This is a genomic window from Photorhabdus sp. HUG-39 (assembly GCF_963878365.1).
Lineage (GTDB): Bacteria > Pseudomonadota > Gammaproteobacteria > Enterobacterales > Enterobacteriaceae > Photorhabdus > Photorhabdus kayaii.
Window position 1 is genome coordinate 1 of record NZ_CAWNWY010000007.1, and the last position, 57,671, is coordinate 57,671.

Annotated in this window: 37 protein-coding genes, 1 pseudogene and 1 other annotated feature (1 of these 39 running past the window's edge); of the genes and pseudogenes, 22 read left to right on the forward strand and 16 right to left on the reverse strand. The window is 43.9% G+C overall.

Going from position 1 to position 57,671, the window contains the following annotated elements:
- Positions 1 to 165: 165 nt before the first annotated feature.
- From AAC155_RS06590 to AAC155_RS06625, 7 genes and pseudogenes are all read right to left on the reverse strand, one after another.
- Positions 166 to 384 carry a hypothetical protein gene (locus tag AAC155_RS06590; protein WP_099142451.1) on the reverse strand — a complete coding sequence of 73 codons (219 nt, stop codon included), beginning with the start codon at positions 382 to 384 and terminating at the stop codon, positions 166 to 168.
- A gap of 861 nt (positions 385 to 1,245) precedes the next feature.
- Positions 1,246 to 2,137: pseudogene (locus AAC155_RS24410) on the reverse strand (VENN motif pre-toxin domain-containing protein); the annotation flags it as partial.
- Positions 2,138 to 2,353: 216 nt separating this feature from the next.
- Positions 2,354 to 2,689, reverse strand: a complete 336-nt coding sequence (locus AAC155_RS06600; RefSeq protein WP_113041498.1) for a hypothetical protein — start codon at positions 2,687 to 2,689, stop codon at positions 2,354 to 2,356.
- Positions 2,686 to 3,045, reverse strand: coding sequence for a DNA/RNA non-specific endonuclease (locus AAC155_RS06605; protein ID WP_113041499.1), 360 nt, complete (start codon positions 3,043 to 3,045; stop codon positions 2,686 to 2,688). Before AAC155_RS06605 ends, AAC155_RS06600 begins: the two co-directional genes overlap by 4 nt.
- The gene (locus AAC155_RS24415; RefSeq protein ID WP_113041500.1) at positions 3,011 to 16,477 is read right to left on the reverse strand and encodes a hemagglutinin repeat-containing protein; all 13,467 of its coding nucleotides are present in this window, start codon (positions 16,475 to 16,477) and stop codon (positions 3,011 to 3,013) included. Before AAC155_RS24415 ends, AAC155_RS06605 begins: the two co-directional genes overlap by 35 nt.
- A 59-nt stretch (positions 16,478 to 16,536) precedes the next feature.
- Positions 16,537 to 18,201 (reverse strand): ShlB/FhaC/HecB family hemolysin secretion/activation protein, encoded by a 1,665-nt coding sequence (locus tag AAC155_RS06620; protein ID WP_191214789.1) that lies wholly within the window; start codon positions 18,199 to 18,201, stop codon positions 16,537 to 16,539.
- Positions 18,202 to 18,752: 551 nt separating this feature from the next.
- Complete coding sequence (locus AAC155_RS06625; RefSeq protein ID WP_113041502.1) at positions 18,753 to 19,397, reverse strand: YtjB family periplasmic protein; 645 nt, start codon at positions 19,395 to 19,397, stop codon at positions 18,753 to 18,755.
- 115 nt (positions 19,398 to 19,512) lie between these two features.
- On the opposite strand from AAC155_RS06625, the gene serB reads away from it, so the two are divergent.
- The 4 genes from serB (at position 19,513) to AAC155_RS06645 (ending at position 24,691) form a co-directional block, all read left to right on the forward strand.
- A complete protein-coding gene (gene serB, locus AAC155_RS06630) occupies positions 19,513 to 20,490 on the forward strand; it encodes a phosphoserine phosphatase (protein WP_113041503.1) in 978 nt (325 codons plus the stop codon).
- A 21-nt stretch (positions 20,491 to 20,511) separates the two neighbouring features.
- Positions 20,512 to 21,894 (forward strand): DNA repair protein RadA, encoded by a 1,383-nt coding sequence (gene radA, locus AAC155_RS06635; RefSeq protein ID WP_113041504.1) that lies wholly within the window; start codon positions 20,512 to 20,514, stop codon positions 21,892 to 21,894.
- A gap of 13 nt (positions 21,895 to 21,907) precedes the next feature.
- Positions 21,908 to 23,143, forward strand: coding sequence for a multifunctional transcriptional regulator/nicotinamide-nucleotide adenylyltransferase/ribosylnicotinamide kinase NadR (gene nadR, locus AAC155_RS06640; RefSeq protein WP_113041586.1), 1,236 nt, complete (start codon positions 21,908 to 21,910; stop codon positions 23,141 to 23,143).
- Positions 23,144 to 23,944: 801 nt separating this feature from the next.
- Complete coding sequence (locus AAC155_RS06645; protein WP_113041505.1) at positions 23,945 to 24,691, forward strand: ABC transporter ATP-binding protein; 747 nt, start codon at positions 23,945 to 23,947, stop codon at positions 24,689 to 24,691.
- Positions 24,692 to 24,729: 38 nt separating this feature from the next.
- Here the strand turns inward: AAC155_RS06645 and ettA are convergent, their stop codons facing one another.
- Positions 24,730 to 26,397: an energy-dependent translational throttle protein EttA gene (gene ettA / locus AAC155_RS06650; protein ID WP_113041506.1), complete on the reverse strand. Its 1,668-nt coding sequence runs from the start codon at positions 26,395 to 26,397 to the stop codon at positions 24,730 to 24,732.
- A gap of 371 nt (positions 26,398 to 26,768) precedes the next feature.
- Here ettA and sltY point away from each other — a divergent pair, with 371 nt between their 5' ends.
- Positions 26,769 to 28,685: a murein transglycosylase gene (gene sltY, locus AAC155_RS06655; protein ID WP_113041507.1), complete on the forward strand. Its 1,917-nt coding sequence runs from the start codon at positions 26,769 to 26,771 to the stop codon at positions 28,683 to 28,685.
- Positions 28,686 to 28,744: 59 nt separating this feature from the next.
- Entirely contained in the window at positions 28,745 to 29,065 is a 321-nt protein-coding gene (gene trpR, locus AAC155_RS06660) for a trp operon repressor (RefSeq protein ID WP_113041508.1), read from the forward strand.
- Between the two features lie 35 nt (positions 29,066 to 29,100).
- Here trpR and yjjX read toward each other — a convergent pair whose 3' ends face one another.
- Complete coding sequence (yjjX, locus tag AAC155_RS06665; protein ID WP_113041509.1) at positions 29,101 to 29,631, reverse strand: inosine/xanthosine triphosphatase; 531 nt, start codon at positions 29,629 to 29,631, stop codon at positions 29,101 to 29,103.
- Positions 29,632 to 29,685: 54 nt separating this feature from the next.
- Here yjjX and gpmB point away from each other — a divergent pair, with 54 nt between their 5' ends.
- Complete coding sequence (gene gpmB / locus AAC155_RS06670; RefSeq protein ID WP_113041510.1) at positions 29,686 to 30,333, forward strand: 2,3-diphosphoglycerate-dependent phosphoglycerate mutase GpmB; 648 nt, start codon at positions 29,686 to 29,688, stop codon at positions 30,331 to 30,333.
- Here the strand turns inward: gpmB and robA are convergent.
- The gene (robA, locus tag AAC155_RS06675) at positions 30,330 to 31,205 is read right to left on the reverse strand and encodes an MDR efflux pump AcrAB transcriptional activator RobA (protein WP_036777055.1); all 876 of its coding nucleotides are present in this window, start codon (positions 31,203 to 31,205) and stop codon (positions 30,330 to 30,332) included. The two genes, gpmB and robA, sit on opposite strands and share 4 nt — an antisense overlap.
- A gap of 507 nt (positions 31,206 to 31,712) precedes the next feature.
- Between robA and creA the strand changes: the two genes are divergently transcribed.
- Positions 31,713 to 32,198, forward strand: a complete 486-nt coding sequence (gene creA / locus AAC155_RS06680) for a protein CreA (protein ID WP_113041511.1) — start codon at positions 31,713 to 31,715, stop codon at positions 32,196 to 32,198.
- 188 nt (positions 32,199 to 32,386) lie between these two features.
- Here creA and arcA read toward each other — a convergent pair whose 3' ends face one another.
- Positions 32,387 to 33,103 (reverse strand): two-component system response regulator ArcA, encoded by a 717-nt coding sequence (gene arcA, locus AAC155_RS06685; RefSeq protein ID WP_113041512.1) that lies wholly within the window; start codon positions 33,101 to 33,103, stop codon positions 32,387 to 32,389.
- A gap of 659 nt (positions 33,104 to 33,762) precedes the next feature.
- On the opposite strand from arcA, the gene AAC155_RS24420 reads away from it, so the two are divergent.
- The 4 genes from AAC155_RS24420 (at position 33,763) to thrC (ending at position 38,599) form a co-directional block, all read left to right on the forward strand.
- Positions 33,763 to 33,831 (forward strand): thr operon leader peptide, encoded by a 69-nt coding sequence (locus AAC155_RS24420; protein WP_110882773.1) that lies wholly within the window; start codon positions 33,763 to 33,765, stop codon positions 33,829 to 33,831.
- Positions 33,770 to 33,889: a sequence feature (Thr leader region), on the forward strand. It overlaps the preceding gene by 62 nt.
- A gap of 25 nt (positions 33,890 to 33,914) precedes the next feature.
- Positions 33,915 to 36,374, forward strand: a complete 2,460-nt coding sequence (thrA, locus tag AAC155_RS06690; RefSeq protein ID WP_113041587.1) for a bifunctional aspartate kinase/homoserine dehydrogenase I — start codon at positions 33,915 to 33,917, stop codon at positions 36,372 to 36,374.
- 2 nt (positions 36,375 to 36,376) lie between these two features.
- On the forward strand, positions 36,377 to 37,306 hold the full coding sequence (thrB, locus tag AAC155_RS06695; RefSeq protein WP_113041513.1) for a homoserine kinase: 930 nt from the start codon (positions 36,377 to 36,379) through the stop codon (positions 37,304 to 37,306).
- Positions 37,307 to 37,309: 3 nt separating this feature from the next.
- Positions 37,310 to 38,599 (forward strand): threonine synthase, encoded by a 1,290-nt coding sequence (gene thrC, locus AAC155_RS06700; RefSeq protein ID WP_113041514.1) that lies wholly within the window; start codon positions 37,310 to 37,312, stop codon positions 38,597 to 38,599.
- A 58-nt stretch (positions 38,600 to 38,657) separates the two neighbouring features.
- Here the strand turns inward: thrC and yaaA are convergent, their stop codons facing one another.
- On the reverse strand, positions 38,658 to 39,434 hold the full coding sequence (gene yaaA, locus AAC155_RS06705) for a peroxide stress protein YaaA (protein WP_113041515.1): 777 nt from the start codon (positions 39,432 to 39,434) through the stop codon (positions 38,658 to 38,660).
- 528 nt (positions 39,435 to 39,962) lie between these two features.
- Between yaaA and AAC155_RS06710 the strand changes: the two genes are divergently transcribed.
- The 6 genes from AAC155_RS06710 (at position 39,963) to AAC155_RS06735 (ending at position 47,554) form a co-directional block, all read left to right on the forward strand.
- Entirely contained in the window at positions 39,963 to 41,174 is a 1,212-nt protein-coding gene (locus AAC155_RS06710; protein WP_113041516.1) for an MFS transporter, read from the forward strand.
- A gap of 167 nt (positions 41,175 to 41,341) precedes the next feature.
- A complete protein-coding gene (gene tal / locus AAC155_RS06715) occupies positions 41,342 to 42,295 on the forward strand; it encodes a transaldolase (RefSeq protein WP_113041517.1) in 954 nt (317 codons plus the stop codon).
- Between the two features lie 86 nt (positions 42,296 to 42,381).
- Positions 42,382 to 42,957, forward strand: a complete 576-nt coding sequence (gene mog / locus AAC155_RS06720) for a molybdopterin adenylyltransferase (protein WP_113041518.1) — start codon at positions 42,382 to 42,384, stop codon at positions 42,955 to 42,957.
- 139 nt (positions 42,958 to 43,096) lie between these two features.
- On the forward strand, positions 43,097 to 43,657 hold the full coding sequence (locus AAC155_RS06725; protein WP_113041519.1) for a chorismate mutase: 561 nt from the start codon (positions 43,097 to 43,099) through the stop codon (positions 43,655 to 43,657).
- Between the two features lie 490 nt (positions 43,658 to 44,147).
- On the forward strand, positions 44,148 to 45,254 hold the full coding sequence (locus AAC155_RS06730) for an AAA family ATPase (protein ID WP_113041520.1): 1,107 nt from the start codon (positions 44,148 to 44,150) through the stop codon (positions 45,252 to 45,254).
- 5 nt (positions 45,255 to 45,259) lie between these two features.
- Positions 45,260 to 47,554 carry a S8 family serine peptidase gene (locus tag AAC155_RS06735; RefSeq protein WP_113041521.1) on the forward strand — a complete coding sequence of 765 codons (2,295 nt, stop codon included), beginning with the start codon at positions 45,260 to 45,262 and terminating at the stop codon, positions 47,552 to 47,554.
- 140 nt (positions 47,555 to 47,694) lie between these two features.
- On the opposite strand, the gene satP is transcribed toward AAC155_RS06735, so the two are convergent.
- Complete coding sequence (satP, locus tag AAC155_RS06740; RefSeq protein WP_113041522.1) at positions 47,695 to 48,264, reverse strand: acetate uptake transporter; 570 nt, start codon at positions 48,262 to 48,264, stop codon at positions 47,695 to 47,697.
- A 427-nt stretch (positions 48,265 to 48,691) separates the two neighbouring features.
- On the opposite strand from satP, the gene dnaK reads away from it, so the two are divergent.
- Together dnaK and dnaJ are read left to right on the forward strand one after the other, a co-directional pair.
- Positions 48,692 to 50,602, forward strand: a complete 1,911-nt coding sequence (gene dnaK / locus AAC155_RS06745) for a molecular chaperone DnaK (protein ID WP_113041523.1) — start codon at positions 48,692 to 48,694, stop codon at positions 50,600 to 50,602.
- A 113-nt stretch (positions 50,603 to 50,715) separates the two neighbouring features.
- Positions 50,716 to 51,834: a molecular chaperone DnaJ gene (gene dnaJ, locus AAC155_RS06750; protein WP_011144959.1), complete on the forward strand. Its 1,119-nt coding sequence runs from the start codon at positions 50,716 to 50,718 to the stop codon at positions 51,832 to 51,834.
- 96 nt (positions 51,835 to 51,930) lie between these two features.
- Here dnaJ and AAC155_RS06755 read toward each other — a convergent pair whose 3' ends face one another.
- From AAC155_RS06755 to AAC155_RS06765, 3 genes are all read right to left on the reverse strand, one after another.
- Positions 51,931 to 53,235, reverse strand: coding sequence for a carbohydrate porin (locus AAC155_RS06755; RefSeq protein ID WP_113041524.1), 1,305 nt, complete (start codon positions 53,233 to 53,235; stop codon positions 51,931 to 51,933).
- Positions 53,219 to 54,640: a glycoside hydrolase family 1 protein gene (locus AAC155_RS06760; RefSeq protein WP_113041525.1), complete on the reverse strand. Its 1,422-nt coding sequence runs from the start codon at positions 54,638 to 54,640 to the stop codon at positions 53,219 to 53,221. The genes AAC155_RS06755 and AAC155_RS06760 overlap by 17 nt, the downstream gene beginning before the upstream one ends.
- A 75-nt stretch (positions 54,641 to 54,715) precedes the next feature.
- The gene (locus AAC155_RS06765; RefSeq protein WP_113041526.1) at positions 54,716 to 56,152 is read right to left on the reverse strand and encodes a PTS transporter subunit EIIC; all 1,437 of its coding nucleotides are present in this window, start codon (positions 56,150 to 56,152) and stop codon (positions 54,716 to 54,718) included.
- Between the two features lie 446 nt (positions 56,153 to 56,598).
- Here AAC155_RS06765 and AAC155_RS06770 point away from each other — a divergent pair, with 446 nt between their 5' ends.
- Together AAC155_RS06770 and AAC155_RS06775 are read left to right on the forward strand one after the other, a co-directional pair.
- Positions 56,599 to 57,450 (forward strand): PRD domain-containing protein, encoded by an 852-nt coding sequence (locus AAC155_RS06770; protein WP_113041527.1) that lies wholly within the window; start codon positions 56,599 to 56,601, stop codon positions 57,448 to 57,450.
- 104 nt (positions 57,451 to 57,554) lie between these two features.
- A protein-coding gene (locus AAC155_RS06775; protein WP_113041528.1) for a beta-glucoside-specific PTS transporter subunit IIABC crosses the window boundary here: on the forward strand, positions 57,555 to 57,671 show its 5' end (the start). The gene runs 1,731 nt beyond the window's last position; 117 of the gene's 1,848 nt are visible here — the first part of the coding sequence; its start codon is at positions 57,555 to 57,557; its stop codon lies beyond the right edge, outside the window.

A 57,671-nucleotide genomic window follows, 5' to 3' on the forward strand; every position in this document is an offset into this window, starting at 1 on the left:
CCCGCGAAGCGAAAATAACGCCCTGACGGGCGATTGAATCGGGTCAATGAGGAAAATGAGTTGTATTATGATTCGTAATGAAAGGAACAAACCCCATTATTTTCAATGGGGTTTGTCAGCGGTCTGAATCCCAGCTTAACAGCTGGGATCGTTCTTATCGGGTAACTAACGAATATCAAATAACCAAAGAACAAAGCCTGCAAAGAACCCTGACGTACTAACTTTTAGATATGTTCCAATATTATCGCCAATAAAGTGAAAAATTTCTTTTCCGCCTCCAACCCAATAACCAAGTGCTGCTGCTATCATACACATAAGAAATATGAATAGAAAAAAAGAACAAGATAAATACAGCAAAATTACTATCGATTTATTTTTTTTCATTTTGCTGCTCCTTGTCTTTTATAGCCTGCCCCATACTGTCGTTAAATATACCTGATGTTACTGAATCGCCGACGTTACCAGCTATAGATGGAACTGAACTCTGTTTCACAGGTCTTGTAATCGTCCAAATCCCGATTGGTTCCCATTCAAGTTGTTTCGATATTGGATTAAGTACTTTCTCCATAGGTACTTTAATAACATTACCTACGGCATAGCCTGCACTGGCTCCGCCTTTACTTATTATTGCATTCAAGAAAGGATCATCTCCTTTGATTTCTGCTGTGTAATAGCCGCCTACTGCATTCCAAGTAACGGTTGGGTTATAACCTTTCCCTGCTGTGATAGCGCCGACAACACCTGCTCCAATTACATCAGATAACTTCACTTCTCCTGTTGTGCCATATTGAATAGCTGCATTTACACCACTGGTGACGCCTGCTGCAAGTAGCTGTTCTTTACCTTTTGCCCCCTGAATCATCGCCTTTGCACCAAAGACCATTACAGGCCATGAAGTTGGATCTAAGGCGACAGCGGCAACTCTGTTAGAAGTGGTAATATTATCCTTCAAAAACTGCAAATCCTTACCATTCAAATACTGCACTATTTTGATGGCGTCGGGATCTTTTAGTTTCTCTGACAATCGAATTTGTAACGATCCCTCATCAAGCGCAATATTCGTATTTGCTTGAATAATTTCTTCATAAGTCACGCAGGTAATACCGCCGCCTTTGCATTTTTCCTCTAATTCGGCACTATTCTTATTGCTGATGTCCAAATACTTCTGAATGACAGCACCGCAGTCTCCTCCTTTGGCCTTACACTCGGCCAACTCTTTATCAAAACGGCGGCTTTCTTCTTCATGAAGATAGTTATTCTCAATCGCATTCTTCCCGGCTTGGGCCCCGGTGATGGCGCTGCCGGTAGAGTCACCGGTAATGCCGCCTGCCAGGCCAGCCGCCAGGGTGGAGAGGGTGCTGATGGTCTGTTTTTCCTCTTCACTTAAGTCACTGACTTTAGCATTTTCTCCGTGAATGTGCTTCATCAGTTCTCGTGCGGCCAGTTCACCGGAAGCCGCTCCTGCCGCTCCCGCCAGCGCATTGTTACCACTGACTTCGGCGGCTACTGCCCCCAGAATGGCATGGGCCAGCGTATTGGTGACGACATCGACTTGATGGGTTTTCGGGTCGGTAGTCAGGTCTTTAATCACTCCAGCCAGATAAGGAGAAGCGCCGCCCGCCAGTGCCTGACCCATATTTCCGCCCGCGAGTCCCTGAATGGCCGCGGTAGCCGCCTGTAAAGCGGTGTGGTATTTTCCACCGGTGCCCAGGCCAGATTCATTCAACGCCTGGTTATAGGCGGTCTTGTAAATCTGGTCTTTAATTTGTTCCGGGGTGATGTCAGTTTTACCTTTATCCTTCAGTACTTTTATGGCCGCTTCTCTATCCGGGTCACTGATGTTTTCCAGTTTGGAGTGGGCCGCTTTGGTGGCGATAATTGCCCCTTCGGTACTGGCGATATCAATCACCTGCGCACTGATTTCGCCAATCAGTTGGGCCTGTTTCAGTCGTTGTTGCTCTTTCTCTTTGTCAAAGATAGGACTGAGAGCATTGTTGGCATGGTCGGTATCCCGGCTCAGGGTGGTGATATCTTGCTGCTGGTTGTCTTTGTCCCGGATAATCAGGGCACCGTCACTGACCGCGGCATGGGTGGTGCTTTGGGCATGGCCTTCCCGGTTAGCGCCGCCCAGGGTATTGGCCACCATATTACTGAGAATCATGCCGCCTGCTGAGCCGCCCGTGCTGATACTCACGCTATGGTGTTCGGTTTTAAAATCCGCTTTGTTTGGTCTTACCGATGGTGAAACCGATCACCAACACCAGCGAGGCCGGACAGTTGATTATCCGGCTCGTTGAGAACAGCTGACGGCTAAAGAGAAAATCCCAGCGCCTTGGCTGGGATCTCTTTTAGGTTAGTTTTCGTATTTGAAGTCTATATTGAGCTTCATTTGTTCTACATCAATAGTGACTATACAACCCGACCAATGAGGTTTTTTCTCTGAATGAACATTTTCTATAAAAAATTGTCTTAATGTAACTAATAGTTCCCTCAATCTATGATCTATTATCCCGTCTTCAGGTAAAAACCAGCGCATTTCATCGTTGGAATCGATGTAATCATATTTAAATTGACAACAATCACCTTCAGGAGATAATTCCGTATCCATAATAATTTTTTTCGCATTATCAGGAGCTGCGTTATATAACAATTGGCCGATCTCAGCATATATTTTATCATCTAGACTCATTTCTTGCCCCCAGGAACATTATCTATGTTTAATCTTATTGGCCTTTCATTATCTACCTTATAGGTAACATTAAAACTGACAGGGCGGTTACTATTATCACTATATATAGGTTGTATTTTCACATCAACTGTCTTACCAGCTTTTAATTCTTTAGCCCAAGAATTCTCCATCTGTTTCCAGGCACCTTTATTTAAGTTTCCATCCATAGGAACAACATTTAGTCGCTCGCCTGGGCCACCAAAAATACTGGCGATTAAATGCCCGCCTTCATCTCCCGGATTACCACATTTACCGGCTTTACATTGCTGATAAGTATTACGGTCACTCTTGGATAAATGTAGTTGAAGTTTCGATATGGACTGGCCTGCTTAATTCATCTGTATGATAAATTTTCTCCCCGCTTGCATGTTTTACATGATAAATTTTATTGGGTTCAGGCTTATTCAGTACCTTACTCCAACCACCTTTCTTACCTTGTTCAATAAGTACAACTTCTTTCTCTGCTGTAGTTAAATTTGATTTATTAACTTGCTGATTATGATCAGTGTTAGCGCCTTTTGTACTCGTATTGCCAGTGTCTTTTGTCGCAGGCTTCTTCCCGGCTATCCCCAGCCCAATCATCCCGCTACTGCCCACTTTCGGCATTACACCAAACTGCTCCGCGAACTCCTTGCCTTCAACAACCTTCTTTACCACATCTGGCAGCGACTGGTAAATCGCTTGGGCACTTTCTGCATTCTCTGCCTGTACAAAGCGGTTTAACTGTGCCGTCTCCTCACTACTGAGACTGGAGAAGAATGAAGTCCGGTTCAGGCCACTGGCGGCGTCTGTTCCCGAGTTCATCATTTCCCAAACGGACACCACACAGCCCGGATTATGGGAGCAGTCATCTGCCTCGCTTTCCTGACGGTTTTTCTCGCTACGTTCTTTAAACTTGTCGTAAATCGCTTGCTTATTTGCGCCCGTCTTTTCTGCTTCCAGTAGTTCTTCTTTCAGTTCGTGGACATCTTTGGCCGTCAGGAAGTTGTTTTCCACCGCATTCTTCCCGGCTTGGGCCCCGGTGATGGCGCTGCCGGTAGAGTCACCGGTAATGCCGCCTGCCAGGCTAGCCGCCAGGGTGGAGAGGGTGCTGATGGTCTGTTTTTCCTCTTCACTTAAGTCACTGACTTTAACATTTTCACCATGAATATGCTTCATCAGTTCTCGTGCGGCCAGTTCACCGCCCGCCGCTCCTGCCGCACCGGCTAGCGCATTGTTACCACTGACTTCGGCGGCTACTGCCCCCAGAATGGCATGGGCCAGAGTATTGGTGACGACATCGACTTGATGGGTTTTCGGGTCGGTAGTCAGGTCTTTAATCACTCCAGCCAGATAAGGAGAAGCGCCGCCTGCCAGTGCCTGACCCATATTTCCGCCCGCGAGTCCCTGAATGGCCGCGGTAGCCGCCTGTAAAGCGGTGTGGTATTTTCCACCGGTGCCCAGGCCAGATTCATTCAATGCCTGGTTATAGGCGGTCTTGTAAATCTGGTCTTTAATTTGTTCCGGGGTGATATCGGTTTTACCTTTATCCTTCAGTACTTTTATGGCCGCTTCTCTATCCGGGTCACTGATGTTTTCCAGTTTGGCGTGGGCCGCTTTGGTGGCGATAATTGCCCCTTCGGTACTGGCGATATCAATCACCTGCGCGCTGATTTCGCCAATCAGTTGGGCCTGTTTCAGCCGTTGTTGCTCTTTCTCTTTGTCAAAGATAGGGCTGAGAGCATTGTTGGCATGGTCGGTATCCCGGCTCAGGGTGGTGATATCTTGCTGCTGGTTATCTTTGTCCCGGATAATCAGGGCACCGTCACTGACCGCGGCATGGGTGGTGCTTTGGGCATGGCCTTCCCGGTTAGCGCCGCCCAGGGTATTGGCCGCCATATTACTGAGAATCATGCCGCCTGCTGAGCCGCCCGTGCTGATACTCACGCTATGGTGTTCGGTTTTAAAATCCGCTTTGTTTTTGATATCGCCAAAGCCCAGGGTGCCGGTATCAAGGGTGTTTTTGTCTTTGTCTGCGGTACTGGCAATGACTGCGCCGTCAAGCTGGGTGTGTTCACCCACTTTTACTTGATAGCCGCCTTTACCGGCAAACAGTCCCGTCTGCTCCTGTACGGAGTCAAAGTTGCTATGGATTTTGTCGCGGCTGGCACTCAGGTTGAATGAGCCGCCCGGTTGTGGACCGAAAGTAGTACTGTCGCTGGCACTGACATTCTGCTGCTTCATATCGTAGCGGTTGCTGTCCTGCTCGCTACTGAGTGTCAGGTGGCGTTTGACGTCGGCGGTAATTTGTTCGCCGCTGACCTGAGCGCCTTTGAGCGTCGCATCCCGACCGGCGTTGAGGGTGACGGTTTGTCCTGCATCCAGCGTAGTTTCATTATGGCTGACGCCGTTGCCGCTTTCACTGCCTTTACCGCGGTTGGTACTGACGGAGAGATTAATACCCGTGCCCCCCGGTCCGGCAGTCAAACCGACGCCCAGTGAGCTGCCGCGACTGCTGTTTTTGCCGGTGGTCTGTTCGGTGTTCTGGCTGGAGGAGAGCTGGATATCCCGGCTGGCATTGAGTTGCAGGTCTTTGCCCGCCTGCAACTGGCCGCCCTGAATGCGGATATCGCCGTGCTGGTCTGGAGTACCGGAAGCGGTGAGGGTGAGATTATCCCCGGTCGTCAGGCTGCTGCCCTGCTGAGTGGTCTGGTGCTGTTTCAGTTCTGACCGGGAGGACTGGCTGCCGTAGGAGAGGTTGACACCCACCAGGTTGTTATTGGCTTTGTCGTCACCGCCTTTAGCGTCGGCCAGACGAGCAGCCTGGACTGCCTGTACTCCGCTAAGAGCGGCTTTGGTGCCTTGTAAGGCTTTGATTCGGCTGTCACTTTCATTGTTGGCGGCTTGAACCGTTTGAACTGCGGAATTCAGGGCCCCGCCTGCGGTGCCGGACAGCGCCACGGTCAGGCCGCTTTGTTTCTGTTCGGTTTTAGTGATAGCGGTATGACTGTTTTCCGCACTGGTGATGTTAATGTTTTGGCCGGAAAGTTGCGTATCGCGGCCCGCCACGACATCACTGCCGTGAAGGTTGAGCTGTTTTCCGGCGCTGAATGTCACACTGCCCTGGCTGCTGCCTACCGTGCTGCCTTTGTTGAGGTTACTGTCGATATCGGTGGTGGATTTTTGGCTGGCTTTGCCGATGGTGAAGCCGATACCGCCGGTCCCCATCAGACCGGATTTTTTCTCTTGTTTGAAGTGCGTTTCATGACGGGCTTCATCAGCGGTGGTGATGGTGAGCTGATTGCCTGCGGCCAGATTAACATCCTGAGTGCCAGCCACGTTACTGCCGATGATGTTGAGGTCATTCCCGGTTTGTAGGGTTACGCTGTCGCCGCTGAGCGTGGTGCTCTGCGCCCGGCGTTCATGCACCTCATCGTGGATTTCGACGGAGGATTTGGAGAGTAAGCCTTTACTGGTCTGCTTGCTGTGTTCTACCAGGTCTGATGAGGCGGTACCGGCATCTAGGGTGATGTTATTCCCGGCCTGAGCGGTAAGTTGTTGACCAGCGCTCACGTTAGCCGCAGTAGCATTGAGGTTATTGCCCGCTCGCAGTGCCAGGTTACCGGCGGTGGTTATTTGGCTACCGACGTCACGTTGTTGTGTCAGATGGCGATAGTTGTCGCTCCCCCAGTCACTGTTTTCTGTGCGATGAGTGCGCAGGGTGTCCAGAGTCAGGTCGAGGCCCGCGGTTATCTCTGTCTGGCCGTCTTTGCCCGCGTTATTTACTTCACTGGCCGTGAGACGGATGTTGTTGAGGGCTTTCAGCGCTAAAGTGCCGTTGTCATTCTGGACATAAATGCCCGCGGGTCGATCCAGCCAGCGGTCAGCACCTTCTCCGCGCAGGGTAGAGGCACTGGTGATATCCCGGTTTGCCAGCGCGGAAACGCGGTCGTGGCCCCGAATTTGTCCGCCGAGGTTGGTGATGTCCTGCCGAGCGGTTAAATCCACTTTACCGCTTTGGATAAAGCCGCTGTTGGTTAGATTGTTTGCTGTCAGTTGGGTGATTTCACGTCCTCTGATGGCGCCGCTGTTGGTGATATCTCCTCGGCTATTTATTGTCACGTTTTTACCGGAGAGCAGGGCACCGTCACCGGTCAAGTCGCCTTTATTCACGCGAGCGTAGACTTGTGGCACGGTCACGGTTTGTTTTGTGCCATCGGCCAGAGTCACGGTCCGGTTGGTCAACCAGATAATGTCTGAGGTGAGCAGTGCCATCTGCGATGGGCTCAGTGCAATACCGGGGGTAAGTTGCTGCCGTTTGCTGAAGGCAACGCCGGCTTCCATGAGCGCTTTGAACTGAGTTTCATCGTTGTTGTGGCCCGCCAGATAACGCTGCCCGGTCAGTTGGGTGATTTGATCACGCACCAAGCGCTGTTCGTAGAACCCATCGCCCAGGCGTTTGTGTGCCAATGCCGGGTCGTGGGTTAACTGTTGTTGCATGTAATCCGTGCCTAGCCACTTTTTGTATTGGGTGAATTTAGGGTCGGTCTCCACCAAATAATGGCTGTCACTGCTCGGTTGTACGACAAACAGGCTGTTGTTCGGCAAGCGGGTGTCTGGAGCAACGATACGGATAAGGGGTTCGACGCTTTGGCCTTTAACGTTATCAGACGGTAGCGTTAGTTCAAATTGTTGGCCTGTTGGTAACACCAGCGGGCGCTCATCTAATGTACCACTATGGGGTAGAGTGACCGTCACAGGGGGGAGTACCCGTTCAGTTTGTTGAGCGGGGGGAAGTACCGGGTGTTCAGTGAGTGCATCTCTGTTTGGTAGTGCCACTGCGCCGGACGATAATACCTGCTCAGTTTGTTGGCTCGTAGGAGAAAGTATTGGGTGTTCAGTCAGTGCGTCTCTGTTTGCTAGTGCCACTGCGCCGGACGATAATATCTGCTCAGTTTGTTGGCCTGTAGGAGAAAGTATTGGGCGATCAGTCGGTATGTCCCTGTTCGGTAGTGTGATGGCGTTGATAGTGGCATTTGTGAACGTAACTTCACCGGCTTCCGCCATTCTTGGGGTCAGATTAATCCCGGTTGGCGCACTTTGAACACGGCTTGTCTGCCTGTCACCTATTGTTATGCCGGTAGAGTTTGGACGAGTGTTGCCCTGCCAGGCTAGGGCTTTCAGGTCAATGGTTTCGATTATTGGTGCTGGGCGATAATCACTCCAGTCTTTTCCTTGGGATCTTTTACTCTTTCTCAGTCGACGTTTTTTCTTTTTAGGGTACCAGCGGATTTCACTGCCTGCATCTGCGGTGATACGTTCGCCTTTAGTGGCGTTATTGTGCAATTCGTCAATATCACCCCCTAGTATTCCACCCGCTATGATCTGACTGTCGTTATTGGTCAGCATCGTGCTATTGATGGTCATATTACCGCCGGCCAGAATCTTACCAGGGTTGTTTTCTTTTATCTGGGTCTCTGTAACGGTACGGGTATACTGATACTCGTAAAATTCATTATCTCTGCTACCGTCCGGCATAATGGCATCGCGTATGCCATATCTGTTTCGATAGGAGGTGTCCACCTGTGACCAGTCATAGCGGGTGGTGTGGCCGCTTAATACCGCTTCATGGCGCTGGGATTTTTCTGTTTCGACGACTTGGGTGACTAGACCTTTGTTGGTATTTTTGATAATAGCGGCATCAATACTTAAGTTACCACCGGCCTCAATGGTTGCCGCGTCGTTGTCGAGCATCCCGGCCTGACTAGTAGCAGTTAGGTTCTCATCCAGTTGTCCACCAATGCGCATGTCACCCACGCTGTAAATCAGGGCATGGTCACTGTTGTTGAGGGTTCCGGTACCGATATCTAATTGGTCTCGGGCGGCAATGACAGCGGCTTTGCCATCTTTCGCTGTGTTATTGAGAGTGCCAGTCTTGAGGGCTATTTGGTCACCGTAAATACGTCCGGTTCCGGTGTTGTCCAGTACTTTGGCGGTGAGATGGGTCAGTTCGCCGTCAATGAACCCCGTGTTGGTCAGTGTGTTGCGGACGTTGACTTCGGTTTGCTTGGCACTGATTTCCGCAGTCTGGGTATTGGTGAGGTTTTGGGCTCCCAGATGCAATGTTTGCCCGGCTTTAATTGTGCTGTCATTGATAATGTTGCTGTCGGTTTCCAGAGACAGCTTACCGTCGGCGGCGATGTTACCAGTGTTGTGGAAGTCCTGTTTTAATTTCACTTCCATATCGCCCTGCGATAAGGTTTGACCGTCACCGCTCAAGGCATTGGCTTTAATATTGACCTTTTCACTTCCAATCAGTGTGCCTTGTTGGTTATTCACCGTCAGTTTCTGGGTTTTATCTTCGATGGTGAGTTGTTTTCCACCAGAAACCAATCCTTGTTCGTTTTTCAGCGACTGGTTAATGATGGCTTGCAGGCGGTTGACTCCCTGTAATGTTCCCTGGGTGTTATCCACCTGTTGAGCTTCAATTATCAGGTCTTGGGCTTCGGTACCCTGGTCAGGGTGATTAGTCTCCCGGTTAATGAGTTCTGCTGTTTTGAGTGTCAGTTGTTGGTCACTGTGGATAAAACCGCCAGTGTTGTTCGTTTGTTTTCGCGCGTTAATCGTCGTGTCACCTACGGCGTTGACCTGCCCGCGGCGGTTGTCGAGTTGTAGGGTATTCAGGCTCATGGTGTCTGTTGACAATAGCTTACCGTCCTGGTTATCCGTATCGGCTTGCCCGGCGTCGATGGTGAGTTTTTTGCCCTGAATGTGTCCGTGTTGGTTATTCAGTTTGCCACTGGTCACGGTGGTGTTGTCATCGCCAATAATACGGCCATGCTGGTTGTTCAGTAGCTGCCCGTTTGTGTCAATATTGACGGTTTTTGCTGACTTCAATGAGCCATTGTTGTTGATAAGCGTTTGACTATGAATCTTTAGTCCGCTATTGCCAGCAATCAGTCCTTTTTTATTGGTGAGGGTTGTACTGGTAATCTTAGTTTTGCCATCCGCGGCGATAAAACCAGCGTCGTTGTTTAACTCACCGATATCCAGTGTTAAATCTCCGCGAGCAGAGAATTCGCCTGATTTATCTTTGTCGCCGGTGTTATTCAGGCGTTGGCCTTGAGTGTTGAGATTCAGGTTGCCATCAGAATCGACGGTGCCTTGCTGGTTATTGAATGCTTGGGTAGTGAGTTTTATCTGTTGAGTACCAGCAATAGTGCCCTGAGTATTATTCACGGCGGCAGTGTTCAGGGTTGCGATTTTACGACTGGTAATCATGCCGGCCTGATTATGTAAATCACCACTGGTAATTAATATGTCGCCTTGGCTGCGAATGCCACCCTTATCACCACTGTTTTTATTCGTCAGGGAATGGCCGTGCGTATTGAGAGTCAGCTTATCTGCGGATTGCAACAAGCCGCCGCTATTGTCAGTTTGGTTCACCGATAATGTCAGCGCATCTTTTTCGCTGGTGAGTGTTCCGCCTTGGTTTTTCAGTTCACCACTAGTAACTGTCGTTGTTCCTGTACCGATGATCGCACCATCCTGATTGTCGATTTCACCGGTAGTGAGGATCATTGTCCCTTTACTGATAACGCCACGGTTATCGCCGCTTTTGGCGTTGGTCAGTTTTTCTCCGTGAGTATCTAGCGTCATGTTGCCGCCAGACTTTATTAGTCCACCGGTACTGTCTAACTTGCCGCTATCGAGTTGTAGGTTTTTCTTACTGACTATAGTGCCAGTGAGATTGCTTAATGTCTGTTGATGAGAATTGATGTGAGTTTCATCGCCACGGATATATCCGAGATCATTGATGAGTTCACCTGTAATCAGTTTTAGGCTATCCCGTGCGAGGATTCCGTTAAGTTCTCCACTATCGGTATTCGTCAGTTTCTGCTGTTGTGTATCTAATTTCAGACTGGCTGAGGATTGTATCAGCCCACGTTGGTTGTTGATTGCTTGTGTTGTCAGATCGGCTTTTCCTTTCGAGAGGATTTTACCGTCGGTATTGTTGAGGTTTTTGCTGGTCAGCGTGGTTTCGCCTTGTGAATCTATCTTGCCAGCGGTGTTATCAATTTCACCGGCTTCCAGTGTCAGGTTACTGCCGCTGAGTATGCCATGTTTATCTCCGCTTTGAGTGTTAATCAGTTTCTGACCGTGAGTGTTGAGTGAAAGGGTGGTGTTGGATTGCAGCAGACCACTTGTGTTATTCAGTTCGCCGGTATTCAGTGCCAGTTGTTGATGCTGGCTGAGCATTTTACCGCTGGTATTATCAACGGTACCTGTTGATGTCACGTTGAGCTGCTTATCGGCGATAACTCTTCCCTGTTGGTTATCGATGGTGCCTGCGGTTATTGTCAACTCTCCCAGGCTTGAGATCCCCTGTTCAGGTTGGCTGTTGCGGTTGGTTATTTTGCCTTGTTGTCCATCTAGAGTCAGGTTTTTATCCGCGTGGATCCAGCCAGCTTCATTATTGATGCCTTGAGCCGTCAGCTTGACATTGCCTGTACCGATTATGCCCCCGGTTTTGCCACTGTTGAGGTTAGTCAGTAGCTCACCTTGTGTATCGAGTGTCAGATCACCCTTGGATTTCAACAGGCCGCCGCTGTTGTCGGTTTTTTTCACGGTCAATGTGAGTGTGCTGGTTTCACTGGAGAGAGTTCCGCCTTGGTTTTTAAGTTCACCAGAGTTAACGGTGGTTGTTCCTCTACCTTTGATAAAACCATCTTGGTTGTCGATTTCACCAGTGGTCAGCATCAATGTTCCTGTACTGATAACGCCACCGGTTTTGCCGCTTTTGGCGGTGGTCAGTTTTTTTCCATGTGTGTCCAGTGTGATATCACCATCACCGGTAGATTCTATTCTCCCGCCAGTACTGTCTAACTCGCCGCTATCGAGCTTTAAATTTTTCTTACTGGTTATGGTGCCAGCCACATTGTTTAGCGCTTGCTGATGGGTGTTAATGTGGGTTTCACCGCCACGGATAGATCCGCGGTCATTGATCAGTTTACCGGTAGTCAGTTCCAAGGCATCTTCCGCGATGATTCCGCCGTTTTTACCGCTATCGGTGTTAGTGAGTTCATGCTGTTGTGTATCTAATTTCAGACGGGTTGCGGATTGTATCTGTCCACTTTGGTTGTTGACCGCTTGTGTTGTCAGATCGGCTTTTTTCCGCGAGAGGATTTTACCGTCGGTATTGTTGAGGTTTTGGCTAGTCAGCGTGATTTCACCTTGTGAATCTATCACGCCAGCGGTGTTATCAATTTCACCGGCGTCCAGTGTCAGATCACTGCCGCTGAGTATGCCGAGGTCATCCCCACTTTGCGTATTAGTCAGCTTTTGGCCGTGGGTGTTGAGTGAAAGGGTGGTGTTGGATTGCAGCAGACCACTTGTGTTATTCAGTTCGCCGGTATTCAGTGCCAGTTGTTGATGCTGGCTGAGCATTTTACCGCTGGTATTATCAACGGTACCTGTTGATGTCACGTTGAGCTGCTTATCGGCGATAACTCTTCCCTGTTGGTTATCGATGGTGCCTGCGGTTATTGTCAACTCTCCCAGGCTTGAGATCCCCTGTTCAGGTTGGCTGTTGCGGTTGGTTATTTTGCCTTGTTGTCCATCTAGAGTCAGGTTTTTATCCGCATGGATCCAGCCAGCTTCATTATTGATGCCTTGAGCCGTCAGCTTGACATTGCCTGCACCGATTATGCCCCCGGTTTTGCCACTGTTGAGGTTAGTCAGTAGCTTACCTTGTGTATCGAGTGTCAGATCACCCGCAGATTTCAACAGGCCGCCACTGTTGTCGGTTTTTTTCACGGTCAATGTGAGTGTGTTGGTTTCACTGGCGAGGGTTCCGCCTTGGTTTTTTAGTTCACCGCCGGTTACGGTTGTTGTTCCTGTACCAATAATCACACCGTCTTGGTTGTCAATATCGCCAGTGGTCAGCGTCATATCGCCGGTGGACTCTATTCTCCCGCCGGTACTGTTAAGTTCTCCGCTATCGAGTTTTAGATTTTTCTTACTGACTATGGTGCCAGCCACATTGTTTAGCGCTTGCTGATGGGTGTTAATGTGGGTTTCACCGCCACGGATAGATCCGCGGTCATTGATCAGTTTACCGGTAGTCAGTTCCAAGGCATCTTCCGCGATGATTCCGCCGTTTTTACCGCTATCGGTGTTAGTGAGTTCATGCTGTTGTGTATCTAATTTCAGACGGGTTGCGGATTGTATCTGTCCACTTTGGTTGTTGACTGCTTGTGTTGTCAGATTGGCTTTTTTCCGCGAGAGGATTTTACCACTGGTGTTGTTGAGGTTTTGGCTAGTCAGCGTGGTTTCACCTTGTGAATCTATCACGCCAGCGGTGTTATCAATTTCACCGGCTTCCAGTGTCAGATCACTGCCGCTGCGGATACCGCGTTTTTCTTCGCTCTGTGCGTTAATCAGCTTTTGGCCTTGGATGTTGAGCGACAGGATTGTGCCGGATTTCAACAGGCCACCGGTATTGTCAACGGTCCCGGATGTCACGGTGAGTTGTTTATCCGCTTCTACAGATCCTTGATGGTTATCAATACCACTTGCAGTCAGCGTCAAGTCTCCTGAGCTACGGATACCCTGATGAGGCTGGCTATTGCGGTTGGTTATGGTTCCTTTTTGCCCGTCAAGGATCAGGTTTTTACCCGCATGGATTAGGCCCGCATCGTTGTTAACGCCTTGGGTTGTCAGCTTCATGTTGCCTATGCTGATTATGCCCCGGTCTTTGCCGCTGTTGGTGTTGGTTAGCAGCCTACCTTGCGTATCCAGTGTCAGATCACCCGCAGATTGCAGTAGTCCACCGCTGTTGTCAGTGTTGTTTACCGTTAATGTCAGGGAGCTGGTTTTGCTGACAAGTTTTCCTCGTTGGTTGTGGAGTTCTCCACCCGTTATCGTTGTCGTCCCTGTTCCAGTGATGGTGCCATCGTGGTTGTCTATCTCGCCTGTCTTTAAGGTGAGTATTCCCTTACTGGCCACGCCACCAGTGTCGCTGCTTTTTGCGGTGGTGAGCTTTTTCCCGTGGGTGTCTAATGTCATGTTGCCATCAGATTTTATTTGTCCACTGGTACTGTCGAGTTCTCCACTGTCAAGTTGCAGATTTTTCTTGCTCTCTATGGTGCCTTTTTGGTTGCTTAGCCGTTGTTCATGGGTGTTGATGTGAATGCCATGACCAAGGATAGCGCCCGAGTTATTAGTCAGTTTACCACTGGAAATACGTAATGAGTCTTTAGCAATAATACCGCCAGTTTTGCCACTGTCGGTATTGGTCAGGGCTTGGTTTTGGGTATCCAGCAACAGGCTTGACTCTGATTGGATCTGTCCACGAGTGTTATTTAATGCCTGTGTGGTCAGTTCCGCCATCTGTTGTGATAAGAGTTGGCCGTCGGTATTGTCAACGTTACCGGCGTTAAGGGTGGTTTTTCCTTTAGCAGAGATAATGCCGGCGGTGTTGTTGATATCTCCTGTACGGAGTTCCAGATTGCCGTTGCTTAATATGGTGCCTTTTTTGATCTCTTTTTCGTCACCATTTTTAGTGTTAGTCAGTTTCTGTCCATGAGTATTGACTATCATGTCATTGCCAGATTGTAACAAACCAGACGTGTTATCCAGTTCACCGCTGTTTAGGGTGAGTTTTTCTTGGGCAATAACTTGTCCCGCGGTGTTGGTGAATTTATGCCCTTTGGTTTGGCTGTCTATCTGTTGAGCCAGTAATGATCCTTGATGGTTATTCAACGCCTGACTTTTTGTGGTGAGCGTCGTTTTGGCTTCGATTCGTCCGTCAACGTTTTCAATGTTTTTCCCAATGATCAGTTCTGTGCTGCCACCGGTTGCAGCGATTTTGCCTTTGCTGTTATCTAAGGTGGTGGCATCGATTTTCAGGTTGCCATTACTTTGAATCTCGCCATTTTGGTTATTCAGCGTCTTGGCAGTAAGGGACATTTTGTCCTTACTCTGTTGCTGCATTACTCCACTCTGATGGCTTAATGTATCTGTTTTTATTGTAATTTTGTCGGCGGTAGTGACTGCTTTTTTGTTCAGTTGCAGGTTGTGGGCTTGTATATCCAGTTTACCATTGGAGAGCAGTTCTCCGCTGTCACCTATCCATTGATGGGTGTTGAGTGACAGTTTACCTTTGCCGGCGAGTTGAATTATCCCCCCTTCCGTGTTGTTCGCCTCCTTGTGGACGGTTAGGTTCAGGTCATCTCCATTATTGGCGATTTTTCCATGACGGTTGTCCAGATTTCCTGTGGTGATAGCCAGCCGTTTCCCTTCATTGAGAATGATTCCGCTGTGGTTACTCAGTGTTTGGGTGTTCAGTACCAGCTCGCTGTTGCCGGTTTGATTAATTTTCCCCTGCTTGTTGGATAAGTCTGGCGTCGTTAAGTTGATTTCTCGTGCTACCAGTGTGCCGCCGTCATTGTTAAATTGACCTGGTGTTTTAGCTGTAAAACGGTCAGCGGTGACTGTAGCGTTGGCGGTGCTAATCTCTTGCTGACTGGCAGTGAGTTGAATGTTGTTGGCAGAAGTTTGGCTGCCGCTAAGATCAATCTTTTTACTCTGTACTTCCAGAGTATTGGTCGCCAAGTTTTGTCCATTGGCCTGAATTTGCTGTTTGGCGGTCAGTGTCAGCGATCCGGGCAGCGTGGCTTTCCCTTTATCATCAATTCCGGCGGCCAGAATACTGCCTTTGGCACTCTGTATCGACTCCGCTTTGATTGTGGTATGACTTCGTGCAGCAATTGTGCCACTGTTCTCAATCCGTCCATCAACCGTGAGGCGGACTTCACCAGCGATTGCTCCGATGTGGCCGACGTTACGTACCCCTACACCAAATTCGGTACCCACCAGCACGATTTTATTGGCGTACATGCCACCGAGTGCGGCTACGTCCAGCGTAAATGATAGATTCTTGCTGCCGTCAGCAGATTTTTTCTTAATGTTCTGGTGAGCAGCATCAACGATATTACGTCCGGTTGTGATTTTTAGATCTTTCGCGTGCAGTTTGCCGTTGATTACCACCGAGCGGGCAATAATTGCGGTATAATTTTGTTGTGAACTGTCTATTCCTAGCTCTTCAATGCGCACTTCTCCCCGCTCAATATCAAAGCCTTTCAGTCGGCCTTGTTCCATCATGGCCTGTCCTGTGGTGAGTGTTGCGCGATAGGCGTTAATGAATCCACAACCGTTGCAGGTGATGCCCGCCGGGTTGGCAATAATAACGTCGGCTTTTTGTCCGGCGACTTCTATCCAGCCATTAAGTTTACTGGCGTTAATGCTGTTCACTTCATTGAGAATGATTTTGGCTTCCGCTTTGGCAAGCCAAGGATTTCCTGCCACCATACCGCCCAGTTGAGTTTGGACAGCATTGTGACTGTTGTTAAGGATGACGCCTCGTTTATCGATATCAAATTGGCTGTAGGTATTACGCGAGATACCCGCGGCGTTAGGGGTCTGAATATCGATTTGTGGCGTACCGTTTGCACTGTTCAGGATAGTCGGTTGCTGATTACCCGGTGCTTGTCCGTCGGCCACAATATTGGCCTGCGCTGTTAGGGAGATGCAGCCGGTTGCCAATAACAAACTCAGTCGTAACGCTGTTAACCGGCAAAGGCATTGTGGTAATTGCCGACGACTGCGGCGGCGTACCGTACTACCTTGCCCGGAAGTTGCAATATCGGCCACGACCATCAACATGTTCCGGGCTTTGTTAAAGATAATACGATACAGATGCTTGTTCATTGTTTTTCTCCACTAACACTTTTTATCTGCGATAACTTTGGCTGCGTTGTTATTTTGAGTTAGTACTGCCAGTACACACTGAATCCAGTTGTGACTGATGAGGTTTGAAAGCCATCCGGTTTGGATAGCGGGATACCGGCAAACAGGTCATAGCTCACGCCTTTAAGAGTGCCGCGATAACCTAGAACGCCGCCCGCCAGATGTTTTCCCAGACGTTGCTCATTTCCCGGCCCACCGATTTCGCCATAATCCACGCCCATATATAGGGATTGACCATTCAGTGGCGTTTGCCATTCCAGTTCGTTACGGCTGTACCAACCATGATCTCCATTTAGCGTGCGTTCGCCGTCAAATCCGCGTACGGTCCAGCGGTTGCCAATTGAAAATTGATCCTGTGGCGTCAACGTTCTGGCGCTTATTTGGCGCAGGTACTGGGTTTTGTAGATGAATGGCTGAGAAAATAGGGTAAATGGTGCCGATAGTGCCGCAGAAAACTGGGTTGTTTTAAGTAAGGCAGTGGCTTCACCACGGACTTCTTCTGGTGCGGGTTGAGCTCCAAACCAGCGTGTTCCCTGTTGGTAGGTCACTCCGGTATCCAAGGTCGCACTACCGATATAGTGACGATGAGATAATCCCAATTTCCAGCCAGCCGTTTCCCGGTGCTGTACGCCGATTGCCAGGTCATTAATGAAACTTTTGGATGTGCGACGATAAATTTCGCCGTTAACCGAGGTTTTTTGACTAGCGTTACGATGCAGGACTCGGCTGAGTTGGACATTCAGGTTTTTGCTTTCGCCACTGTATTTGTCGTCTCTATTTGGCCTGGCTACTTTTTGGTTGTAATCGTAATTACTGGCAGTGATGCCTGCCATCCAGTATCCCACTGGTAGGGAGTAGTGGATGGTGTAGTTTTTGCTGCTGCGACCAGAAGGAGAGTAAATATCGCGTCCACCGGAGATATAAAATAGATCACTCAACGCAAGAGGATTATCCAGATATAAAGTTAATCCGCCTTGGTAACGTCCGGTAGTTTTAGAACCTGAATCGTCCAGATAGCTAGCGAGTCGCCAATGTCTTGACTGACGCCAGTTCAGCACGATATCGCTTTCTCCTAATTGTTCATTCGGTACAATTTCCATGTCAGCTTGAACGGTAGGAAAACGTTGTAAATTTTCTAATCCCTGCTCAATATCCCGTAAGTCAAGCAGCTCTCCTTCGCGGGGAGGAAATGTGGTTATCCGTTGAATATAATTGCCACTTTCAGCGGTATAGCGAATATGCCCAATTTTGCCCGGTATGATCATGAGTTTTAATGTCTTGGAATTAAGATCCTGACTGGGAGCTAATACTCTGCTAGTGACATAGCCATGATTAATTAACCGGTTTTGTATCCGAGTCATTAATATATTAATCCCCCGGGTGCCCAGACATTGGTTTTCTCCCTGTTGGGCTAAACGTTTTAAAGGTAACCAGTGAGGAAAATGTTCCGTGCCTTCAAGAACGACATGCGTAATGGGAAAGCAGGGCGTATCGTCAGGAAATTTAGAAGGTACTGCTGTTTCAGGAACAGACAGACGAATATCCGCCGGTGGTGGTGTTAATTGGGCTTCCAGTGCTTTCTGTCGTTCTTGTTGATGAATGAGTTGCTGATCTGAAATTTCGGCGGCTTTAACATCGGTAGTAACAATAAGAAAACTAGTAAAAATAATAATCTTTTTTTTCATTATTCTTTGGCATCCCGCACGTTTCATATAATTTTTGGGGCGCTATTAGTCATGAATTTGACTTAATAATCAATATGTAAATATTACTTAATGCTATAATTGAGAAATACGGATTGTTATAAATTATTAATAAAAACAATTGGATATGGTTTTGTTATAAAATGAGTGATAATAAAAAATGCTTTATTAATTAATTGGTTATGTGGACGTTGCCAAATGCTCTAATTTAATTCTATATATTGATAAATATGTGATATATGTCACTGAGAATATTATTATGTAATTTAAGTTAAAGTAACTAAATAAACTATTACTTTGGCTATTATTATAATGGGAGAGCTTGTTTCTTTCAGTTAAGATTGATGATTTTTTATTAGTTACAGCGTGTTTATTCGGCTATGAAATTTCTTGGCAAAGGAGGCTCTAGCAACAATTAAATGTTCCGAGCCATGCCCTAATTCCATCTACGAAGTGACTGAGATAATGGGATGGTAGAAATAACCGCCTCTATTAGTTTAAATATCAAAATGATTTAGTAAGAAATTTTCATCTTATTTCTCTTCTTCTTCATTTGCACTTGATTTACTGTTAGCTGTCAGTAAATAAGGCGATTGTTGCCATCGACTTGGCGTTAATTGCAATAGGTTATGTGCCAGAATAAAACCAATTGCTAAAGCGAGTAAGATCATGATCCGGAGTAAGTTAGTCGTGTTATCTACCTGCTTGGACTCGGTTGCCAATTTGTGGGTATCTAGCGTCAGACGCAGAAAGCCTTTGGGCTCATCTTTTCCTGGGATGGGGACGACTATCTGGTAGTTAAAGTAGCTGCCCGCTTTTTTACCATCCAAAGATAGACGATCCCGCACCGAAACGTTTTCCCCGCTATGAGCAATCTGAGTCCCATTATTAAGATAAACACTGGCATCAAGTATGCGACTGTTTGTCGTCAGATGATGCAAATTAGCCAGTATCCGCTCATTATTAAGATCTTTGCTGCCACTCTCCATATAATCAGATAAGCTGAATGCGACTTGTTTTGCCAAGGTTTTTGCCAATTCCTCAAATTGATCCATCTGGGCTTGTTGGTGAGAACGGCTAAAATAAGAAACACCCTGCATTAGAAATACTAATAAAGCAATGCAAATCAAGATAATAGCTGTTTTATGCAGTCGGAATTTTAATTTAGCTTTGATCATCGTTATCTCTTCCAAGCTTTGGTCAACGCAATGTTGCCAGATGCAGTACAGAGAGGATAGTTTGAAGCACAATTTTTTGCTGTCAAATCATGTGGGATTACAGGAGTAGGGATTAATGTCTAATAACCTGGCTTATCACTATTTGCCGGAAGAGGTCCATAAGTGGCCGGGATTACCACTTTCGTTAAGTGGTGAAGAAGTTATGCCGTTGGATTACCGAGCGGGTGACAGTGGTTGGTTGATATATGGCCGTGGCCTGGATAAACAACGTATTAGTAATTTTCAACATCGGCTTGGTGCTGCTATTGTCATCGTTTCTTCATGGCGTATTGATGATTATCAGGTAGTACGTATTGCCGGAAATTTGACTGCTCGTATTAAACGGCTGGCTGATGAGTGTCGGTTAGATGTGGTTCCTTTGGGGCAGATCCCACGGTTGCGGTCCCCAGGTTTGCTGGTGATGGATATGGATTCAACAGCAATTCAAATTGAATGTATTGATGAAATTGCCCGTTTGGCTGGCGTAGGTGACAGAGTAGCCGAAATTACCGAGCGGGCAATGCAAGGAGAGCTGGATTTTTCTGATAGTCTGCGGGAGCGAGTTGCCCAGTTGGCAGGGGCTGATGCTGATATTCTGCGACAGGTTGTAGAAAATTTACCACTTATGCCGGGGCTGACCAGTTTGGTGCGTAAGTTACAATCCTTTGATTGGCATGTGGCAATCGCATCGGGGGGTTTTACCTATTTTGCTGACCATTTGCGCCAGAATTTACGTTTGGTGGCTGCGGTAGCCAATCAGTTAGAAGTAAAAAATAGTAAGTTGACAGGTAAGGTTATAGGACCCGTTGTTGATGCTAAATATAAAGCTGCCACATTGGTGAAACTGGCAAAAAAACTGGATATCTCATTGGAGCAAACTGTCGCGATTGGTGACGGCGCTAATGACTTGAAGATGATCCGCAAAGCAGGGTTAGGTATTGCTTACCACGCTAAGCCGAAAGTTTATGCACAGTCGAAAGTGACCATCCGTCATGCTGATCTCATGGGAGTATTGTGTGTGTTAAGTGGCGGTCTTAAACACGAAGAGCGTTAATATACCCTTTAGGAGTACAGAGTGGCGAAAGCAGCAAAGCGGGCATTTGTCTGTAATGAATGTGGGGCGGATTATCCGCGCTGGCAGGGGCAATGTAGTGCGTGTCATGCTTGGAATACCATTACGGAGGTGCGCTTAGCCGCAGCACCTTCCTCCCGTAATGAGCGGTTCAGTGGTTATGCGGGAGATGCTGGTGTCAGCAGGGTTCAGAAATTATCAGAGATCAGTCTGGAAGAACTTCCTCGTTTTTCTACGGGATTTAAAGAGTTCGATCGGGTGCTTGGCGGTGGTGTTGTTCCCGGTAGCGCGATTCTGATTGGCGGTAATCCGGGAGCAGGGAAAAGTACCTTATTGTTGCAGACGATGTGTCAGTTGTCTGCACAGATGAAAACTTTATATGTCACTGGGGAAGAGTCGTTACAGCAGGTGGCAATGCGTGCGCACCGGTTGGGATTGCCGGCTGATAATCTGAATATGTTGTCAGAAACCAGTATTGAACAAATTTGTCTGATTGCGGAGCAGGAGCAGCCAAAGTTGATGGTGATTGACTCCATTCAAGTGATGCATATGGCGGATATTCAATCTTCGCCGGGGAGTGTCGCTCAGGTCAGAGAGACTGCCGCTTATCTTACTCGGTTTGCTAAGACTCGTGGTGTTGCCATTGTTATGGTTGGTCATGTGACCAAAGATGGCTCGTTGGCGGGTCCGAAGGTGTTGGAACACTGTATTGACTGTTCAGTGATGCTTGATGGTGAAGCAGATTCCCGCTTTCGCACTTTACGCAGTCATAAAAATCGGTTTGGGGCCGTTAATGAGCTTGGCGTATTCGCCATGACAGAACAAGGATTGCGTGAGGTTAGTAACCCATCAGCGATTTTCCTGAGCCGTGGTGATGAAGTTACCGCTGGCAGTTCTGTCATGGTGGTGTGGGAAGGGACTCGTCCTCTGTTGGTGGAGATTCAAGCGCTGGTGGATCATTCTATGATGACCAATCCACGGCGGGTGGCTGTGGGTTTGGAGCAAAACCGGTTAGCTATTCTGTTGGCTGTCCTTCATCGCCATGGTGGTTTGCAAATGTCCGATCAGGATGTGTTTGTGAATGTTGTGGGTGGCGTTAAAGTTGCGGAAACCAGCGCGGATCTTGCTTTACTGCTCTCTTTAGTCTCCAGTTTTCGGGATCGGCCGTTACCCCGTGATTTGGTTGTATTTGGAGAGGTGGGGCTAGCAGGGGAAATCCGTCCTGTGCCCAGTGGACAGGAGCGCATATCCGAAGCCGCTAAACATGGTTTTAAACGGGCGATAGTGCCTTATGCCAATATGCCGAAAAAAGTACAGCCAGGAATGGAAGTTTTTGGTGTGAAAAAGTTGGCGGATGCGTTATCTGTTATGGAAGATTTTGGTTAAACAGGGAGGAGATATGGGGCAATTTGACTACCTTAAAGAAGCGATTAAACAGACAGGTCATACGTTGCAGCAGGTTGCCGATGCAAGTGGTATGACCAAAGGTTATCTCAGCCAATTAATTAATGACAAAATTAAAAGTCCCAGTGCCCAAAAACTGGCTGCTCTTCATCACTATCTGAGGTTGCAATATCCTGTGCAAAATAAAACTGTTGGAGTGGTATTCGGCAAATTCTATCCATTGCATACTGGGCATATCTATCTGATTCAACGGGCCTGTAGTCAGGTGGATGAGTTGCATATTATCCTTTGCCATGATGAGCCGAGAGATCGGGAGCTGTTTATGAGCAGTTCCATGTCTCAGCAACCTACGGTGAGTGATCGTCTGCGCTGGTTGCTTCAAACATTTAAATATCAGAAAAATATTCATATTCACTCTTTTGATGAACAGGGAATTGAGCCCTATCCACATGGTTGGGATGTGTGGAGTGACGGCATGAAAGCCTTTATGTCAAAAAAAGGCATCAATCCAACTTATATATATTCCAGCGAAACTCAGGATTCTCCCCGATATAAAGAACATTTAGGAATTGAGACAATTCTTATCGATCCACAACGTTCGTTTATGAAAATCAGTGGTCGGCATATTCGCCAAGACCCATTCCGTCATTGGGAATATATTCCTACGGAAGTGAAACCTTTCTTTGTTCGTACCGTAGCGATTCTTGGTGGAGAGTCCAGTGGTAAATCTACGTTAGTTAACAAATTGGCAAATATTTTTAATACGACAAGTGCTTGGGAATATGGTCGTGATTATGTTTTTTCTCATCTGGGGGGAGATGAGATGGCGCTACAATATTCGGACTATGACAAGATTGCATTGGGACAAGCCCAATATATTGATTTTGCCGTAAAATATGCGAATAAGGTGACATTTATAGATACCGATTTTGTCACTACCCAAGCCTTCTGTAAGCGATATGAAGGACGTGAACACCCGTTTGTTCAGGCATTAATTGATGAATATCGATTTGATTTGGTCATTCTACTGGAAAACAACACTCCTTGGGTTGCTGACGGTTTGCGTAGCCTTGGCAGCGAGCAGGATCGTAAAGAGTTCCAGCAACTGCTGGAGGATATGCTGAAAAGTAATAATATTGAATATGTCAATGTGGATTCACCCGATTATGATCAGCGTTTCCTACGTTGTATTGAACTTATTCAGCAACTTTTAGCGGCTAATCCTAAATGATACGTCAGTTGAATCGTTTATACCCGTTATCTTTCAAGTTGCCTCTTTGTTGGCTGCACTTACTCACCCCGGTCACATCGTTATCTATGCTCCCGGGGATTCGCTCCCTTGCCGTCGCGATACATTTTGAAATCCATAAGGTATATTATTAGGTTTATATATAATATTTTATATGATAAATTAGTAAATATATATCTAATCACAATATGCATTGTGGCTGGATATTTTTGTTTCCTGTAAGTAATAAAATATATAACAGCTATTAATATTTTTGATACTTCTATTGATTATTTATTTCTTGAATAAAAACAAGATTAATAATTAAATACTTCCCAGTTGATTTTTAAATAAAATTTTTTGTATTTTTGATTGGTTGGAGAATAAGGAGAAGGTTGATTTTTCTATTAATAATTTAATGTTAGAAGTATCATTGTTATTATGGTAATTAAATATTAATTTTAACATGTTGTTATGATGTTAAGGTGTTTTTATCTATAAAAAATTATTTGTCTGATGTTATTTTTTTATTTGTACAAACAAAATAATGGCCTGTTGCTAATGAATGGTTGATAGGAATGGGTTGATCTTGTTTAGTAAAATTTTGATTTTAGCATACAGATAGTCATTTGAAATAGTCACTGGTAGAAATATTGATATACTTTCAATTGAGATATTTCTTATATGATTTTCCCTCGTTTGTGTAATCTTATAATGATGAATATCTGTATTTTTACGGATTGCTCTGGCTGTAAGAGTTACTGATAATGCCAGATTTCTTACACTATTAATTATGCTGAGATAATGAATTTGAATCAAATCGCTACGATTGAAGCCATTGATATTTCATATGGTTTTTCGAAAAGTAAAGCTAACCAGAAAATGATTTCAGACATCACTCTTTCTATTTTTCCAGGTGAATTTACTTTGATTAATGGGGATCTTTGTTCAGGAAAAAGTACTTTGCTGGCAATGATTTCTGGGTTATTGCCTCTCGACGGAGGAAAAATATTAATTGCTGATAATGAATTGGGGAGGATGAATAACTTCGAGTTAGATAGATTCCATTTGATAAATTGTGGTTTTATCTTTCAAAGAATTAATTTATCTAATGAACTTACGGTCTTGGATAATTTGCTATTATCTCTCTCTTGTGGAATCACGATCTCTCATCAGGAAGCAATAGTCAGGGCAACTAAGGCACTCAATATTGTTGGCCTGAAACACAAGAAAGATATATATCCCAAGGAATTACGTGATAATGAAAAACAACGGGTGGCAATAGCTGGCGCCATTGTGAAAAGCCCTCGGTATTTGTTTGCTGACGAGCCAACCCGTCATCTTAATAATTATGACTGCCAAACAGCTATTGATATCTTAAGTTTTATTGCTCATAACCAAAGAGGTACAGTTGTTGTGGCTTCACAGGATAATAGGCTTATTAAACATGCAGATCGTATTATTACTTTGAAAGAAGGAAAGATTATCCATGATACTTATCTTACACATAGCATAATGAATAAGACTATGAGTTTATATCTAAATAATTGAGTGGAAAACGGCCTGTTACCAGGCCATTTTCAATATGATTATTTGCTGATTCTCTTATATTTAATGCGATGTGGTTCCAGTGCTTCTGCTCCGAGAGTCCGCTTCTTATAGTCTTCGTATTCACTAAAGTTACCTTCAAAGAAAGTGACTTTACCTTCATCTTGATAATCAATGATGTGGGTTGCGATACGATCAAGGAACCAACGATCATGGGAAATAACCATTGCACAACCTGGGAACTCCAGCAAGGCGTTTTCCAGTGCGCGCAAAGTTTCAATGTCCAGATCGTTGGTTGGTTCATCGAGCAATAGCATGTTACCGCCGACTTGCAGCAGTTTAGCCAAATGTAGCCGTCCTCTTTCACCACCAGACAATTCACCGACACGTTTGCCTTGATCAACACCTTTGAAGTTAAAACGGCCAACATAGGCGCGACTTGGTAGCTCAAAGTTACCGATACGCATGATATCCTGGCCGCCGGAGATCTCTTCCCAAACGGTTTTCTTATCATCCATGTTGTCACGGAACTGATCGACAGAAGCGAGTTTGACGGTTTCACCTAACGTGATGGTGCCGGAATCAGGTTGTTCCTGGTTGGAGATCATACGGAACAGAGTAGATTTACCTGCACCGTTAGGCCCGATAATCCCAACAATCGCCCCTTTGGGCAGAGAGAAGTTCAGATTATCAATCAGAACCCGGTCGCCATAGGATTTGGTTAGATTTTCCACTTCCAGAACTTTGTCGCCCAGGCGTGGTCCAGGTGGAATGAACAGTTCGCTGGTTTCGTTACGTTTCTGGTATTCAACGCTATTTAATTCTTCAAAACGGGCCAGACGTGCTTTACCTTTTGCCTGACGGCCTTTCGGATTTTGGCGAACCCATTCCAGCTCTTTCTCAATGGATTTACGGCGTGCGGCTTCTGTTGCGGCTTCTTGAGCCAGACGAGCATCTTTCTGTTCCAGCCATGAAGAGTAGTTACCTTCCCATGGAATACCTTCACCACGATCAAGTTCCAGAATCCAGCCGGCAACGTTATCAAGGAAGTAACGGTCGTGGGTAATTGCAACAACGGTACCTTCGTAATCGTGCAGGAAGCGTTCCAGCCATGCGACAGATTCGGCGTCAAGGTGGTTAGTGGGTTCGTCCAGTAGCAGCATGTCGGGTTTTTCCAGCAGTAAGCGGCAAATTGCCACACGACGGCGTTCCCCTCCAGATAGATGCTCGATTTTTGCCTCCCACGGTGGCAGACGCAGGGCATCAGCGGCGCGTTCAAGCTGGTTATCAAGGTTATGGCCGTCGTGGGACTGAATAATCGCTTCCAGATCACCTTGTTCTTTAGCCAGTTTGTCAAAATCGGCGTCAGGATCAGCATAGGCTGCATAGACTTCATCCAACCGGGTCAGCGCATGTTTTACCTCGCTAACCGCTTCTTCCACTGCTTCGCGGACAGTGTACTCAAGATTTAATTTAGGTTCCTGCGGTAGATAGCCAATTTTAATTCCTGATTGTGGGCGAGCTTCTCCTTCGATGTCTTTATCGATGCCAGCCATAATACGCAGTAAGGTCGATTTACCGGCGCCATTAAGGCCAAGAACACCAATTTTTGCTCCCGGAAAGAAACTTAAGGAGATATTTTTCAGGATATGACGTTTCGGGGGAACAATTTTACCGACCCGATGCATGGTGTAGACATATTGAGCCACGTTGCTATAAGCCTCGCTATCTCTGATTGTTATAGTGCCTGTTTTGCGAAGCCAGTCGCATGAACAGGGCGTGTTGGTATTTGATTATATCAAGTTAGGTTATTTATGCTCGTCTGAGCACGATTTATCACAGTTTACCCGATTTAAGTCAATAAACTCTATAACCCAATTGCTCGAATAAAATGATCCTGGGTTGAGTTTGTTAAAGCGAATCAATTTATTATATAAAAAACTAATCTGTTATAAATATATGATTATATATCTTATCATAGGGTAAATTTATGTGGTAAGCGGTGGTGATTATATTATTATGGTGTTTATGCATTCGTAATATTAACCTGTTTGATTTTATCTCCCGGAGGAACGTGATAATGGCTAAGTGGCAATACCTTGCGATGGCTATAGGGTTGATTTTTATCTCTGTAGCAGCAAATGCTGATTCTCTGGAAAATCAGCGGCAGAGATATCAGCAGATTAAGCAAGCGTGGAATGTCAGTGATAGGGATGAAATCGCGAGGCTGATGCCGACATTGAAAAACTATCCTCTTTATCCTTATCTGGAATACCGGGAGCTGACTCAGGATTTGGCACTTGTCACACCAACGCAGGTCCGTGATTTTATTGATCGTTACCCTAATTTGCCCCCTACACGTTCTTTATCATCCCGTTTTATCAATGAGCTTGCACGCCGCGAAGAGTGGCGCGGGATACTGGCATTCACTCCTACAGCACCGAAATCTATTACAGCTCGCTGTCATTACTATTTTGCTAAATGGTTTACAGGTGAGGAACAGGTTGCCTGGCAGGGAGCAAAAGAAATTTGGTTGAATGGGCGTTCTTTACCAGCCAGTTGCGATAAATTATTTGATGTTTGGCAGCAAACGGGTCATTTATCAGTGAAACTGATATTACAGCGTATTAGTCTCGCGTTAAAAGCGGGGAATACGTCACTGGTCAGTTACCTCGCTAAACAATTGCCACTGGGATACAAAAGTATCAGTGAAGATCTGATTAAGTTGCAGAATGATCCGGCTACCGTGGCGGATTTTGCTAATCATACCGGGCCGACTGATTTTACCCGTGTAGCTACTTTAGCGGCTTTCTCGCGTTTCGCTCGTCAAGATCCGGAGCAGGCAAGAGCGATCATCCCATCAATTGTCAGAGTGCAAAAGATGAATGCAAGTGAACGTCAGCGGTTGAAAGATATTGTTGCCTGGCAGTTAATGGGGGATGTGAGCGATGAACAGGAAAAGTGGCGTGATGATGCGATCCGCAGTAGTCAATCTGTTGCATTGCTTGAGCGTCGTGTTCGGTTGGCATTGGGTCATGCAGATAAACGTGGTTTGGCTCAATGGATAAAATTGCTGCCGTTAGAGGACCAAGGCAAAGAGGAATGGCGTTATTGGCGAGCCAACATTCTATTGGCACAGGGTAATAAAAGTGAAGGTGAAGCGATACTGCGTAAGCTGACAGAAGGCCGTGGTTTTTATCCAATGGCTGCTGCGCAAAAACTGAATGTCAACTATCCGCTGACGATAAGTATCGCAAAAAAGCCAGATGCTGCCATTGCTTCAATACCTGAAGTGCAGAGAGTCAGAGAATTGATATATTGGCAAATGGATAATCTTGCTCGCGTAGAGTGGAGCTATCTGGTCGCCAGCCAGGCTAAATTAAAACAACAGCAACTGGCGCGTTATGCTTTCAATCAAAAATGGGCAGCGCTTAGTGTACAGGCGACAATAACCGGAAAAATGTGGGACTACCTTGAAGAGCGTTTTCCATTAGCATGGCTGCGGGAATTTAGTCACTTCACTGCAAATAAAGGAATTTCTCAAAGCTATGCAATGGCGATAGCCCGCCAGGAAAGTGCCTGGAATCCGCAAGCTAATTCGCCAGTTGGGGCAATTGGGTTGATGCAGGTAATGCCAGAAACGGCAGAGGATACGGTTAAGAAAAATGGAATCCAAGGATATATGAACAGTAGCCAACTTATAAACCCGCTGACGAATATCGAAATTGGTACTGCTTATCTCGAATCGGTTTATCAGCGTTTTGGAAATAATCGGATACTTGCCAGTGCTGGCTATAATGCCGGACCAACTCGGGTAGATCGCTGGTTATCTGACAGTGGTGGGCGACTCGATGCGATAGCCTTTATTGAAAGCATTCCATTTTCTGAAACCCGCAATTATGTCAAAAATGTTTTGGTTTATGATGTTTTCTATAGTCATTTCATGGGCAAAGCATCAAATGTGCTGACTAACGCGGAATGGCAAAGGCGTTATTGATTTATAGCAAACTATGTTATGCTGCTGTACTAGTTAAATGGTATGATGGCTGATTGATTATGACGACGAATTATCTGACAGATCCGGCACTTTCGCCGCAAGATCATGAAGATTGGCAATGTTTCGTGACATTACTCCAACAGGCTTTTGCTGAAAATCTACAGCATCCGATTTTGCAGTTATTATTGACACCAGATGAACGGACAGCACTGGCTACCAGGGTACGCATTATCAAGGAGTTGATGAGTGGAAAAATGAGCCAGCGTGAGCTGAAAAATGAACTTGGAGTGGGTATTGCGACGATTACGCGCGGCTCTAATAGCCTGAAATTTGCCTCAAACGATGTTAAGGCTTGGTTGGAACAGCAATTACTGAAATAGCAGGCCGCCAATTGCGGCCTAGGCGGAATGTTTGTTTAACGGGCATTCAGCTCTTTATACATTTCATGATGTACGGGCACTAAAGCCAATATCAGAGCTTGGTGGTACACGCTGGTACGAGTCAGGATGCCATCAGTAAAAAAGCCAATTGCACCCTCTTTCTGCTTGATGTTATCAATACCTGTAAGGTAAGCCATTTCATGGCCTAATTCCCGACCTTCGCGGATACCATCAAGAATTTTTTCTGGTAGCATCAGACTGGCTGAACGAGATTCTCCGCGAATTTGCTGATATTCCACAACCATCCAGGCAAATGTCATATCGTCTTCAATACCCGCTTCCACACCTACCCAAAAGTCTGCCTCAGGGCGAACTTGTCTGGCCGCCATGACACGCTGACGGGCACCAGTACGGGTTTCTGTGTTACCAATAGGTTGTTGTGGGACGCTACTGTCTACATTGATATCTTCGATCCGATAAGTACCTGGCCCAAAAACATCATCAAAGGCGAGACTAATGGCTTTAATTTTTGCAGGGTTGGTGGTTGCGGCAATAACGTGATACATAATAGATGAGTTATCCTTTGAACGAGTATTTACGCAGTATAACGGAAAATGAAAATGTTACAGGTATATCTTGTTCGGCATGGGGAGTCTGAATGGAACGCAGCACGTCGTATTCAGGGACAATCTGACAGCCCTTTGACTGAAACAGGCGAACATCAAGCCAGATTAGTGGCGCAAAGAGTAAAATCTGAAAGTATTACCCATATTATTACCAGTGACCTTGGACGTACACGTCGAACGGCGGAAATCATTGCTGAGGTTTGTGGTTGTGAAATTATTCTGGAGCCCCGTTTGCGTGAATTGCACATGGGGGTTCTTGAACGCAGAAATATTGATTCATTAACATCGGAAGAAGAGAACTGGCGTAAGAAAGTCCTTGATGGCACACCTGGGGGACGTATCCCCAAAGGAGAATCTATGGATGAACTGGCTGTGCGTATGAGGGCTGCGCTGGAGGGCTGTCGTCATCTGCCTGTTGGTAGCCGACCGTTGTTAGTCAGTCATGGCATCGCTTTGGGATGTTTGGTTGGCACAATACTGGGATTGCCCGCACATGCTGAACGTCGTCTTCGCTTGCGAAATTGCTCTCTGTCCAGAGTGGATTATCAGCACAGTCCGTGGCTAGCGTCGGGCTGGATTGTAGAAACGGCAGGCGATATCACACATCTGGATACGCCCGCACTGGATGAATTACAACGTTAATGCTGGATAGGAATGAGATACTGAAATTCGATGATATGATTCGCCGCTTCCTTGTCTCTATCATTGGTATTGGTAAGATAATATCGCTCGATGTCGTATCCTTTCCTACGTGTCAAGTTTAGCATTGGCAGGCAAATACCATAGACGGTAAACAGGAAGTCCTGTAAGCCATCTTTGGTACCGTAGTAACTAAATGAGACGTATTCTCCGGCCGGTAATGTAACAGGCTGGCTGCCTGCCACATCAAACTGGGCATATTGGGGTTCTACCGCTGTTGTATACAATACGGTTTGTTCATCTTCTTTTTCTGGATTGGGAGTTGCATGGTGAAGACCATAAAGTACAGGAGGTAACACCTCTGCATTTTGCAGATAATATGTCCAGAAATTGTGGCGCATTTCAGTACAAAAACTGGACCATTGTTCCAGCGTATAGGAACAGGTCTGTTCTATACCCACCAGTGGTTGTTCCTCTAGTGTGAGATAGGTTGCTTCGGGAATATACCTTTTATCCAGCAATATGGGCGGACAAATACCCGTGGCGCACCACTCCTCACTGAGTCGATAAAGTGCTGGTGTTTTATTGAATTGTTTTTTAAATGCGCGAGTGAAAGTTTGTTGGGAGTCAAACTGGTACTGTAAAGCAATATCCAGAATAGGGCGGCTGGTTAAACGTAAAGCAACGGCTGCCCGTGATAACCTTCTGGCACGGATATAGGAGCCAATAGCCTGGCCGGTAATGTCTTTAAACATACGTTGCAGGTGCCATTTAGAATAACCTGCTTTAGCTGCAACATTATTGAGTGATAATGGTTGATCTAAATGATTATCTAGCCAACGTAATAAATCACGAATGATGCCGGTTTGATCCATACATCTCCTTAGTCATTAAGACCAAAAGAACAACATACCCGTTATCTTTCAAGTTGCCTCTTTGTTGGCTGCGCTCACTCACCCCAGTTACATAGTTCGCTATGCTCCCGGGGATTCGCTTCCTTGCCGTCGCGATGCATCTTGAAATCCATAGGGTACATAAGAACCTATACTACTAGGCTATGTTGTTTGCCACTTGAACAGTCCCACAGAGTGGTAAAACGAATCATTCCTTGTACATCGTATGTCTGTTCTGATTTCTGTGTGCTGTTCGTGTTCATAATTTATTGACAAGCGTGGCATTCAACAATAACTCTACTGGATATGAGCACTAAGTGTAAAACAAGTCTTATATTTACAATAGGATACTTGTTCGTATTATTATTTCACTCATTACTTTATGAAATTATATTAATGATTAATTATTTCTATTGATGGTATTACCATCTTATTTGGTATCTCAGTGGTGAAATTTTACGCTGAATTAATTAAGGAATGAGACTATATATGTTAAAAATCATAAAGATACTCGTAACAACGACATTGTTGTGCATACCTGTGGTGGCTCTGTCTGAAGAGATTGGCTCGGTAGACACTGTTTTTAAATTTATCGGGCCTGATCACAAAATTGTCGTAGAAGCATTTGATGATCCTGATGTGAAAAATGTGACTTGCTACCTGAGTAGGGCAAAAACAGGCGGAATAAAAGGGGGTTTAGGACTTGCGGAAGATACTTCTGATGCGGCTATTTCTTGTCAGCAGGTTGGAGAGATTGAACTCACAGACAAGATTAAAAAGAGCAGCAAAAAAGGTCAGGTGGTTTTCCAGAAACGAACCTCACTGGTGTTTAAAAAACTTCAAGTCGTTCGCTTCTATGATGCAAACCGTAATGCATTAGTCTATTTGACATATTCCGATAAGATGATCGATGGTTCACCGAAGAATGCGCTCAGTGCTGTACCCATTATGCCGTGGAAGACGGTGCAAAATTGAGGGGCAGGATGGGTTCCTACAGGGATATCCCATCCTGTCATTGTTAGAGACTTACTGATATACCCGTTATCTTTCAAGTTGCCTCTTTGTTGGCTGCACTCACTCCGGTCACATAGTTCGCTATGCTCCTGGGGATTCGCTTCTTTGCCGTCGCGATGCATCTTGAAATCCATAGGGTATAGTTCAAGTTATGCTTCCAAATCACCACAGAAACGATAGCCTTCACCGTGAATGGTGGCGATAATTTCCATCGTATCTGGCGTCGATTCAAAATGTTTACGGATACGACGAATCGTTACATCAACAGTACGGTCGTGAGGTTTCAATTCACGACCTGTCATTTTTTTCAGTAAATCTGCGCGTGTTTGGATTTTGCCTGGATTTTCACAGAAATGAAGCATGGCGCGGAACTCGCTGCGTGGCAATTTATACGGCTCACCAGCTGGGCTTATCAGAGAACGGCTATTGATATCTAATTCCCAACCGTTGAATTTATAACTTTCAACTTGGCGGCGTTCCTCGCTGACATTACTCAGATTCATGGTACGAGAAAGCAGGTTGCGGGCGCGAATAGTCAATTCACGCGGATTAAATGGTTTAGTGATGTAATCATCTGCACCAATTTCCAAGCCAAGGATTTTGTCTACTTCGTTATCACGGCCGGTCAGGAACATCAAGGCAACATTTGCTTGCTCACGCAGTTCGCGGGCAAGTAACAAGCCATTTTTGCCTGGAAGGTTAATATCCATAATCACCAGGTTAATGTCGTTGTTTGACAGAATTTGGTGCATTTCTGAACCATCGGTGGCTTCATAAACTATGTACCCTTCAGCTTCGAAAATGCTTTTTAGGGTATTGCGAGTGACAATTTCGTCTTCAACAATCAAAATGTGCGGGGTTTGCATGGTTGCTACCTAGAATCGCTTAAAAATAAATCAGAATGATTCAAACTACTCTTATCTCAGGATATTTACTGGTTATTATTTGTCATCACTGAAATGATAGCCCAAATCAGTAATAACATTTTATTGATATGTTTTACACTGAAAGTAAAAGTTGCTTTTCCTTTGGTGGGTATATACCCAAAAAAACTGGTTAAACAGTGTTATGTTAGTCCATTAACAGCAATATAACAGCTTGCAATGCATTTACCATCTAAAAAAACTACCTTTTATTGACGTACATCAAAATTGATTGTAGCACGTTAATATTATTTATATTGGTTATTTTATACCTTGTATTCTGTCATGCAAATGACAAATTCTTGTTAACGCACAGAGTGGTTTTGTGCGAAAAATAATCCCCCATGAGCTTGGCGGTGAACAAAAAGAACTGATTTTTACGAAAAGATAAAATATATTGTTAATTTTGTTAAAAATGGATTTAACAACTAAAAGATTGGGTTCAGTAAGAAATATTTGTTTGTCTTGATGACCATGAAATGAATTATTTCAATATTAAAAATATCAAAAGCGTAAGGTTATTTAGAGAAAATGTTTGACTTTGCGCACAAATTCATTTAACCAATATAGGGTCGAACTCATTAAATGACAGACAGGAACCTATGCAAACTATCAGCCTGAAAACCACAATTATTACCACCACCGGAACCACAGGTTGCGGGGCGGGCTGACGCATATATAAAACAGAGAAAAAAGCCCGCATCCAAATCAGATGCGGGCTTTTTTTTGGCGCGGAATCAGGAGAAAAATGTTAATGCGAGTGCTTAAATTTGGAGGAACTTCGATCGCTAATTACCAGCGAGTGTTGAGCGTTGCCGATATTGCAGAGAAAAAACTTTCTCAAGGAGGGGTTGCGTTGGTGCTTTCTGCTCCGGCAAAAATTACCAATCATTTGGTGGCTATGATTGAAAAAACGGTAGCTAGGCAAGAGATCATTACCCATATGCACGATGCTGAGCAGATCTTTGTTGATTTATTACAGGGGGTGGCACAGGCGCAACCCGGTTTTGCTTATGAACGGTTAAAAATGATGGTTGAGCAAGAATTTGCTCAATTGAAACAGGTTCTGCATGGTATTTCGTTACTGGGCCAATGCCCGGACAGCATTAACGCTTCCCTGATTTGTCGTGGGGAAAAACTCTCTATCGCCATCATGGAGTCTGTATTGCAGGCACGTGGTCACAAGGTCACGGTGATTGATCCGGTAGAAAATTTGTTGGCACAAGGTCATTACCTTGAATCTACGGTAGATATCAACGAGTCTACGAAGCGCATTGCTTCTCTGAATATTCCTGATGACCATATTATCCTGATGGCTGGATTTACGGCTGGAAATGATAAAGGGGAGCTAGTTGTCCTGGGGCGTAATGGTTCTGACTATTCTGCTGCGGTTTTGGCGGCTTGCTTGCGGGCGACATGTTGTGAAATCTGGACTGATGTGGATGGTGTTTATACCTGTGATCCCAGAATTGTGCCGGATGCACGGTTATTAAAAGGCATGTCCTATCAGGAAGCGATGGAGCTCTCTTATTTCGGTGCCAAGGTATTGCATCCACGGACCATTGCTCCAATTGCTCAATTTCAGATCCCTTGTTTGATTAAAAATACCGCCAATCCAGATGCGCCGGGAACACTGATCGGTGACGGGCAGAAAGATGAAAGTACGCCGGTAAAAGGGATTACCAACCTGAGCAATATGGCAATGATTAACGTATCAGGCCCTGGTATGAAGGGGATGGTTGGTATGGCGGCAAGGGTATTTGCTGTCATGTCCCGCAAAGGGATCTCTGTTGTGCTGATTACTCAGTCATCTTCAGAATACAGTATCAGCTTCTGTGTCCCTCAACGTGAATTGGAACGCGCGCGTCAGGCACTGAGTGAAGAATTCTATCTTGAGCTGAAAGAGGGAGTTTTTGATCCTTTGGATGTGATGGAAAATCTTTCCATTATCTCTGTTGTTGGCGATGGTATGCGTACCTTGCGTGGCATCTCTGCCCGTTTCTTCTCTGCATTGGCGCGCGGTAACATCAATATTGTTGCAATCGCACAGGGATCTTCTGAACGTTCTATCTCCGCGGTTATCGATAATGAAGTGGCAACGACAGCTATTCGTTTGTGCCATCAGATGTTATTTAATACCGATCAGGTGATCGAAGTTTTTGTTGTCGGGGTTGGTGGTGTCGGCAGTGTTTTGATTGAGCAGATCCGTCGTCAGCAAACTTGGTTAAAGCAAAAGCACATTGATTTACGGGTATGTGGTATTGCTAATTCACGGGCCATGTTGACGGATATGAGAGGTATTTGCCTTGATAATTGGCAGCAACATTTATCAGAGGCCAAAGAACCTTTTAGTTTGAGCCGCCTGATCCGTTTGGAGAAAGAGTACCATTTACTGAACCCGGTGATAGTGGATTGTACCTCTAATCAGCAAATTGCTGATCAATACGTCAGTTTCCTGAGTGATGGCTTCAATGTGGTCACGCCGAATAAAAAAGCCAATACTTCGTCAATGGCTTATTATCATCAGATTCGTAAGGCGGCAGAGAAATCTAAACGCAAATTTCTGTATGACACCAACGTAGGGGCTGGCCTGCCTGTTATTGAAAACTTACAAAACCTGCTTAATGCGGGTGATGAACTCATTCAGTTCAATGGCATTCTTTCTGGTTCTCTCTCTTTTATTTTCGGTATGCTGGATGAAGGAATGTCACTATCTCAGGCAACGTTACTGGCAAAAGAGAAAGGTTATACCGAACCCGATCCGCGTGATGATCTGTCCGGTATGGATGTTGCCCGTAAGCTGTTGATCCTCGCTCGTGAATCAGGTTATGAACTTGAATTGGATGATATTGATGTGGAACCTGTACTGCCAGCCTCCTTTGATAACCGAGGGGAGGTGGATGCTTTCCTGGAACGTTTACCTTCTCTTGATCAGGTTTTCAACCAGCGTGTGGCAGAAGCCAAAGGGCAGGGAAAAGTATTGCGTTATGTTGGCATAATTGAAGAGGGCCATTGTAAGGTGAAAATCGCCGCAGTGGATGGTAATGATCCGCTTTATAAAGTCAAAAATGGCGAAAATGCGTTGGCATTCTACACGCGTTACTATCAGCCAATACCGTTGGTACTGCGGGGATACGGGGCGGGTAATGATGTTACTGCCGCCGGAGTTTTCGCAGATATGCTGCGTACCTTGTCCTGGAAACAGGGAGTTTAATTGTGATTAAAGTCTATGCGCCTGCATCTATTGGCAATGTCAGTGTTGGGTTTGATGTACTGGGAGCGGCGGTCTCTCCAGTTAATGGTGCTTTATTAGGTGACTGCGTTACTGTCCGGGCAGCGAAGAGTTTCAGTTTGCGTAATGAAGGGCAGTTTGTAGGGAAGTTACCTGAGAAGCTGGAGCACAACATCGTTTATCAATGCTGGCAATTATTCTGCCAGTGTTTGAGCAAACAATTACCAGTGGAAATGACGCTGGAAAAAAATATGCCAATTGGTTCTGGCCTTGGCTCCAGCGCTTGTTCTGTTGTTGCAGGTTTGATGGCACTGAACGAGTTTGCAGGTCTCCCATTTAATGAAAGCCAATTACTGGCAATGATGGGGCAACTGGAAGGACGTATTTCCGGCAGTATTCACTATGATAATGTCGCGCCATGTTATCTCGGCGGTTTGCAACTGATTATGGAACAAGGAGATATTATCTGTCAGCCAGTACCAACGTTTGATGAGTGGTTATGGGTGATGGCCTATCCGGGCATCAAAGTTTCTACTGCGGAAGCCAGAGCAATTTTACCTGTAAAATATTCGAAGCAGGATGTTATCGATCATGGACGTTTCCTTGCCGGGTTTATTCATGCCTGTCATACACGGCAACCAGCGCTGGCAGCCAGATTGATGAAAGATGTGGTTGCTGAACCATATCGTACCCAACTGTTACCGGGTTTTGCTAATGCGCGTGAAACAGCAAAACGGGTAGGGGCATTGGCGTGTGGTATTTCTGGTTCTGGCCCGACATTGTTCTCCATTTGTAATGATATGGCGACCGCAGAGGAAATAGCTGAGTGGCTGCAACAGCATTATGTTCAGAATGATGAAGGTTTTGTACACATTTGCCGTCTGGATCTCGCAGGCGCACGACAAATAGGGTAACTAATGAAACTGTATAACTTGAAAGACAACCGCGAGCAGGTGAGTTTTGCACAAGCAGTCAAACAGGGGTTAGGTAAACAGCAAGGGCTTTTCTTTCCGCAAGATTTACCCGAATTCAGTCGTGAAGAAATTGACCAACTGTTAAAACTGGATTTTGTCACCCGCAGCGGTCGCATTCTTTCAGCATTTATTGGCGAGGAAATTCCGCCAGAACAACTGGCGACACGAGTTAAGCATGCTTTTACTTTTCCGGCGCCTGTTACCGACGTGGAAAATGATGTTGCAACGCTGGAATTATTCCACGGCCCGACACTGGCATTTAAGGATTTTGGCGGCCGTTTTATGGCGCAAATGTTGGCACAAGTTGCCGGTGAGCAGCCAGTCACTATCCTGACGGCGACTTCCGGCGATACGGGGGCCGCAGTAGCGCACGCCTTTTATGGGCTAAATAACGTACAAGTGGTCATCCTCTATCCACAGGGCAAAATCAGCCCGTTACAGGAAAAACTGTTTTGTACCTTGGGCAGTAATATTCACACAGTGGCGATTGACGGCGATTTCGATGATTGCCAAGCGTTGGTTAAACAAGCGTTTGATGATCAAGAGTTGAAACAAGCTCTGTATCTCAATTCAGCTAACTCAATTAACATCAGCCGCTTGTTGGCGCAAATTTGCTATTACTTTGAAGCGGTTGCTCAGCTACCAGAAGATAAACGTGAACAACTGGTTATTTCTGTACCGAGTGGGAATTTTGGTGATTTGACCGCGGGTTTATTGGCAAAATCGATGGGATTGCCGGTAAAACGCTTTATCGCTGCTACTAATGTTAACGATACGGTGCCACGTTATTTAACGGATGGAAAATGGTTGCCTCATCAAACGGTTGCTACGCTTTCCAACGCAATGGATGTGAGTCAGCCAAACAACTGGCCACGTATTGAAGAACTATTCCACCGTAAATCCTGGCCGTTGAGTGAATTGGGGTATGGTGTAGTCAATGATGATGTGACAAAAGAGACGATTAAGGAATTGGCTAAATTGGGTTATATCTCTGAGCCTCATGCTGCGGTTGCTTATCGTGTTCTGCGTGATCAATTACAAGACGGTGAATATGGGCTATTTCTCGGTACGGCTCATCCAGCGAAATTTAAAGAGAGTGTGGAACAGATTCTGGGTGAGGAATTACCATTGCCCAAAGCTTTGGCTGAACGGGCTGATCTGGAGTTGCTATCCCATTACTTACCGGCAGATTTTGCTAGGTTGCGATATTTCTTGATGGAAAGAGCACCCTAGTCATTATGAAAGTGGGCGCCGCACAGATCATGCGGCGTTTATTATTGATAATAAGGTCTTAATATTGTTCTGGGCGCTTAAATACCAGCTCATTCCCTTTGGATAACGATTCATCAAAGGCATAGCCATCCAGATTAAACTCCACCAGACGGTCAGTTTGTGTTAATTGGTTCTGAATAATAAACCGGCTCATCAGCCCACGGGCTTTTTTCGCATAAAAACTAATGATTTTATACTTACCGTTTTTCTCATCGAGAAATACAGGTTTAATAATTTTACCAGCTAACTTTTTCGTATTCACGGATTTGAAATATTCATCGGAAGCCAAATTAACCAACACATTATCACCTTGTTGTTCCAGCGCCTCATTGAGCTTTTCTGTGATCAAATCTCCCCAGAAAGCATAGAGATCTTTACCGCGTTTATTTTCCAGTTTGATCCCCATTTCCAACCGGTAAGGTTGCATTAGATCTAACGGACGAAGTACACCGTAAAGGCCAGACAAAATCCTCAGATGATTCTGAGCAAAATCAAAATCCTTATCGGAGAAAGATTCAGCCTGCATACCGGTATAAACATCACCTTTAAATGCCAGGATAGCCTGACGGGCATTTAAAGGTGTGAAATCAGCATGCCATTCGCCAAAACGGGCGGCATTCAAGCCGGCAAGTTTATCGCTGATACCCATCAAACTCGCAATTTGGGCAGGCGTCAGTTCGCGACAAATACGGATTAACCGCTTTGATTGGTCGAGTAATTCTGGTTGGCTATATTCCTCCGTGGCAAGCGGGCTTTCATAATCAAGAGTTTTTGCAGGTGAAATAGTAATAAGCATAATATCGTCCCGGTTGTTCAGATGAGGATACTTTAACAGAAGATAGGATAATAAAGAATTAATCACGACGATAGCGGAAACTGTGTGCGTGATATCTGTAGGGTAACAAGCTGATAATTTTGCACTCTATTTTATTGATCTATACCCGTCATCTTTCAAGTTGCCTCTTTGTTGGCTGCACTCGCTCACCCCGGTCACATAGTTACCTATGCTCCCGGGGATTCACTCCCTTGCCGTCGCGATGCATCTTGAAATCCATAGGGTATATACTGCACTTAACGTTAAAAACATTTAAATAATTTATAAAGGTATATTTTAATTTTAATTTATATATAAATTAAAATAAAGTTTTTTGGCTTATTAAAATATTAATTTTTGTGAGTTTGATCGATTTTTCTTGGATTGTAATATAGTAATTATTCTAAAAGTGAGAAAGTGTACAATATTACCAGTTTCTTATTTGATTGAAGTCGGGGAAATACCATTAATGAAATCGATTGGATAAATAAAATATAAGTGAGATAAGGTATGGAGAATAAAAATAGGCTATTATCCTCTGATATAATATCTATCTTTGGTACAGGAATAAGTGAAATAGCGCTTCTTTCGCTTGTATATTCAATTACCAAGTCGGAGATAGATACGTCTTTAATGGTATCTGTAAGGTTAACAGCGAGTATATTAGTTTTTGTGGTTATTGGCGGGCTAACTGCTCGGTTTAGTATGCGGGCTATTTGTATTTATTCGGATTTCTTCCGGGCAGTAACAATATTTCTTGCTGTATTTGTCAATAATATATATTTATTATTTTTCATATCTTTTCTTCTATCATTTTTTTCAGGTTTGAATATATCGATAAGGTCAGTGGCATACCAGGCATTTGTCAGCTCAGAAGAAAGAGTGGCTTTTATATCAAAGCAACAATTCTATTATGGGTTGCTCTCTATATCTTCTCCATTGATAGCAGGTTTTTTGATAAATATAACATCGATACGTTTTTTATTTATTATTGAATCAATGTGTTTTATTTTATCAATTATATTTCTCTTTTTTATCGGCGATTGGGGAATTAGAATAAAGGAAAAAGATATTTCTATGAAATATGGTGGTTTAGAATATATTATCAAGAATAATACTCAGAGAAATATATTATTATTCAGGATAAGTATTTTAACTGCAATGGTGTCATACCAAGTGATTTCAACCTATATAATGACTTCTCACTATGCAACAATTGTCTCTTTATTTAGTGAATTATATTCGTTTTCTTTTTCTGATTTAATTGCTTATTTTTCCTTTTTAGCTTCTGTTTCGATGTTATTTGGATCTTATTTTTCTAGCTACTATTTCAATATAAGTAAATTAAAAAAATCTTTCTTTCTTGGTTCTCTATTGATTGCAGTTGGGAGTATTCTTTGGGCTATGCCTTTGTCAAAAAGTGTCCTGTTATTTTATACTTTGGGAACTATGCTTATTTTTATCGGACTCTCTTTTTTAAGGATATCTCTCTATACATCAGGGCAAGAGCTGACCCCAGAAAAATATTTTGCTAGAATAATATCGTCTTCGGATGCAATTTCAAGAAGTTACCAGTCAGCCTTTGGTATTATCATAATAGGGTTAATCCCTTTGCTAGGAAGTAGTATTTTATTTCTCTTTTTTGCAATGTGTTCTTTGAGCTCAGTTTTTGTTGCAAAGAAAATAAGTGCTGACGTTGAGAATAAACTCACATTAAAGTAATTTTTTGTGAAAAAATTTATCTTCTAATCCCCGGGAGCAGAGTATAACTCTGTGACCGGTGTGAGTGATCGTTTTACCGCCTTGCAGCAAGGTTTTACCGTGTTATTATCAGTGGATGGCTCAATAACAATGCCACAATTTCACGCATAACGATGAGATATGACAAAATGACCGATAAACTAACCTCCCTGCGTAAACTGACAACAGTAGTGGCAGATACCGGGGATATTGCGGCGATGAAGCTTTATCAGCCACAAGATGCGACAACTAACCCATCTCTGATCCTTAACGCTGCACAAATTCCTGAATACCGTAAATTAATTGATGAAGCAATTGCGTGGGCGCGTGAACAGAGCGATTCCCGCGAGCAGCAGATTGTGGATGCCAGTGATAAACTGGCGGTAAATATTGGTTTGGAAATTCTCAAACTGATCCCTGGCCGTATTTCGACAGAAGTTGATGCCCGTTTGTCTTATGACACCGAACGCAGTGTTGCCAAAGCTAAGCGCTTGATTAAGCTATATAACGAGGCTGGTATCAGCAATGATCGGATTCTGATCAAATTGGCTTCAACTTGGCAGGGTATCCGTGCGGCTGAACAGCTAGAAAAAGAAGGGATTAACTGTAACCTGACACTACTGTTTTCCTTTGCTCAGGCGCGTGCTTGTGCGGAAGCCGGGGTTTATCTGATTTCGCCATTTGTTGGCCGTATCCTTGACTGGCATAAAGCGAACAGTGATCAGAAAGAGTTTGCTCCACACGAAGATCCGGGCGTCATTTCTGTAACTGAAATCTACCAATACTATAAACAACATGGCTATAACACTGTGGTTATGGGAGCAAGTTTCCGTAACGCTGGTGAGATCTTGGAATTGGCGGGTTGTGACCGTTTGACTATTGCTCCCGCACTGTTGAAAGAGTTGTCTGAAGCTCAGGGTGAAGTTGAACGTAAACTGGGTTATACCGGTGAAATTAAAGTGCGCCCAGAACCATTGAATGAAGCTCAGTTCTATTGGGAACATCATCAGGATGCAATGGCAACAGAAAAACTGGCGGATGGTATCCGTAAATTTGCTATTGATCAGGGCAAACTTGAGAAGATGATCTCTGATCTGCTGTAATGATAGGCGATAAACTATTCTTTTAGCGTTAAAGGCGGCATAATTGGCCGCCTTTTTGCTACTAAATTGTGTTAATTGAGGTTTATATGAATGAACTGCGCATTGGCTTGGTATCCGTCTCTGATCGTGCATCGAGCGGTATTTATCAGGACAAAGGGATTCCGGCATTAGAAGAGTGGCTGAAAAGTGCGATTACCACCCCTTTTCAGATAGAGGCTCGTCTGATCCCGGATGAGCAGATCATCATTGAACAAACCTTGTGTGAGCTAGTGGATGAAATCGGCTGTCATCTGGTTTTGACCACTGGTGGAACCGGCCCCGCACGCCGAGATGTGACGCCTGATGCTACATTAGCGGTTGCAGACCGTGAAATGCCGGGTTATGGCGAACAGATGCGTCAGATTAGTTTGCAATTTGTTCCAACGGCAATTTTATCCCGTCAGGTTGGTGTTATCCGCAGGCAGGCGCTGATTTTGAATTTGCCGGGGCAACCAAAAGCAATCGCAGAAACGTTGGAAGGCTTGAAAGACGAAAATGGCAAAGTTCTGGTATCCGGCATTTTTGCCAGTGTGCCGTATTGTATCCAATTGCTAGATGGCCCATATGTGGAAACCGATGATAAGGTAGTCGCGGCTTTTAGACCGAAAAGTGCTCGTCGTTGAACAATGAGTTGATTGTAGAAAGAATCAAAAAATCGAACTTTTATCCGCCACCTATCGAAAGGTAATTTCAACATTTTAAGCTTATAATTAGTTTGGTATTGTTGATTAGTTTGTTTGGAATAAATTTCGGGGTGAAAAAATGCAACGGTCAAAAAAAGTAAGGACTGGTTTTATTGTTGGCTTGGCATTGGTTATGAGTGCAATGGCACCAACGGTGACGCTAGCAATGGAGGCAAAGGCGACGGTAGCTCAGTTAATTAATCAGCGCCTTTCTTACATGAAAGATGTGGCGGGATACAAGGCTGAAAACCATTTACCTGTTGAGGTTTTGGCTCAAGAAAAGAAGGTTCTTGCTAAATCAATAAGTGAGGCTGAATCTTTCGGATTAAATGGAGAATCAGTCACACCGTTCATTATAATTCAGATGAATGCGGCAAAGGCGATTCAATATCGCTATCGAGCTGATTGGTTGCCTCTCCCTGAAAATAGTTGGCAACCGAAGCCGCTAGATGATGTTCGGATTAAAATTAGCGGGCTGAGTACGGAAATCCTCCAACAAATTGCGATCTTGCTCAAAGCCGGAGAGAAAATAAGCGTTTCTGACAAGGAAATGTTTATGAGGAATATTCAACAACACAATTTAAAGGATTCGGATAAACAGCAAATTTTCTCTGCGCTTGAGAAAGTGAAATTAAAATAAATCACAGTCCCTCGCCCTTAGCAAGAAAAGCCGGTCTTTTTAAAGTGAGCTTTTGGAGCTGGATTTGCTTTACGGTTTTTTAAGCTACCAGCAGCACATACAGCAACAATCTGTTTCGGCATACAGATAACCCTGCCTGATATCACGAGACACTGATCATGTTGTACAGGGCTTGATACCTCTCAGATTAAAGCGGCTTTATAGTTTTTCACTGAACGTCATATGTTAAAAGTAATCGCCTACGGGCTAACTTGCGCCTTGTATCTTATTGATGGTAACTCCTCGGAAGTTAAATTTGACGTATACAACGTCAAAGACAGTGTGCTGATAAAACCGAACCCAAAGACTAAGCTTTTTCCTTAACTCCTGCCTGTAATTGTGGTGATAATTTGTTTTTTAGGTTGACAAAATCGACATTATTCATGACATTCATGCATATTGGCATGACAAAAAATCATTTTTGATTGTCATTATATTTAAGAGGTTGGTTATGAATATCGTTGCTGAGGACATTGTTGCCCTCATAGAAGCGTCCTTGGATGCTAATTATACAGAAGTTAGAAGTGTCAGTAATAGAATAGCTAAATCTATCAGTGCTGATGATATGGATGTTGCTAAAAAAATTAAATCCATAGTAAGACGTAAGGGAGTTCCACTTCGTAGTTCGGGATATAGTGATAGTTTACCTGTTGACCCTAAATCAAGAATGCCTTTAATTGAGGAACACCAGTGGTCAGTGACTCCTATTTTTTTGGGCGAGTCTGAGAGTATTACTTTCAATGCTTTTATTGAAAGTGTTAAGCATCAAAAAAAGCTAATTGAAAATGGGTTATCAGGAAGATTGGGGTTGCTGTTATCAGGTCCACCGGGTACCGGTAAGACATTGATTGCTGGTCATGTTGCTTCTCAACTAAATAGGCCGTTATTCGTTGTCAGATTAGATTCAGTAATATCATCATTATTGGGTGATACAGCTAAGAATTTAAGGCAAATTTTTGATTATGTACCTTCTAGAAACGGCATATTGTTATTAGATGAGGTTGATGCGGTTGCTAAGATACGTGATGATCGGCACGAAATAGGTGAGCTTAAACGTGTTGTGAATACTTTGATACAAGGCTTAGATTCACTGGATGATAGCGCAGTAGTAATTGCGGCAACTAACCACGCAGATCTTTTAGACCCCGCGATTTGGCGACGTTTTCCATATAAAATTCGCTTTGGTATGCCAAACCTAGAAGTTAGGGAGTCTCTTTGGAATCATTTCCTTTTCCAAGATAAGGGGATATCAAAGGAGTTAAAAGCACTATCTATAATATCAGACGGATTAAGTGGAGCAGATATTGAAACTATAGCAATAGCGGCAAGAAGACAGGCAATTTTGACTAATTCGGATATTGATATTGTAGCGGTCATTCAAGCAATAATTGGGGGTGATTCACATAACTCGATTATACCTTACAGAGAAGGGTTAAGCTCGGATAATAAAAAAAACATCGTTAATTTGCTTTCCGAAACTAAATTGTTTACTCAGGCTGAAATCGGTAGTTTTTTGAAACTAAGTAGACAGACAATTTCAAGCTATCTTAAGGAATAGGAATTATGGCTGAGGGTGTTAGAAGTCCTTTATTAAATCCTGTACTATCTTTTTTAGATAAGCCAGTTCCCAATACAGTGAGTGGTGGCGGGAAAAACTCTAAAGGTATAATTTGGGCACGATTAGATGATCAAAAAGAGAAGCTATCGAAAGAGCTTAGACGTATTAGCGAAGATGATGGTATTGTTTCCCATTCAGGTAAAATTCATCTATTAGCTAAAATGTTTGATGATTCTCTTGCACCATCTTGGACCCCTGATGATTTATTTGAAGCAGATGATTTAACAAGAATAGTTGCTCCGGCTTTTGATGGATACTTAGTCGAAATCTCAGGTTCTAGAATCTCTAGTTTGATTGAGAAAATAAAAAAAGCGAAAAATGCTCGAATTAAAGTCGATATTTCTCGTCTTGAAAGTATTATTGGTTTTGATAAAAATCAAGTATTACGAGGAAGAAAGGCAAAAGCTGTTTTTGAAGCGTTCGATGATGTAGAAAAGCAATTCAATGTTTGGATTTTACCATTCCATGATAAAAAAGCAAGAGTATCTGTTAAGAAAGAACTTGAAGAATTTGCTAATCAGAAGATTATTGGTTTTGGTCATTCTAAATTTGATAATGTTTTTAAAAATGAAGAAATACAAAAAAAGGGAAATAGATATTTCCCAAGAAAATTGGATGAGTATTTAATCGACGGAACATTATCATTTACCACGGTAATAAATAATTTAGAGAATTTTAATAAGTTAATTAGCTCTGGTATTGTTTATAGAATTGAGCCGGTACATAATGTTTCAGCAAAATCAGTGCCACCAGGTAGCGGTAAAGAACCGATACCTAATTTATCTAACTTGAAAAATATCCCAACAGTAGTAATTGTTGATGGTGGTTGCTCTGCTGTTTCTTATTTACCTTTTAACGTAATGAGTATTACTCCATTAGTAGATCAGCATGATGCAGATTTAAAGCATGGTAATAAGGTTACTTCAGTAATTTGCCAAGGATCTGCATGGAATAATAATCTTGCTTTACCTGAGTTGGCGTGCAAGTTTATTAGCGTTCAAGCAATTAATAAAAAAGGAGTAGTTATCCAACCAACGACCGAACAATTTATTAACTATCTTAGAGATGTTGCTAATGAGACAAAAGGGATATCTCAGGTATGGAATCTTTCATTTAATGAGAGTGAGCCATATTATTCGAATGAAGAAATTAGTTATTTAGGGCATGAAGTTAATCGAATTGCCCGTAAGTTTAACATATTACCAATTATTTCAATCGGTAATGTAAGCAGATCAAATAGTATAAGATTGTGTCCTCCTGCCGATTGTGAATCTGCTTTAACTATAGCGGGACGATGTGCGGATGAAAATGGTATGGCAACTACACCTTGCTCGATGAGTTTGCGAGGGCCTGCTCCGGCAGGGATGAAAAAGCCGGAACTATCTTGGTTTTCAACGTTACGAATGATTGGTGGGGTAATAGATACTGGAACTAGTTATAGTACACCTCTTATTTCATCAATAGCAGCACATGTGTTTAAAAATCTAAAAGAACCTACTCCTGATTTAGTTAGAGCATTGTTAATAAATAAAGCTGAGAGGTGTGCACATGATTTGCGTCTAGGTTGGGGCTCACCTTGGAAAGAAGGTAATAACCTTCCTTGGTATTGTGATGAAGGGACAGTTACTCTCGCTTGGAATAGTAAAATTCGTGCAGGGTTTGCATATTATTGGAATGATATTCCTCTACCTACTGAAATGTTGGAAGATGGAAAAATTAAAGGAGAAATAATATTAACAGCAATATTAAAACCCTTGGTTTCTGAATTGGGAGGCGAAAATTATTTTGCTACTAGGCTACAGTGCTCTTTGCAGAGCATTAGTAACGACGGTAAAGTAAAAAATCTTCTTGGTACTATGAAGGAATCTAAAGAAAAAGAACTTCAGTCTCGCCAAGAGTTAGCTAAATGGAGCCCGATAAGACATCATGGAAAATCTTTTTCAGGAGTATCCGTTGATAATACGAAGTTAAGACTCTATGCTCGAATTTTTACCCGTGATTTATATCAGTTTGATATGTCATCACACCATGAACTATCTGAACAAGAGGTATCATTTGTCTTAACTTTTAAAAGTCACAATAAAGATTTTGGTATTTATAACACAATGAAACAACGTTTAGGACCAAAAGCTGAAGTTGGAATAATTGAGCAACATATTGATATTGATAATACAATATACCCTATGGATTTCAAGTTGCATCGCGACGGCAAGGGAAAGAATCCCTGGGAGCATAGATAACTATGTGACAGGGGTGAGTGCAGCCAACAAAGAGGCAGCTTGAAAGATGACGGGTATAGACATTGAAAAATGGGATAGCAATATGCTCATAACGGACTGGAAGAGGGGGAAAAATTTGCCTTCTTCCAACCCGCGGTTTATTACGGTTTTATCTCGCCAATGGGCAGAATAGTGCGTCCATACTGCTCATTCAGCACTTCCGCCATTGCCAGATAAAATGCGCTGGCACCACAAATTATCCCTTCATAACCGGCAATCGTCAGAAGAGTGGTATTTCCGGTAAAGTTGCCAATCGCTAACAAAGCGAACAACAGTGTCAGGCCACCAAAGATAAACTGTAGTACGCGGTTAGCCTTGAAGGTGCCAAAGAACATAAACAGAGTAAACACACCCCATAGGCCAAGATATACCGCTAAATATTGGCTGCTGGTGGCTTCTGCCAGTCCCATTTTAGGCAGAAATAATAACCCGACCAGACTGAGCCAAAACAACCCATAGGAGGTGAAAGCCGTTGCGGCAAAGGTATTGCCTTTCTTATATTCAAAAATCCCTGCCAGTACTTGAGCCAGGCCGCCGTAGAAAATGCCCATACTCAGGATAACGGATGCCAGTGGAAAGAAACCTGCGTTATGCAGATTAAGCAGAATGGTTGTCATGCCGAAGCCCATTAGCCCTAAGGGGCCGGGGTTAGCCAATTGATTCGCGTTCATAAGTCCTCTGAAAGAAAGTCATATACCCGTCATCTTTCAAGTTGCCTCTTTGTTGGCTGCACTCACTCACCCCGGTCACATAGTTTTCTATGCTCCCGGGGATTCGCTCCCTTGCCGTCGCGATGCATCTTGAAATCCATAGGGTATAAATAGCAAAGGTGGCGAATCATAATGATCTGTCAGCAATGAAACAATAATCTTTGAAATAATAAAAAGGTTTTTTTTTCGCATCCCCCCTTGATGATAGCTTTAACGACCCCATCTTATAATCAACCGCAGTTGCTAATCGCTGTCCTATACAGCCGGTGTTATAAGCAAGGGTGAGGAATCGCGTAGAGGCAAAAAATAGGTGCCATTGAAATGCAGAGAGTTATCCTCATATTGATTAGCAACTTGATTGATTACGAATTTCTTTGGAGGCGTTTAGATGGGTAAAATTATTGGTATCGACCTGGGAACTACCAACTCTTGTGTAGCTATTATGGATGGCACGACAGCTCGTGTGCTGGAAAACAGCGAAGGTGATCGCACAACCCCTTCCATCATTGCTTATACCCAGGATGGAGAGACTCTGGTTGGTCAACCGGCTAAACGTCAGGCTGTTACTAACCCGCAAAATACGTTGTTTGCTATTAAGCGTCTGATTGGCCGTCGTTTCCAAGACGAAGAAGCGCAACGCGATGTAGCTATCATGCCATACAAAATTATTGCGGCAGATAATGGCGACGCATGGCTGGAAGTGAAAGACCAGAAGATGGCTCCTCCTCAGGTTTCTGCTGAAGTTTTGAAGAAAATGAAGAAAACGGCAGAAGATTATCTGGGTGAGCCAGTGACTGAAGCGGTAATCACCGTACCTGCATATTTTAACGATGCTCAGCGTCAGGCAACCAAAGATGCGGGCCGTATCGCAGGTCTGGAAGTAAAACGTATTATCAACGAACCAACGGCCGCTGCACTGGCTTATGGCTTGGACAGAGAAGTGGGTAACCGTACTATCGCGGTTTATGACCTCGGTGGTGGTACTTTCGATATCTCTATTATCGAAATCGATGAAGTTGACGGCGAAAAAACCTATGAAGTACTGGCGACCAACGGTGATACTCACTTGGGCGGCGAAGATTTCGATAGCCGTATGATCAACTATCTGGTTGACGAATTTAAGAAAGATCAGGGCATTGATCTGCGTAACGACCCATTGGCAATGCAACGTCTGAAAGAAGCAGCAGAAAAAGCTAAAATTGAGCTTTCTTCTGCACAGCAGACTGATGTGAACCTGCCATATATCACCGCAGATGCAACTGGTCCTAAGCACATGAATATCAAAGTGACCCGTGCGAAATTGGAATCACTGGTAGAAGATCTGGTTAAACGTTCTATGGAGCCTGTACGAGTTGCATTGCAAGATGCCGGCCTGTCAGTTTCTGATGTGAACGATGTCATTCTGGTGGGCGGTCAGACCCGTATGCCAATGGTACAGAAAGTGGTTGCTGACTTCTTCGGTAAAGAGCCACGTAAAGATGTGAACCCTGACGAAGCGGTAGCAATGGGTGCTGCGGTACAGGGCGGTGTTCTGGCTGGTGATGTGAAAGATGTCTTGTTGCTGGATGTTACACCACTGTCTCTGGGTATCGAAACAATGGGTGGCGTTATGACTTCCCTCATTGTGAAAAACACCACGATCCCAACCAAACACAGCCAGGTGTTCTCTACGGCGGAAGACAATCAGTCTGCGGTAACTATCCATGTGTTGCAGGGTGAGCGTAAACGTGCCGGCGATAACAAATCTTTGGGCCAGTTCAATTTGGATGGTATCCAAGCAGCACCTCGTGGTATGCCTCAGATTGAAGTGACTTTTGATATTGATGCTGACGGTATTTTGCATGTATCTGCCAAAGACAAAAACACCGGTCGCGAACAGCAGATCACTATCAAAGCCTCTTCTGGTCTGAATGAGGACGAAATTCAACGTATGGTTCGTGATGCAGAAGCTAACGCTGAATCTGATCGTAAGTTTGAAGAGTTGGTACAAACGCGTAACCAAGCAGATCAACTGGTTCACGGTACCCGTAAGCAAGTAGAAGAAGCGGGTGACAAGCTGCCAGCAGAAGATAAAACTGCAATTGAAAGTGCTATCACTCAGCTAGAAACCGCAGCGAAAGGCGAAGATAAAGCGGATATTGAAGCGAAAATTCAGGCTTTGGTTCAGGCTTCCGCTAAGTTGTTGGAAATTGCTCAACAGCAGGCTCAGGCTGGTGCAACCGCAGATGCTGGTGACAGTGCGAAGAAAGATGACGACGTTGTAGACGCTGAATTCGAAGAAGTTAAAGATAAAAAATAATAGCCCTTAGCGGGCGCGGTGACAGTTAGATGATGACAACTGTTGCTGATTAACCGGCACGGGCGTTGAGGGAACTCTGCGCCCGTGCGCGTATGTTAAGGGTAAAATAAGAGATGGCGAAAAGAGATTATTACGAGGTTTTGGGGGTTTCCAAAACAGCGAGCGAAAAAGAGATTAAAAAAGCCTATAAGCGGCTGGCGATGAAATATCATCCTGATCGTAATCAGGGCGATAAAGAGGCAGAAAGCCAATTCAAAGAAGTTAAAGAAGCTTATGAAATTCTGACGGATGACCAGAAACGGGCTGCTTATGATCAATATGGTCATGCTGCTTTTGAACAAGGCGGCATGGGCGGCGGCGGAGCTGATTTTAGCGATATCTTTGGTGACGTTTTCGGTGATATTTTCGGTGGTGGTCGTCGTCAACAGCGTCCAAGCCGCGGTGCTGATTTGCGTTACAGCATGGAATTGACGCTGGAAGAAGCGGTTCGTGGTGTGACCAAAGAGATCCGTATCCCGACACTGGAAACTTGTGATATCTGTCATGGTAGCGGCGCTAAAGCAGGAACCAGCCCTGTAACCTGTTCAACCTGTCAAGGTGCTGGTCAGGTTCATATGCGTCAGGGATTTTTCACCGTTCAGCAACCTTGCCCACACTGTCATGGCCGTGGTCAGATCATCAAAGATTCTTGCCATAAATGTCATGGTCATGGGCGAGTTGAAAGATACAAAACCCTGTCTGTCAAAATCCCGGCGGGTGTGGATACCGGTGACCGTGTTCGTTTGAGTGGTGAGGGTGAAGCGGGGGCTAAAGGCGCACCCGCAGGTGATTTGTATGTTCAGGTACAGGTGAAATCACACCATATTTTTGAGCGTCAAGAAAGTAATCTCTATTGTGAAGTGCCGGTTAACTTTGCAATGGCGGCACTGGGTGGAGAAATCGAAGTTCCAACTCTCGATGGCCGTGTGAAATTGAAAATACCTGCGGAAACCCAGACAGGTAAAATGTTCCGCATGAAAGGCAAAGGTGTTAAATCTGTCCGCGGTGGTGTTCAGGGTGATTTATTGTGCCGGGTAGTGGTAGAAACGCCGGTTAAATTAAATGAAAGACAGAAAGAATTACTGCGCGAATTGGGTGAATCTTTCGGTGGGGCCGGCGAAGAAACGAATAGCCCACGTTCTAAAAGTTTCTTCGATGGCGTAAAGAAATTTTTTGATGATTTGACCAAGTAAATATCTTCACATAATAGAGCTGGATTGTTAAATAAAGCTCGAATTATGGGTAAAAAGTCCTCGTTTTGGATGAGGACTTTTTGTTTTGGTTAAGAATTATAAACTAAACGTAATTTGTGTGAGCAAATTATAGGCATCATCCTCTTTTGGTGTCACTGATGGGTGATGAGTATACGATAAGCTATTAGTCCAATAGATTCCGTTATAAACACGATAACTATAGGCTACGGAAGCGGTTGCACTATAACTTTCAGCAAGTTGACCATTGCGAGAGAAATAATTTTTTGCATCGTCACTGAACTTATTATAAGCCAGACCAAAAGTAACCATATCGTTTGGACGCGAATCAAATGGACCAATACTGAACAGTGATAATGAAATGTCGGCATTAAACAGGTTACGATCTTTTGGCGCATAGTTGGCTTTACCGTCAATATACCAGCCACGGAAAGGCATTGACGTATCCGGCTTGGTTATTTGGTGGGTAGCTGCGATATAATGAGAGTAAGTGTAATCTTCATACTCTGAATTGTTATAGTTAAAATAAGGTGTTTTATTGAATACCGATCCACCCCGCAGCCAGATCATATTCTCCGTTTCATTGGCATTAACACGATAACCTAATTCGTTGATGACTAAGGTTCCTGCACTGGGAAGTTTCCAGCGCAGACCATAGGTATTATATTTTGAATCGGTTTTTAAACCTTCTGAGCTTTGACTTCTGGCAACGCCAATGTGGTCATACCAACGTTTATTTTCCGATAAAAACCGAATATCTATCGATGGACTTGGTTTGCTAATGGTTAGTCCAGCTTGGGACAACATCACACTGGTTGGCCCTAGCGCTGATGATGCTGTACTGCTACCCAAAAATAAGCCATAAAAATGGGAGAGTAGTGTCGTATAGCCATAATTTAATATGACTCGATCATTCAATAAGGGTTGATTAATGGAAAAGGCTGAGACAAAAGGATGTCCATCTTGACCATTATTTTTGAAGTTATTATAAGCATAGGTTAAACCTAAACGCAGTTGCGCTTTATCAGTGAAACCAATCCGTGATAAATCATAAGTGAGTTCTGTCGCGGCGATATTACCGGTCGTTAAGCGCTGTCCCATATAATTGGGATTAGGCGTATTTTTCCAGCTTCTTGATATATCGTAGGTTAGATTAGTAAGTAGTTGAAAATTTGCATAAAAGCCACGATCGGCCATCTCTTTTCTAAGGCCGCCCCATTCAGGAAATACTGTATCGCATGCAGATGAAACCGAAGGTGTTTCTGGTCCTCTTGGTAAAAGGGTATCATACGAGTGACAGTTATTTTCCGCTGCTACCGTGATATTGTTATAAAGCAAAATAAGTGGAATCGTGAGTAAAAGAAATTTATTGGTTATTTTCATTTTCTACCTCCGGGGCTTGAAGGGTATTACCGTGACTGCTGATCACCTCTTTATACCAACTAAAACTTTTTTTACGCCGCCGTTCTAATGTCCCATTACCTTGGTCATCGCGATCGACATAAATAAACCCGTACCGTTTTGACATTTCTGCTGTAGAGGCGCTGACCAAATCTATTGGCCCCCATGAGGTATATCCTAATAATTGAACACCATCTTCAATGGCTTCCCGTATCTGAAATAAATGATCGTTGAGATAGTTAATCCGATAATCATCAATAATAGAGCCATCGTCTTGAATAACATCCCTGGCACCCAAACCGTTTTCTACAATAAACAGGGGTTTCTGGTAACGGTCATATAGCATATTGAGAAGATAGCGAATGCCTTGGGGATCGATTTGCCATCCCCATTCTGAGCTGGACAGATAAGGATTTTTCACCGGATTAATGATATTCCCTGAGGTCTTGATAATCTCAGGATTTGTCGTTGCACAGCTACTCATGTAGTAACTGAAAGAGAGAAAATCAACGGTTTCTTTGAGTGCTTTTTTATCTTCATCTGTGATATCAAGTGTAATATTTTGTTCTTCAAATAGACGGGACATATAGGATGGATAATATCCACGAGCTTGTACATCAAAGAAGAACAACCATTCGCGATTCTTTTTCAATGATTCTAATATATCATCAGGGTGACAAGTCAATGGATAATAAGGGGCCGCTGCCACCATATTACCTATTTTTGCATCAGGAATAATTTCATGGCAGGCTTTAACTGCTTTAGCACTGGCAACTAATTGATAATGTAGCGCCTGATAAATATCTTGAATTTTACTTTTTTCTGGTAATCCTGCGCCGGTAAAACAAGAGAATAAAGACATGTTAATTTCATTGAATGTCAGCCAATATTTTACTTTATGTTGGTAACGTTTAAAAACAGTTCTGGTATAATGGTCAAAAAACGCAATTGTTTCACGATTTCCCCAACCACCATATTTTTTTACTAAGCCATAAGGCATTTCAAAATGGGAAAGCGTAATGAGTGGTTGAATATTATATTTTATCATTTCGTCAAACAGGCGATCATAAAAAGCTAAACCATTTTCGTTCGGTATTTTTTCATCTCCTTCAGGAAATATGCGTGTCCAGGCGATAGAGGTTCTCAGGCATTTAAATCCCATTTCAGCAAATAGCGCAATATCTTCGGGATAACGATGATAAAAATCGATGCCAATATCCTTAATATGAAAATCACCCAAACTGCGTTCCATGCTGTGACCAATGACTCCACAAGGTTGCATATCTGAGGTTGATAACCCTTTGCCATCTATTTGATAGGCACCTTCAACTTGATTTGCCGCCAGCGCTCCTCCCCAAAGGAAGTTATTTGGAAATTGTTTTTTCATGATTTTCCTCTTGTTAATTGCTCGTTAAACTTGGAAGATATTCTCTTAATATGATTCTTCATTTCAGAGTTTAAATTAATTTTTTGCATGGGATGTTATTAGTGGAACTTTTACTTCTGATGGCAAACCGAATAAATAGGTTGCGATACAGGAGAAGACAAATGAACCTAACGAACCTAATATGACACTCCAGAAAGCACTATCTATGCCGGCGGGAGAAATAAATGAGGTAAACGCAAAGATACCCATGCCGCCAACGTTATATGCTGTTCCTGAATAGAAACCGACAATTGCCCCGCCAAGCGCCCCACCAATACAACCGATAATAAATGGACGTTTTAGTGGTAGTGTGACACCATAAATAGCAGGTTCGGTGATGCCAAAGAGACTTGATATCAGTGCGGTACCTGATAATGTTTTCATATTCTTATCACGTGTACGTAAAAATACCCCCAGAGTTGCGCCTGCTTGACCAAATATTGCTGGCTGGAGCAGTGGGGAGAGCATATCTTTTTTCTGGGTCATCATGTTATTGATCATTATTGGGATAAGTCCCCAATGCAGACCGAAAATGACACAAACTTGCCACAATGCACCCATAAAAAGTCCAGCAATGACCGGATTTAATTGATAGAAAAAGAGATATCCGGCAGCCAGGCTATCACTGAGCTCTGTTGCTATAGGGCCAATAACTACAAAAGTCAAAGGAACCGTAATCAATAGACACAGGAAAGGTGTGGCAAACAGTTTGACGGAGGAATGAAACCAGCTATTAAACTTCTTTTCCAGCAAGCAGCTAAACCATGCTGATAAGATAATGGGAATAACGGTTGAGCTATAATTAATGAAAGAGATAGGAATGCCAAGGAAATTGAGGTGAACAGCAGGAGTCGTTTGCGAAAGTTTAAATGCCTCGGTCATGGTGGGATAGGTTAAAGCGGCCCCGATAACCATCGTAATAAACGGGTTGCCTCCGAACCGCTTACCTGCGGTATACCCTAATAAAATAGGCATGAAATAGAGCATGGCATCACCGGTAGCGTATAAAATTTTATAGGTCCCGCTGTCTATGCTCATCCAATTGAATACGTTGGATAAAGCGAGAATGCCTTTAATTAATCCGGCGGCGACCAATACACCTAATAGCGGGGTAAAAATACTGGAAATAATATCAATGGCGACATCAAGAATGCGTTTTAAACCTCTGGCGTTATCTCGTTTTATCTCTTGCTGTGAAGTTATATTTTGTGCTGCTTCTGCATCATCTTGTAAGTATTTATGATTAATATCATCGTAAACATCCCCTACGTGACTACCGATGACGACCTGATATTGCCCACCACTCTCTACTACGGTAATAATTCCCTTAGTCTGTTTGAGTAATTCGCTATTGGCCAGACTGCTATCTTTAAGTTTAAATCGTAAACGAGTCGCGCAATGGACCAGGCTAGATATATTCTCTTTCCCACCTATTGCGCTAACTATTTTCTCTGCCAGACTTTCGTATCTCATTAGACTTCCCCTTCATTTAATACGCTGAAAACAGCGAAAGACCGAATTTAAGGCAAAAAAAAACCTAATCCATCATCTACAATCGTCCTGGAATAAGGGGATCGTGACGTGATGGATTAGGTTTTGCCCGACGTCAGTCGCAACTAAGTCGGTAACAAGCCTATATCAGTTGGTCAAAAACTAATTACTCCTTGCGATACTTGCAAGTTATTAAATGTAATTTTGGTAAAAATGTGATGCTTATCATAAATACCTTGGGTAAGTGGATATGTTGCTGTGTCGTTGACTTTGTAAAAATAATGCCTTAGCCTGAAAGATAACATAATGAATATAGTGTACAGGAGTGTTACTGATAAGATCAGGCACAACCAGGTCACAAATATATTTCACCTATTTTATAGGCTTAGGTTGGCGCATATAATAGTTTATCCTGTAAGGTATCTCTTTTGTTAACGATAGTAAAACTCATAAATAATAATGTCGTTCTTGCCATTGATGAGAATAATAATGAAGTTATTCTAATGGATAAGGGCATAGGTTTTAATAGAAAAAAAGGTGATAGGCTGAATATTCAAGATGTTGCAAAAGTCTTCACTGTTGAAAAGAACGATAGAATTAATCAAATTATTGCGACTATTCCAGTCTCAGTTATAGAGCTAACCGAGAAAATTATCGCATTAGGGAAAGATCTTCTTGGCAAATCTCTCAACGATTCATTACTCATTACTTTGTCAGAGCATTTAAACTTTGCATTTGAGCGTGTGAGTAAAGGATATCAGATTGGTAATGTCTTACAATGGGAGATCCCTCATCTTTACCCGTTGGAATATGAAGTCGGTAAACAGGCGCTTATCTATATTAATGACCAGATTGAAAAACCATTACCGCCGATAGAAGCCTCATTGATTGCCTTGCATTTTGTCAATGCTCAATATGAAGGGCAAACAATGGGAGATACATTAAAATTAACGAATTTGATTAATAAAACGGTTAAGCTCATTCATTACTATTTTCATGTTAACCTTGATACAACCTCGGTAAATTACTCTCGTTTTATTACGCATTTGCGCTATTTCCTGATTAGACAAAATAAAAATGAGCATTCTTCTGCGATTGAGGTGGATTTTTCTCTGCAAGAGTTGATAGAAGAAAAGTATTTCAAAAGCTACAACTGTGCAGTTAAGCTAATTAAATATCTGAGGGAGAAATACCAATGGAAAGTGCCCGATGATGAATTGATTTATTTAGTCATTCATATAGAACGGGTGGTTAATGATAGTTATAAGGGCAGAGAATGATAAGTAAATGGATCGTCAAATAAGTGTCAATCGCTAATGGTATTAGATGAGTATATTTATGTGATTTAGATTTTTTGGGTAACAGATTAGAGGTGGGGGATAAAATGAGAGATGAAGATTTTTCAAAAGAGATCATTAGATTTATTGGCGGACAAGAAAATATAAATAAAAGTTGGCATTGTGTTACCAGATTGCGTTTTAATATTATAGATGATAGTAAA

Excerpts from the sequence above, each read along its gene's own strand:
- thrC (WP_113041514.1), top strand. The coding sequence starts at position 37,310 with ATGAAACTGTATAACTTGAAAGACAACCGCGAGCAGGTGAGTTTTGCA.
- AAC155_RS24415 (WP_113041500.1), bottom strand. The coding sequence starts at position 16,477 with ATGAACAAGCATCTGTATCGTATTATCTTTAACAAAGCCCGGAACATG.
- nadR (WP_113041586.1), top strand. The coding sequence starts at position 21,908 with ATGGGGCAATTTGACTACCTTAAAGAAGCGATTAAACAGACAGGTCAT.
- AAC155_RS06765 (WP_113041526.1), bottom strand. The coding sequence starts at position 56,152 with ATGAGATACGAAAGTCTGGCAGAGAAAATAGTTAGCGCAATAGGTGGG.
- yaaA (WP_113041515.1), bottom strand. The coding sequence starts at position 39,434 with ATGCTTATTACTATTTCACCTGCAAAAACTCTTGATTATGAAAGCCCG.
- AAC155_RS06590 (WP_099142451.1), bottom strand. The coding sequence starts at position 384 with ATGAAAAAAAATAAATCGATAGTAATTTTGCTGTATTTATCTTGTTCT.
- AAC155_RS06710 (WP_113041516.1), top strand. The coding sequence starts at position 39,963 with ATGGAGAATAAAAATAGGCTATTATCCTCTGATATAATATCTATCTTT.
- serB (WP_113041503.1), top strand. The coding sequence starts at position 19,513 with ATGTCTAATAACCTGGCTTATCACTATTTGCCGGAAGAGGTCCATAAG.
- sltY (WP_113041507.1), top strand. The coding sequence starts at position 26,769 with ATGGCTAAGTGGCAATACCTTGCGATGGCTATAGGGTTGATTTTTATC.
- mog (WP_113041518.1), top strand. The coding sequence starts at position 42,382 with ATGAATGAACTGCGCATTGGCTTGGTATCCGTCTCTGATCGTGCATCG.
- creA (WP_113041511.1), top strand. The coding sequence starts at position 31,713 with ATGTTAAAAATCATAAAGATACTCGTAACAACGACATTGTTGTGCATA.
- dnaK (WP_113041523.1), top strand. The coding sequence starts at position 48,692 with ATGGGTAAAATTATTGGTATCGACCTGGGAACTACCAACTCTTGTGTA.
- AAC155_RS06725 (WP_113041519.1), top strand. The coding sequence starts at position 43,097 with ATGCAACGGTCAAAAAAAGTAAGGACTGGTTTTATTGTTGGCTTGGCA.
- AAC155_RS06620 (WP_191214789.1), bottom strand. The coding sequence starts at position 18,201 with ATGAAAAAAAAGATTATTATTTTTACTAGTTTTCTTATTGTTACTACC.
- satP (WP_113041522.1), bottom strand. The coding sequence starts at position 48,264 with ATGAACGCGAATCAATTGGCTAACCCCGGCCCCTTAGGGCTAATGGGC.
- AAC155_RS06760 (WP_113041525.1), bottom strand. The coding sequence starts at position 54,640 with ATGAAAAAACAATTTCCAAATAACTTCCTTTGGGGAGGAGCGCTGGCG.
- yjjX (WP_113041509.1), bottom strand. The coding sequence starts at position 29,631 with ATGTATCACGTTATTGCCGCAACCACCAACCCTGCAAAAATTAAAGCC.
- robA (WP_036777055.1), bottom strand. The coding sequence starts at position 31,205 with ATGGATCAAACCGGCATCATTCGTGATTTATTACGTTGGCTAGATAAT.
- AAC155_RS06600 (WP_113041498.1), bottom strand. The coding sequence starts at position 2,689 with ATGAGTCTAGATGATAAAATATATGCTGAGATCGGCCAATTGTTATAT.
- thrA (WP_113041587.1), top strand. The coding sequence starts at position 33,915 with ATGCGAGTGCTTAAATTTGGAGGAACTTCGATCGCTAATTACCAGCGA.
- AAC155_RS06625 (WP_113041502.1), bottom strand. The coding sequence starts at position 19,397 with ATGATCAAAGCTAAATTAAAATTCCGACTGCATAAAACAGCTATTATC.
- arcA (WP_113041512.1), bottom strand. The coding sequence starts at position 33,103 with ATGCAAACCCCGCACATTTTGATTGTTGAAGACGAAATTGTCACTCGC.
- AAC155_RS06755 (WP_113041524.1), bottom strand. The coding sequence starts at position 53,235 with ATGAAAATAACCAATAAATTTCTTTTACTCACGATTCCACTTATTTTG.
- gpmB (WP_113041510.1), top strand. The coding sequence starts at position 29,686 with ATGTTACAGGTATATCTTGTTCGGCATGGGGAGTCTGAATGGAACGCA.
- AAC155_RS06730 (WP_113041520.1), top strand. The coding sequence starts at position 44,148 with ATGAATATCGTTGCTGAGGACATTGTTGCCCTCATAGAAGCGTCCTTG.
- trpR (WP_113041508.1), top strand. The coding sequence starts at position 28,745 with ATGACGACGAATTATCTGACAGATCCGGCACTTTCGCCGCAAGATCAT.
- AAC155_RS06645 (WP_113041505.1), top strand. The coding sequence starts at position 23,945 with ATGAATTTGAATCAAATCGCTACGATTGAAGCCATTGATATTTCATAT.
- tal (WP_113041517.1), top strand. The coding sequence starts at position 41,342 with ATGACCGATAAACTAACCTCCCTGCGTAAACTGACAACAGTAGTGGCA.
- AAC155_RS06735 (WP_113041521.1), top strand. The coding sequence starts at position 45,260 with ATGGCTGAGGGTGTTAGAAGTCCTTTATTAAATCCTGTACTATCTTTT.
- dnaJ (WP_011144959.1), top strand. The coding sequence starts at position 50,716 with ATGGCGAAAAGAGATTATTACGAGGTTTTGGGGGTTTCCAAAACAGCG.